We start from the raw sequence: 54814 nt of genomic DNA, 5'->3' as shown, positions 1-54814 counted from the left end.
CCGCGTAGAAGGCGACGGCCGCGGCCGCGCCCACGTTCAGCGAGTCCACACCGTGCGCCATGGGGATCCGTACCCACTCGTCGGCCGCGACCAGTGCCTGCGTCGACAGTCCGTCCCCCTCGGCGCCCAGCATCAGCGCGACCCGGTCCAGCGTCTGCGGGGCGGCCTCGTCGATCGGCGAGGCCTTCTGGTGCGGGGTGAGGGCGAGCAGCTTGAAGCCGGCCTCGCGGACCGAGTCCAGGCCCTTGGGCCAGGCCTCCAGACGGGCGTAGGGAACGGAGAAGACCGCGCCCATGGAGACCTTGACGGAACGCCGGTACAGCGGGTCCGCGCAGTCCGGCGAGAGCAGCACCGCGTCCATGCCGAGGGCGGCCGCGCTGCGGAAGATGGCGCCGATGTTGGTGTGGTCGTTCACCGCCTCCATGATGACCACGCGCCGGGTGGTGGCGAGCAGTTCCTCGGCCGTGGGCAGCGGCTTGCGCTGCATGGAGGCGAGGGCCCCGCGGTGCACGTGGTAGCCGGTGACGCGCTCGGCGAGCTCCGGGCTCACAGCGTAGACCGGGGCCGGGAGCTCGTCGATGACATCGCGCATGACGTCGACCCACTTGGCCGAGAGCAGCATGGAGCGCATCTCGTACCCGGCGTCCTTGGCACGTCTGATCACCTTCTCGCCCTCGGCGATGAAGAGACCTTCCGCGGGCTCGCGCCTGCGCCGGAGTTCGACGTCGGTCAGGCCCGTGTAGTCGCGCAGGCGCGGGTCGTCGGGGTCCTCGACGGTGATGAGATCAGCCACAGGGTGATACTGCCTTGTCCTGGGTGCGGTGCCAACGGCTCTGCTGGGTTGGGGGAGGTGGCCTGCTCGGCCCGGTCGGCCCTTCGGCCCGGTCGGCCGCTCGGCCTCGTCGGCTACTCGGCCGCGGGCCGGTGGACCTTCACGACGTCGCCGATCACGATGACGGCGGGAGGCCGCACCTCCTGGGCCCGGACGGTCTCGCCGACCGTGGCCAGGGTGGCGTCGACGCGGCGCTGGGAGGCGGTGGTGCCCTCCTGGATGACGGCGACCGCAGTGTCGGCGGGCCGGCCCTGCCGGACCAGCGCCTCGGCGATCAGGCCGATCTTGTCCACGCCCATCAGGATGACCAGGGTGCCGGTGAGCTTCGCGAGGGAGGCCCAGTCCACGAGGGAGCGCGGGTCGTCGGGGCCGACGTGGCCGCTGACCACGGTGAACTCGTGTGCCACGCCGCGGTGCGTGACCGGGATGCCGGCCGCGCCGGGGACGGAGATGGAGCTGGAGATGCCGGGGACGACGGTGCAGGCGATGCCGGCCTCGGCGAGGGCCTGGAGCTCCTCCATGCCGCGGCCGAAGACGTACGGGTCCCCGCCCTTGAGCCGGACCACGGCCTTGCCGGCCCTGGCGTGCTCGATGAGGGCCTCGTTGATGGCCTCCTGGGCCATGAAACGGCCGTACGGAATCTTCGCGGCGTCGATGACCTCGACGTGCGGCGGGAGCTCGTCGAGGAGGTCGCGGGGGCCGAGGCGGTCGGCGATGACCACGTCGGCTTCGGCGAGGAGGCGGCGGCCGCGGACCGTGATCAGGTCCGGGTCGCCGGGGCCGCCGCCGACGAGGGAGACGCCGGGGGTGTGGGGGCGGGCGGCCGTCAGGGAGCCGTCCCGCAGCCCCTCGACGACCGCGTCGCGGACGGCGGCGGAGCGCCGGGGGTCGTTGCCGCTCAGCACCGCGACGGTGACGCCCTCCACGCGGCCGGTGGCCGGGGTCCAGGCGGTGGCGGCTTCGGCGTCGTCGGCGCGGACGCACCAGATCCGCGCGCGCTCGGCCTCGGCGGAGGCGGCGTCGTTGGCGGACCTGTCGCGGGTGGCGACGAGCGCGTACCAGGCCCCTTCCAGGTCGCCGTCCTGGTAGCGGCGGCGCTCCCAGCGGATCTCGCCGGTCCCGGCCATGGCGTCCACGGAGGGGGTCGCGGAGGGCGAGATCAGGAGGATGTCGGCGCCGGCCGCGATGAGGGCGGGCAGGCGGCGCTGGGCGACCTGGCCGCCGCCGACGACGACGACGCGGCGGCCCGCGAGGCGGAGTCCGACGGGGTAGGCGGGGGTGTCGGCCATGGCGGGGGCTGCTCCTGGGGGCGGCTGCGTGGGCCGCTACGGCGTTGGAGCGGCGGTGTACTGGTGTGCGGTGCGGTACTGATGGTCCAAGATACGGCCCCACCTGGGCGGAAGCATGCCCTGGGGTCCGCGAGGGCCCGCGGCGGCCCTGCCCGGGGCGGTCGGCTCAGCCGTCTCTTCCGGCAGGGGCACCGGTCGGGGCCGCCGGCTCCGGCGGGCCGGGGCGCTGCGTTCCCGCCGACGGGGCGAGGGCGGGGAGGGAGACCTTGGAGGTCTCCGACGCGCATCCGTACCGGTCCTCCGGTTCCTTGGCGGGCAGCGGGTTTCCCTGTCCGTCGAGCGGGGTGATCTCCGCGGCGGGCTCGGCGGAGATCACCCCGGGCGGAGGACCGGAGGGTGAGGTGACGCGGCCGGCGGGTCACGTCGAACTCCGCGTCGCCGTTCACGGCCATCACGGCGGTCGTCAGCCGATGGCCCCGGGCGTCCGGTGCGTGGACGACCACGGCCGGTCGGGTGCCCGTCCTGGAACCGGGCCGGGCGCACCCACGGCATCCCGCACCGCGGGTGGCGCCACTGGGCGGCCCCTCCCGGGCGCTGCCGGCGGGGCCGTCCGTACGGGCCCGCCGGCAGGTCCGGGGCGCTACTTCTCGGTGACGCCCGCCGAGTCGAAGGTGGCCACCTCGTGCATCGCGCGGGCCGCGCTCTGGACCAGGGGGAGGGCCAGCAGGGCGCCCGTGCCCTCGCCGAGGCGGAGGTCCAGGTCGACCAGCGGGCGCAGGCCGAGCTTGTTGAGCGCCGCGACGTGGCCCGGCTCGGCGCTGCGGTGGCCCGCGATGCAGGCGGAGAGGGACTCCGGCGCGATGGCGCGGGCCACCAGGGCGGCCGCGCCCGCGCTGACGCCGTCCAGGATCACCGGGGTGCGCAGGGAGGCTCCGCCGAGGAGGAGGCCCACGATCGCCGCGTGCTCCAGGCCGCCGACGGCCGCCAGGACGCCGATCGGGTCGGCCGGGTCGGGCTGGTGGAGCTCGAGGGCACGGCGTACGACCTCTACCTTGCGGGCGTGGGTCTCGTCGTTGATGCCCGTGCCCCGGCCGGTGACCTCCGCCGGGTCGACCCCGGTGAAGACGGAGATCAGGGCCGCCGACACCGTGGTGTTCGCGATGCCCATCTCTCCGGTCAGCAGCGCCTTGTTGCCCGCCGCGACCAGGTCGCGGGCGGTCTCGATGCCGACCTCGATGGCCTGGACGGCTTCCTCGCGGGTCATCGCGGGGCCGACGGAGAGGTCGGCCGTGCCCGGGCGGATCTTGCGGGGCAGGAGGCCGGGGGTGGCCGGGAGCTCGCCGGCGACGCCGACGTCGATCACGCAGACCTCGGCGCCCACCTGGTTGGCGAAGGCGTTGCAGACCGCGCCGCCGCCCAGGAAGTTGGCCACCATCTGCGTGGTGACCTCCTGGGGCCACGGGGTGACGCCCTGGGCGTGCACTCCGTGGTCACCCGCGAAGATCGCCACCGCGGCGGGCTCGGGGATCGGCGGCGGGCAGACCCTCGAGAGGCCGGACAGCTGGGCCGAGATGATTTCGAGCATGCCCAGGGCCCCGGCGGGCTTGGTCATGCGCTTCTGTCGCTCCCAGGCCTCGCCGAGCGCCTTCGCGTCCAGCGGGCGGATGCTGGCGACGGTCTCGGAGAGCAGGTCGTGCGGCTCCTCGCCGGGCAGCGCGCGGCGGCCGTAGGTCTCCTCGTGGACCACCCAGGAGAGCGGGCGGCGCTGGGACCAGCCGGCCTGCGCGAGCTCGGGCTCCTCCGGGAACTCGTCCACGTAGCCGACGCACAGGTACGCGACGACCTCCAGGTGCTCCGGCAGGCCGAGCGCGCGGACCATCTCGCGCTCGTCGAAGAAGCTGACCCAGCCGACGCCGAGGCCTTCGGCGCGCGCGGCGAGCCAGAGGTTCTCCACCGCGAGGGCCGAGGAGTACGGGGCCATCTGCGGCTGGGTGTGCCGGCCGAGGGTGTGGCGGCCGCCGCGGGTGGGGTCGGCGGTGACCACGATGTTCACCGGGGTGTCGAGGATGGCCTCGATCTTGAGTTCCTTGAACTGCTTGGCGCGGCCCTTCGGGAGCGACTTCGCGTAGGCCTCGCGCTGGTGCTCGGCGAGCTCGTGCATCGTCCGGCGGGTCTCGGCGGACTTGATGACGACGAAGTCCCAGGGCTGGGAGTGGCCGACGCTGGGCGCGGTGTGGGCCGCCTCCAGGACGCGGAGCAGCACCTCGTGCGGGATCGGGTCGCTGCGGAAGCCCTTGCGGATGTCGCGGCGCTCGCGCATGACGCGCAGGACGGCCTCGCGCTCGGCGTCGGCGTACCCGGGGGCAGCCTCGGTGGCCGCGGGCTCGGCGGCCACGGCCTCGGGCTCCGAGGGGGTTCCGGGCTCGGGTTCGGCGTCCGGCTCGGTCCCGGGGACCGTCAGGGCCTCCACGGGTGCCTCCACCTGGTCCGGCGCCACGGCGGCGGGCTCGGGAGCGGGCTCCGGCGACGGCTCGGCGGCCTCGGCCACGGCTTCCGCAGGCTGCGGCTCGAGCTCGGGCTGCGGCTCGGGCTCCGGCTCCGGCTCTACGACGGCCACGGCCACGGGCTCGGGGGCCGCGACGGGTTCCGCCAGGGCCAGGACCGGCTCGGGGGCGGCGACCACAGGCTCCGCCACGGGCTCCGGCTCCGGAACGACGACGGGCTCCGGCTCCGCGACGGCGACGGGCGCGGGCTCGGAGACCGGCTCGGCCGGGAACACCGGCTCGGCCACGGGGACCGCCACGGGCTCCGCCGCGACGGCGGGCTCGGGCTCCGCGGCGGCGAGGGGTGCGGCGACCGGCACGGCGACGGGCTCCGCGTCCGCCGGGGCCTCCGCCACGGCCTCCGGAGCCGGTTCCACGGTCCACGGCGTCCCGGCCTGCACCGGGATCTCGACCGGCTGCGGCGCGGCCGAGGCTGCGTCGGCGGGCGGGAGGTCCAGGTACTCGGGTCCCGCGGTCGGCGGCCCGGACTGGCGCACCGGGACCGGCGTCGCGGGGGTGCTCGGCACGGAGACGGGCTCGGGCGCGGGTACGAGCGCGGGCTCGGGCTCCGGGGCGAGCGGAGCCTGGGCCTGCGGGGGCACGGCGTTGGACGCCGGGGCCGCGGCCGGACCCCGGTCGGCGAGGGACCGTACGACTCCCCCGGTTACTTCCGGTACGGGCGGGCCCATGTGCAGCGGCCGGCGCACCGGGGCGGGGGCGAGGGGGGGCACCGGGGCCTGGGCCTGCGGGGCCACCAGACCGCCGAGGTCCAGCGCGCCGGAGTCCCGGCCGCCCGCCTCGTGCGCGCCCGCGCCGTAGGAGGCCGGCTCGGGGAAGGACGGCTGCCCCGTGAACGCCTGCTCCGCGAACGCCTGCTCGGGGAACGACGGCTCGGCGAAGGCCGGCTCGGCGAAGGCCGGCTGCGGGTAGCCCACGGGCTCGTACCCGGCCGGGGCCTCGGTGACCGGGACGGCCGGCTGCAACGGGTTCGGCTGCTGGTACTCGGGGTAGTCGGCGTACGGAGCGTCCGCATAGGCCAGGGGTTCGGGGAAGGCGGGCACCGGCGGGACGACCTGGGGGTCGCTCCACGCTCCCTGGCTGCTCGGCATCAGCAGCAGTTCCTCGTCCTCCGGCTCGGCCGGGTTGTCCACGAGGTCCTGGAAGGCGTAGCTCCCGGTCCCGGGGGAAGGCATGGGAACCGGGGCGGGGACGCCCGGCTGATCCACCATGCCCGTGCTGTCCGGGAGACCCTCGCCCGGAACCTGGCCGGTGTCAGTCATGCGTACCCCTCGCCCATCGGTGTTGCCTCTTCGACCGCCCGGTCGCCCACGAGGCCGCCGAGCGGAATTGCAGAACGGGATTGCCGTGCGGCGGTTTCGCCTCACGTGCGCCTGCACGACAACCAGTAAGTATTGTCGTGCCCGTTCGCCACCTCGGCGGCCATAACCGCCACGGTCCTCTGTGGACTGCGCCACGTCGCGCGTCCTGCCGGTGCCGCGTGCCCGAATCGTCCGGGGCGGTGCGACGATCGGCCAGCCTACCCCGGTCCCGCGGCTAGCTCCTGTCCGGGCGGTTGACGGGCCTTTCGGCGGCCAGCAGGAACACCACGGAGCGCTGTTGTTCGACCCAGGTCCGGGTGTCCAGGGCGACGGACTGGAGCAGCGCGCACTCGACGGCGTACCCGCCCTCGGCCAGTACGCGGCCGATGGCTTCCGCCTCGTCGCGGGTGGAGGCGTGGCTGACGATCCGTTCGGGGCGGCGGTCGGCCACGGCGGCGACCACCTCGGCGCCTCCGCCGCCGACGCGGACCACGTCGGGTTCGGGCAGGGTCTCCAGTACGTGCGGGGCGCGGCCGGTGACGACCTGGAGCTGTACGCCCCGGGCCCGGGCCGCGGCGGTCGTGCGTTCGCAAGCGATCCGGTCGGCGTCGACGGCGATGACGGCGGCGCCGAGGGCGGCGGCGTCCACGGCGAGGGCTCCGGATCCGGAGCCGATGTCCCAGACGAGGTCTCCGGTGCGCGGGCCGAGCCGGGCGAGCTGGGCGGCGCGCAGTTGCGCGGACTCCCCTTCTCCCACGTCGATCTGCGGGTGGGCCCAGCCCCGTCCGCCGCTCTGGGCCGCGCTCTGGCCCAGCAGCCACGCCTGTTCGGCGGCGGCCGCGGGCGCTCCCGCGCCGCCGATGACGATCACCACGTTGGGGTCGCGCCAACTGTGGTCGGCGGCCTTGTCGGAGGTGAGGACCGTGACCTGTTCCCTGTCGGTGCCCAGTTCCTCGCAGATGACGAAGGTCCGGTGCACGCCTTCGAGCAGCAGGGCCAGCTCGGCGGGGCCGGCGCCGGGCGAGGTGATGACGGCGACCTTGGGGTGGGCCCGGCAGACGTTGACGGCGCGGCGCAGCGTGCGGCGGTGGGCGACGACGACCTGGGCGTCGTCCCAGGGCATCCCGGCGCGGGCGAAGGCGGCGGCGACGGCGGACACGGCCGGTACGACCTCGACCTCCAGGCCGTGCTCCGGAGCGCGCAGGGCCCGTACGACACCGAAGAAGCCGGGGTCGCCGTCGGCGAGGACGACGGCGGTGCCGCGGTGGCCGGCGATCCGGCCGGCGGCGATGCCCGGGCTGCCGAGCCGGATGCGTTCGGCGGTGGGCGGGACTTCGGGGAGCGCGAGGTGGTGGGCGGCGCCGGCCACCAGGGTGGCCGCGGAGAGCGCGGAGCGCGCGGCCGCGGTCAGGGGGGAGCCGTCCCAGCCGATCACCGTGACCCGGTCGGCCATCGTCGTCAGTCTCCTGGTGTGGGAGGGGGCGCCTCCCGGTGGCGGCCGGGGGAAGGCGGGTGGTCGTCGGGGGCGGGCACGGTGAGACTACCTGGTCATCGTGTCAGTTCCGGTCGGCCGAGACGGCGTAGCCGTTCGCGTCGGACGGGTGCGTCCGGTAGTCGTCGTAGCCGCTGGAGCGGTCGTCCGCGTAGCCGACGGAGTACCCGTCGGCGTACTCCCCGCCGTACCCGTCCTCTTCGAGGTCCTCGGGGACCAGCCCCCACACGATGAGGTCGCTGCGGGTGTCCGCCCAGGAGCCGTCGGGGTTCTGGGTGCGCACTATGCAGGCGTTGCGCAGGACGCCTTCACTGATGCAACCGATCTTCTGGGCCACCTGCTGGGAGGCGGTGTTGTCGGCGGCGGTGCGCAGTTCGAGTCGTTCGAAGCGCTGGTCGCTGAAGAGCCAGCGGGCGACGGCGCGGACGGACTCGCTGGCGTAGCCCTCGCCGCGGGCCCAGGGGGCGGTGACGTAGCCGACCTCGGTGGACCGGGTGCGCCAGTCGGTGTGCTGGAGGTGGACGATGCCGACCAGGCGCTGGGTGAGGAACTCGGTGACGGCGAGGACGATCCCGCGGCCCTCGGTGCGCTCGGCGTGGGAGTCCCGGGTGGCCCAGGTGACCGCGTCGGCGTGGGTGTAGGGGTGCGGGACCGAGGTCCAGGCGGTGACGTGCTCGTCGTTCATCATCTCGGTGAGCGCGGTGACGTCTTCTTCCTCGAAGGGGCGCAGCACCAGCCGGTCCGTGCTGATGGTGACGTCCGGGAAGGTGGTAGTCATGCGCAGCTCCAAGCCTGAGACCGTGGTGCGACCGTGGTGCGAGGCGACCGTTGTGCGGGACCGTTCGTACGGCCGTGTCCGCGGGTCGTAGGCCACAGCATGCAGCATCGGCCTGGTGATGTGCAGGCCCGGGCTGCCCGGAAGCGGGCAGCGTCCGGCCCCGTACACCGGTGGGGCGTACGGGGCCGGACCGACCGGCCGGACGGGTCCGGCCGGATCTGGTGGATCAAGCTTGCCGGATCAGGCGGCGGGCTTGCCGAAGGCCGGGATGACCGAGCCGTTGTACTTGTCCTCGATGAACTTCTTGACCTCGTCGGAGTTCAGGAGCTTGGCGAGCTTCTGGATCCGGGGGTCGTTCTGGTTGCCGTTCTTGACCGCGAGGATGTTGGCGTAGGGGTTGCCCTCGGCCTTCTCCAGGACGAGCGCGTCCTTGGCCGGGACGAGCTTGGCCTCGATGGCGTAGTTGCCGTTGATGACGGCGGCGTCCACGTCGTTCAGGGCACGCGGGACCGTGGCGGCCTCCAGCTCCTTGAACTCCAGGCCCTTCTTGTCGGTGATGTCGGACAGCTTGGCGCCGGTGCCGACGCCCTCCTTGAGGGTGATCAGCTTGTTCGCGGCGAGCAGCTGGAGCGCGCGGCCCTCGTTGGTGGGGTCGTTGGGGACGGCGATGGTCTGGCCGGCCTTGATGTCGGTGAGGGCCTTGTCCTTCTTGGAGTAGAGGCCCAGCGGCTCCAGGTGCACGTTCACGACGGGCACGATGTCGGTGCCGTTCTTCTTGTTGAAGTCGTCGAGGTACGGCACGTGCTGGAAGTAGTTGGCGTCGACCTGGCCCTGCTGGGTGGCGGTGTTCGGCAGGACGTAGTCCGTGAACTCCTTCACCTCCAGCTTGAGGCCTTCCTTGGCCGCGAGGTTGTCCTTCACGAACTTCAGGATGTCGGCGTGCGGGGTCGGGGACGCCGCGATGACCAGGGCCTTGCTCTCGTCGGTCTTGCCGCCGTCGGCCTTGGTGGAGGACGGGTCCGAGGAGCTGCCGCAGGCGCTCAGGGAGAGGGTGAGCGCGGCGGCGGCGGCGGCGAGGGCGGCGAGCTTGATGTTCTTGCGCACGAAGAGTGCCTTTCGGTGCATATTGCTGTGCGGATGACGGCCCAAGCACGACAAGTGCGGGCTCTATGGAGAAAAGTTCGGAAATGTACGTCCGGGGCCGGCCTGGATCAGGCTGTCCGACCCCGCCGCGCGAGGAGGCGTACCACGCCGTCGCCGATGAGCTGGATCACCGTGACGAGCAAGATCAGCACGACGACGGTCGCGACCATGAAGCCGGTCTCGAAGCGCTGGAAGCCGTAGGTGATGGCCTTGGAGCCGAGGCCTTCGCCGCCGACCGCGCCGGCCATGGCGGAGTAGCCGATCAGGGTGATCACGGTGGTGGTGACGGCCGCGATCAGGGAGGGCAGCGCCTGCGGGAGGAGCACCTTGCCGACCAGGGTCGGGATGCCGCCGCCCATGGACTCGACGGCCTCGATCAGACCGTGGTCCACCTCGCGGACGGCGGTCTCGACGAGCCGGGCGAAGAAGGGGATGGCGCCGATGGCGAGCGGGACGATCATGGCGGTGGGGCCGATGAAGGTTCCGACGATCGCCGTGGTGACCGGTATCAGGAAGATCAGCAGGATGATGAACGGCAGCGAGCGGCCCATGTTCACGATCACGCCGAGGATCTTGTTGACCGCACGGTTCCGGAGCAGGCCGCCCTTGTCGGTGAGGACCAGCAGGATGCCGATGGGCAGGCCGCCCAGGATGGTCACCAGCGCGGACCACAGCACCATGTAGAGGGTGTCGAAGGTGCCCTGCGTGAGCAGCGGCTGCATTTCGGACCAGGTCACTTCGCACCATCCTTGACCAGCTCGGCCAGTTCGCCGTCCACGTCCGCCCGAACGTCGACCTGTACGTCGGCCAGTGCGTCGGCTTCCACCACGTCCACCTGCAGGCCCTGCTCGCGCAGGAATCCGACGGGCACGACGTTGTCCTCGTAGCGGCCGGGCAGTTCGATGCGCATGCGGCCGATCTGGCGGCCGGCGACGGTGTCCATCGCGGCGCCGAGGATCGAGATGTCGATGTTGTACGTACGGGCCAGCTGGGAGATGACCGGCTGGGTCGCTGTCTCGCCGTGGAAGGTGACGTCGATGACCGTGTGCTCCGCGGTGGTCGCGGATCCGGTCAGCGGGAACAGTTCGCGGGCGAGCTCGGAGCCGGGGGTGGCCAGCAGCTCGCTGACGGTTCCGGATTCGATGATCCGGCCCCGCTTCATCAGGGCGGCCGAGTCGCAGACGGACTTGACCACGTCCATCTCGTGCGTGATGAGCAGCACGGTCAGGCCCAGCTGGCGGTTGAGGTCGCGCAGCAGCTGGAGGATCTGCCGGGTGGTCTCGGGGTCCAGGGCGCTGGTGGCCTCGTCGGAGAGCAGCACCTTGGGGTCGCCGGCCAGGGCGCGGGCGATGCCGACGCGCTGCTTCTGGCCGCCGGAGAGCTGGCCGGGGTAGGACTTGGCCTTGTCCGCGAGGCCGACGAGGTCGAGGAGTTCGGCGGCCTTGCGGGAGCGTTCGCGGCCGGGGACCCCGAGGATCTCCAGGGGGAGCTCGATGTTGCCCTGCACGGTGCGCGAGGACAGCAGGTTGAAGTGCTGGAAGACCATGCCGATGCGGCTGCGGGCCTCGCGGAGCTCCTTGCCGGCCCGGCGGCCCCGGCCGGCGAGCGCGGTGAGGTCGATGCCGTCGACGCTCACGGTGCCGGTGGTGGGGCGCTCCAGCAGGTTCACGCAGCGGATCAGGGAGGACTTTCCGGCGCCGCTCTGGCCGATGACTCCGTAGACCTCGCCCTGGCGGACGTGCAGGTCGACGCCGTCCAGGGCGGTGACCTCGCGGCCACGGGATTGGTAGACCTTCGTGAGGCCCGATGTGGTGATCACAGGATTTCCGTCGCTGTCGAGTGCGCGGCGCAGCGGGCTGCCGGCACGGGGCAAACATCTGGGGACGCGATACGGGTCGAACCGTCGGAAAACGACGGCTTCGGCGCATGCGCGGGGCAGGAGCGATCCGGGTTCACACGGGGGTGCCGCAGCTGGCTCGGCCGGTCTCGCTTCGGGGCGCGAGACCTGGGGAAGGGGCCCTCAGAAGGCGCACATTCGACACATACAACGAGCACCGGGCGTCAGGGTCGCCTCGGTCGCAAGGGTGCGGCTGCTCGTCGTGGTCATGGGCCCAGTAAACCAGACGTTCCCCGTCACCGATCAGAAGTGTCCGGATAGCGGACGGATTTCGACCACATACCGGACAACGCCGGTCAGGGCCGGTCGTCCGTCTCGATCGTGATCCCACCGGCTCCGACCAGCACGGACACGGCCGACAGGTCCCGTACGACCACGTCCGCGTCGAGTTCGGCGGCCGGGTGCGTTGTGGTCAAGGCCACGGTCACCATCCCGGCGGCGCGGCCCGCGGCCAGGCCCGCGGGAGCGTCCTCGAAGACCACGCAGCGGGCCGGGTCCACGCCCAGCCGGGCGGCCGCCAGCAGGAAGGGCTCCGGATCGGGCTTGCCCCGGGTGATGTCATCGGCGGCCACCAGCTCCGGGAAGTCGATGCCGGCCTCCCGCAGCCGGGCCTGCGCCAGCGGGCGGGTCGCGGAGGTGACCACGGCCCAGCGGCCGGCGGGGAGCGCGGAGAGCAGCTCCTTCGCCCCGGGCAGCAGGACCACGCCGCCCGCCACGTCCTCGGTCTCCAGCGCCTCGATCCGGGCGAGCGCCTCGTCCCGCACCCCGGCGGGCAGCAGGTCGGCGATGATCTCGGCGGCGGGACGGCCGTGCAGCGCGACCGCGGCCAGGGCATCGAAGGTGATGCCGTACTCCCGGGCCCAGCGGGTCCAGCAGCGGTGCACCGACTCCATCGAGGAGACGAGCGTGCCGTCGTTGTCGAACAGCAGGGCGTCGAAATGCGGGCCGTGCGTTCCTTGCAGCTTCATGCCTTCAAGCAAAGCCCGGGAGCAGGGGTGAGCGCATCGGGTCTTTCGGCCCGTAATACCCTCGCTGCATGCTCGACGCCCTGACGGTCGCCATCGGCGTGGCCGCACTCGCCCTCGCCGCCTGGTGCGGTTTCGCCGCCTGGCGGGACCAGCCGACCAAGGACTGGCACTTCATCGGCATGGCCGTGGTGACCGTACTGGTCCTGGCCCAGCTGGTGATCGGCCTGGTCCAGCTGGGCCGGGGCGAGAAGCCCGGGCAGGGCACGGTGCTCTTCGTGGCCTACCTGCTGGGCGCCTTCGCGGCCATCCCGGCCGCGGGCATGCTCTCGCTGACCGAGCGGACCAAATGGGGCTCGGTGACGGTGGCCGCGGGCGCGGTCGTCCTCGCCGTCCTCGAAGTACGGCTCTACGACATCTGGGGAAACACCGGTGCCTGACACGGACACGGACGCCACCGTCACCACGCCGGCCGGGCGCAAGCGCCTGGTCACCGGGCCGGGGGTGCTGCTGGTCTGGCTCTACGGAGTGATCACGGTCGGCGCGGTCTCGCGCTCGCTCTACCAGATCTCCACCGAGTTCGACCGGGCGCCGCTGGCGTACTCGCTGTCGGCCGTGGCGGCCCTGGTGTACGCCTTCATCACGTACTCGCTGGTGCGCGGCGGGGAGACGGCCCGCAAGGCGGCGCGGATCTGCTGCGCCGCCGAGCTGACCGGCGTACTCGTCGTGGGCACCTGGACCCTGGTGCGGCCCGAGGCCTTCCCCGACGCGACCGTGTGGTCGGACTTCGGGATGGGCTACCTGTTCATCCCGGTGATCCTGCCGATCACCGGGATGCTCTGGCTCCGCGCGAAGCGCTAGGCGTTAGGCGCTAGGCGCTGACCGCGAAGTCGGTGGCCTCCTTGGCCTCCTTCTCCAGCATCACCAGGCGGACGCCGTCGGACGCGGTGCGCCCGCCGACCTGGGTGTAGCCGGCCTTGCGGTAGAGCCGCAGGTTCGACTCGCTCTTGTGGCCGGTGAACAGCCGGAAGCGAGTGGTCCCGTCGTGGCCGGCGAGGGCCGCCTCGACCGCCCTCAGCAGCCGGGCACCGAGTCCGTGGCCCTGGAGACGGGGGTGGACGCAGAGCTTGGTGATCTTGCCCGTGCCCTCCTCGTCCACGTTGCCGCGCACGGCCCCGACGATCTCTTCGCCGAGCCGGGCCACCAGTACGGTGTCCGAGGCCAGCTCCGCCTTGAGGGAGTCGAGGGACTGGGTGAGCGGCTGGATGCGGTAGTTGCCGTACAGCTCGGCCTCGCTCTGGAACGCCAGGTACTGCAGTTTGATGATCTGCTCGGCATCCTCGGCAGCTGCCGCCGAAATGGTCACGCTCATGCCCATGTGCGCATGCCTCCCGCTCACCTGGTAGCCCTGTGGTCTACCGCTCCATTCCCCGCAGGTCGGGAGCCTCAACCTTTGCAGCCAGCATTCTGCGCAGACATCCCAGGCATCGGGAACGGACGGGCCCCAAACTTCCTTGTGAGATACCCAACTCTCCTGCGATTTCACGGTAAGTGAGGTCCCTGGGCGACAGAAGTGCCTTCATGAGCTCCGGACACCTTCCCGGCAATCGGGCGACCGCCGACCGGAGGGCCCGGTTGTCCTCGCCGTGCAGGAGGGCGTCTTCCGGTTCCGTGTCCGCACTGCTACGGGCCCCGGTGCCGCGCCCGCCGTCCACGGGGTGGTGGCGGTTGCCGTACGGAACCTCGCGCCGGGCCCGGCGCCGCGCCAGCCGGGCCTCCGCGCGCACCGCCCGGCGCAGCCAGACGGCGGGCTCGGCGGGCGTGCGCCGGTGCTCCAGCAGCCTGACCCAGACGGCTTGTTCCAGGTCGGCGGCGTCCTCCCCGGTGCCCGCGGTCTCCGCGGCCGCCTCGGCGGAGAGCAGCGGGCCGAGCTTGTCGAAGAGAGCGGCCGCGGCGGAGCCGGCCTCGGAGGGGTCAGCCTTGAACAGGTCCATGCCGGGCGGGACGCGAGGGCCGCGCCGGGCGGTTTCGCCGCCGGGCACGGCCCACTCGTACGGGGAGCTCCGCCTACTGGTTGACGCCCCGGCCCGGGCGGAAGGCCTCCGCCGCGAGGAGTCCGGTGTCGGCCTGGTCGGTGAAGATGCCGTCGATGCCCTGCTCGAAGTACTTCCTGAACGCGCCGAAGGCGTCGCCGTACGCCGTCGGGTCGGTGCCCACGCGGTACTCGGCCGGCAGGAAGCTGTTCTCGTTGCGCGCGGTGTAGGGGTGCAGGATCAGCCCCTGCGCGTGGGCGTCCTTGACGAGGGTGGTCGGCGCGGTGAGCCTGCCCGCGGCGTCGCGCGGCAGGATCAGGTCCATGGTCGGACCGATGCCCTGGGCGAAGCCGGCGATCCACCTCAGCCCCTCGGGCCTGACCAGGTCGGCGACCGTCCGGGGGTCCTTGGCCAGCTCGAAGTCCCAGGGGCGGGTGCCCGCGGCGGAGAGGAGCACCACGCGCGGGGCGGAGACCAGCCGGGACAGCCGCTGGATGCTGGAGGGCTCGAAGGACTGCAGGAAGAGCGGGGCGCCGCGGCCGTCGCGCCCGTAGCGGCGCAGCAGCCTGGCGAGGGGCTCCTCCAGGCCGAGGCCCAGGGCCCGGAAGTAGCTGGGGTGCTTGGTCTCCACGTGCAGCCACACGCGCTTCCCGCGCCGGCGGCCCTCCCGGTCGGCCCAGCGGAGCACCTCTTCGAAGGTCGGGACCTCCCAGCGGCCGTCGTAGAGGGTGTTGCGCTGACGAATGGCGGGAATGCGTTCCTTCGCGCGCAGGGTCTTCAGCTCGGCGAGGGTGAAGTCCTCGGTGAACCAGCCGGTGACCGCGATCCCGTCGACCGTCTTGGTGGTCTTGCGGGAGGCGAAGCCGGGGTGGTCCGCGACGTCGGTCGTACCGCCGATCTCGTTCTCGTGGCGGCACACCAGGTGGCCGTCCCTGGTCGGGACCAGGTCCTGTTCGATGACGTCGGCGCCGAGGTCGAGCGCGAGTTGGTAGGAGCCGAGCGTGTGCTCGGGCCGGTAGCCGCTGGCCCCCCGGTGCCCGATGACCGTCGGCACGGGCAGGTCCCGGTACCCGCCGCCGTACCCGCCGGACCCGCCGCCCCGGACTCCCCCGCTCTCGCTCTCCGCCGCCGACGCGGACCCGGCTCCCGCCGCGAGCCCGCCGAAGGCGCCGCCCGCCGCCGCCACCGCCGCGCCCAGTACCGTGCGCCGTGCTGCCCCACCCTGCGTCATGAGTGCCACTCCCATCGCCGAAAGGGCCGGGCGTCCCGGGATCTCCGGGTCCAACGGCCCGATTTCGCCTGCCGATCGTAGGCAAGCGGCGGTGGCGGGCGGGGGTGCTCGGGCGGAACACGGCGGAAACGTGCGTCAACACTGCGTATCCACCTCGTGAACCCGATGTGCGATCAGAGCGGACCCGCGAGTATCGTCCTCACCTGCACCACCGCCGTGTGGTGGGTGCGAGAACCGCTTTTCGATGCCGGAGGGCCCACGTTGTTCCGTACGCGCCTCATCAAAGCCACCGTCGGACCCGTCATGCGCATGATGTTCCGCACCCGTGTGGAGGGCATCGAGAACATTCCGGGCACCGGTCCGGTGATCCTCGCGGGCAACCACCTCACCTTCATCGACTCGATGTTCCTGCCGCTGGTGTGCGACCGCACGGTCCACTTCATCGGCAAGGACGAGTACGTCACCGGCAAGGGGATCAAGGGTCGTGCGATGGCCTGGTTCTTCACCGGCGCCGGCATGATCCCCGTGGACCGTGACGGGGCCAACGGCGGCGTCGCCGCGCTGATGACCGGCCGCCGGATCCTCGAAGAGGGCAGGATCTTCGGCATCTACCCCGAGGGCACCCGCTCCCCCGACGGCCGCCTCTACCGCGGCCGCACCGGCATCGCCCGGCTGACCCTGATGACCGGCGCGCCCGTCGTCCCCTTCGCGATGATCGGCACGGACAAGCTCCAGCCCGGCGGCGCCGGCATGCCGCGCCCGGGCCGGGTCACCGTCCGCTTCGGCGAGCCGATGGAGTTCTCCCGCTACGAGGGCATGGACCGCGACCGCTACGTGCTGCGCGCCGTCACCGACTCGGTGATGGCCGAGGTCATGCGGCTCTCGGGCCAGGAGTACGTGGACATGTACGCCACCAAGGCCAAGGAAGCCGCGTAGCCCTCCCCACCCCGGGGCTACTGCCGCTGCAGTGACCGGCTGACGCCCGCCGCGGTCGTCGTGGCCAGGACCCAGCCGGTCACGATCAGCAGGTACGACAGCCACTGGTACCAGCCGTCCGGCGCGAAGGCCGCTTCCTGGCCGAAGCCGATGATCGGCAGCATCAGGTCCATCGTGTAGAAGATCGCGTTGAACTCCGGCGCCTCCCCCGTCTTCAGCTCCCGGGGTTGGTGCAGCGTGTACGCGATCGTGCCCGTGGCCAGCAGCGCCAGCAGCCAGCCCGCGGCGCGCAGCGGCCGGAAGCCGTAGCCCACGGTGGCGTCCTGGAGCAGCCCCCAGATCCTGGCGTGCCGGGGCAGGGTGCGGCGGTGCCGGCGGAGCTTGGCGAGCTGCACGGTCCGGGCGGCCGCCTCGTCGCCGGCCGTGCGGTAGGCCGCGGCGAGCTGTTCGTAGGCGTACGGGAGGTAGCCCGACTCCTCGCGCTCCAGGGCGGGCAGCCGCTGTTCGGCGGACTGGTGCGGGCTGAGGGTCCGGTAGGTGAGTCCCTCGATGCGGATGCGCCGCGGCCACGTCTCCGGCGGCATGTGGAGCAGGTCGAACTGGGAGCGCCGCAGGTTCATCGTTCCCTGGACGCACTCGCGGCCGCTGAGCCACACCTCGCCGATCGAGCAGCTGGAGGCGCGCAGGGCGATGCCGGTGGGGTTGATGAGCCGGGCGTCGCCGAGGTAGAGCTGGCCGGGTATCCGGGATCCCGTGAGGTTGAACATTCCCCGGGCTTCCAGCCCCTTGGCCCGTACGTCGGTACCGACGGTCAGGGTTTCGGCGTGCAGGGCCATCGCGCCGGGGGCCAGGAGCCGGGCGTTGTTCAGGTTGATCTGGCCACCGACGGTGGCGCCGTTGACGCGTGTCTGACCGTGGACGGTGAGGTCCATGGCGATGACGTCGGTTCCGATGTCGGCGTGATTGAACTGCAGGGCGGCCTCCTGGCCCGCCGCGGCCGGACCGGGGGTGCCGATGACCGCCTTCTGGAGGAAGAGTCCACCGGCTATCCGGGCGCCCGCGAGACGCACCGGCCCGGAGATGCGGCAGCAGGACAGCCTGAGCGCGACGTCGACGCTGACGGTGGACGCGGTCAGGCCGGGGAGGGCGGAGTCGCTCAGCGACACGGCCCGCAACCGGGCCCCGTAGAGGACGGGTTTGCGCTCGAACCAGCAGGCCCGCAGCCGGATCGCGTGCTCGATGTCTGCGTACTTGAGGTTGAGCTTGCCGGTGATCCGGGCGCCCCGGACGTTCATCCCGGGGACCTGCCCGGCGGCCGGAGCCTCGCGCAGCAGCAGGAAGGCGAGCACCTCGGCCCGTACGGTCCGATCGGGACCCCACGAGGCGCCGTCGGTGGCCTCCTCGTCGGCGCCTTCCCGGAAGTCGATGCCCTCACCGCGCGGGAAGGCGTCCCATACGCGGCGTTCCGCCGGGGTCAGATCGGTGATCTCCATCGCCGGGATGGTGTCCCGCGCGTCGACGGGCTGTCAACTCCGCGCGGGGCACCACCCTCTGGCGTGGCGTCAGTGCTCGATGCCGTCCTGGAGCTCCTGGCCCTTGAGCAGGAACCAGGCGGCGACGGCGGTGGCCAGCAGGACGGCCGCGCCGACGCCGGAGGCGAGCCGCAGGCCGTCCACGAAGGCCTCCTGGGCGGAGTCCAGCATCTGCTGCGCGGTCTGCGGGTCCAGCGACTTGGCCGCTTCGACGGCGCCGCCGAGGGATTCGTGTGCGGCGTCGGCCACCGGGCCGGTGACGGAGGCCGGGGCGGTGAAGCCCTGGTAGACGCCGGTGACGACCGAGCCGAGCAGGGCGATGCCGAGGGCGGCGCCCAGTTCGTACGCGGTCTCGGAGACGGCCGAGGCCGAACCGGCCTGCTCCTTGGGCACGCTGGAGAGGATCACGTCGGCGGTGACGGTGAAGGAGAAGCCGGCGCCGAGCCCGACGATGAGCAGGGCCGCACCGAGCAGCGGGTAGCCGGTCTCCTTGTGGATCACGGTCAGCGCGGCCAGCGCGACGCCGATGGCGGCGAGGCCGCCGGTCACGATGACGCGTACCCCGTACTTGCGGGCGTACCTGCCCGCGACCAGACCGGTGACCACCGCGCCGATCGCGGCGGGCAGTTCCGCCAGGCCGGCTTCGAGCGGCTCGCGGCCCTGGACGAGCTGGAGGAACTGCGAGAGGAAGAAGACCAGTCCGGACAGGCCGAAGACGGTGAGCAGGTCGGCGAGGACGGCGCCGGAGAAGCCCCGGTGCTTGAAGAGCCGCATGTCGAGGAGGGGGGCGGTCAGGGTGAACTGGCGGCGTACGAAGGTGTAGAGCGCGCCCGCTCCGATGACGGCGGCGGCCCACACCTCCCAGCCCATGCCGTGGGTGGCGACCTGCTTGACGGCGTACACGACGCCGATGATGCCGACGAGGGAGAGTCCGACGCTGAGCAGGTCCCAGGGGCCGGCGACGGGGTTCTTGGACTCGGGCAGCAGCTTGATGCCGACGATGACCAGGACGATCATCACGGGGAGGTTGATGAGGAAGACCGATCCCCACCAGAAGTGCTGGAGCAGGGCTCCGCCGACCACCGGGCCGACGGCCGCGCCGGCCGAGGCGGTGGCGCCCCAGATGCCGATGGCGAGGCTGCGCTCCTTGGGATCGTGGAAGATGTTGCGGATCAGCGCGAGGGTGGACGGCATCAGGGTGGCGCCGGCCACGCCGAGCAGGGCCCGGGCGAGGATCATCATCTCGGGGCTGGTGGCGTAGGCGTTGAGGACCGAGACGGCGCCGAAGGCCGCCGCGCCGACGAGGAGGAGCTTCTTGCGGCCGATCCGGTCGCCGAGGGAGCCCATGGAGACGAGCAGGCCGGCGATGACGAAGGAGTAGATGTCGCCGATCCACAGCAGCTGGGTGCCGGACGGCTTCAGGTCCTCGCTGAGGGAGGGCGTGGCGAGACCGAGTACGGTGGCGTCGACCGCGACCAGCAGGACGGCCAGGACGAGCACGGAGAGCGCGATCCAGCGCCCGGGGCTGCTGCCCTCCGCCCCCTTCGGCTTGGTCAGCTGTTCGGTACGGCTCATTTCTCCACACTCCGTCTTGCGCCACCGAGCAGCAACTCGGTGATCATGTACGAGAAGTCCTTGGCCGCGACCCGGCCGTCCATGACGGCCCAGGCGCAGGCGCCGATGAGGCTGTAAAGGGCCTCGGTGAGCCAGGCGGGGCTCAGGTCGATCCGGATGTCGCCCTCTTGCTGCCCGCGCCTGAAGAGGTCGCCGACGCGGGCGTCGAGGCGGGCCCATCCCTCGTTGACCTGGTCGCCCTCGAAGAGCTGGTTCTCGGTGACGAGGAAGGCCAGCAGCTCGCCGTTGGGCTCCGCCTCGGCGATGAGCCTGCGCAGCGCGTCGATCGCCGTGCCCTCGCCGAGGCGGGCCTTGTCGAAGGCCACCTCGAACTCCCGGATCCCGAGCTCTTCGAGCGCCCGTACGAGGGCGTCGCGCCCGGCGAAGTGCCGGTGGAGGGTCGCGCGGCCGATGCCGGCGGCCCTGGCGACCTCGTCCATCGTGGCGGTCGATTTGCGGGAGAGCAGGGCGGCGGCGGCGCGGAGCACCTGATCACGATCCATGGCCATGAGACGAGCATAACCCGAATGAGACGTTGCCGTCTCACCCAATTAATGAGCTGCCCCTCCGGGCGCCGAAAGGAATCCTTCCCGGATGAACCAGAAACCCTTGCTGCTGATCGACGTGGACGGCCCGCTGAACCCCTACGCGGCCAAGCCCCAGCGGCGCCCCGAGGGGTACCGCACCCACCGGATGCGCCCGACGGGCTGGACGGGAGCCGAGAGCGCGAAGCCCTTGCGGGTCTGGCTGAATCCGGACCACGGGGCGGAGCTGCTCGCGCTCGCGGACTCGTACGACCTGGTGTGGGCGACCACCTGGAAGGGCGAGGCGAACGAATGGATAGGCCCGCACCTGGGACTGCCGGAACTGCCCTGGATCGACTGGCCGCAGATGCACGGGCGGGCGCCCCGCGGGACGTTCTGGAAGACCCAGTACGTCCTGGAGTACGCGGGGGAACGGCCCTTCGCCTGGATCGACGACGACATCACCGGCATGGACCACGAGTACGTGGATCAGCACCACCCCGCGCGGGCGCTGCTGCTGCGCATCGACGAGCGGATCGGTCTGGTCCGGGCCGACTTCGACGCCCTGGCGGACTGGGCGGCGCGGGTGGCCTGAAAACGACCGGGAGTCACTCGGGGTGATTCGGGGAGTACTACCCGTGGTCGTTCGTGATCATGCGGGGTCGTCAACGCGCCTCGTCGAGAAATCCCCCATCGAACGAATGCGCTCACGCCGACGGGTTTGATCATTTGGAGTGACCGCGTCCGCCAGACCTTCCGCGACCGGCCGGGAAGGGAGAGGCTCCTCCCCAGTGAGCCCTTACCCGGGGCGGGTTCACCTGCATCGTTTCCGACTTCTGCAGGGAGAGAACCATGAACGTTTCCAAGAAGCTTGCCCTCGGCGCCGCGGCGATGGCACTCACGATCGGCGGCGCCGTCGCGGTGTCATCGGCGTCCGCCGAGCCGCACCAGGCCCAGGCCCAGGCCGCGCCGGTCACCACCGCCTGGGCCAAGGTCGCCGCGAACGGGCAGATCATCGGCGGCCAGGGCATCACCGGGATCAGCAAGTTCGGCATCGGCCGCTACAACATCACCACCAGCTCCGGCCTCAACGGGTGCGCCCTGCTGGGCACCATCAACACCAACGGCGGGAACGACCCCGGTCCGGGCAGCTCCTCCATCCTGGTCGGCCAGGTGAACGAGAACACCCTCTTCATCCGCACCGCGACGCCGTCCTCCGGCGGCACCGCCGCCGTGGACAGCGACCGGCCGTTCTCGATCACCGTCGTCTGCTGATTCCCTGTCCATGCCGGAGGGGCGGGGGGAGCCGGCCGGCTCCCCCGCCCCTCCGGGCGCCACGTCTCCTGCTTGTGCGTCTACTGCTTGTGCGTGGCCCAGGCGTGCTGGATGACCAGGTCGGCCTTGAGCTCCGTGAGCTGGACCGCGACCGCCGAGGGGGCGGTGCCGCCGCGGCCGTTGCGCGAGGCCAGGGCGCCCTTGACGTTGAGGACCGTGCGGACCTCGGGCGTCAGGTGCTCCGAGATCTTCGCGAACTGCTCGTCCGTCAACTCGTCGAGCTCGATGCCGAGCCCCTCGCACTCCTTGACGCACCCGCCGGCCACCTCGTGCGCCACCCGGAACGGCACGCCCTGCTTGACCAGCCACTCCGCGATGTCGGTGGCGAGCGAGAAGCCGGCCGGGGCCAGCTCCTCCATCCGCTCCCGGTTGACCGTGAGGGTGGCCATCATCCCGGTGAAGGCCGGCAGCAGCACTTCCAGGGTGTCGCAGGAGTCGAAGACCGGCTCCTTGTCCTCCTGGAGATCGCGGTTGTAGGCCAGGGGAAGGGCCTTGAGCGTGGCCAGCAGGCCGGTCAGGTTGCCGATGAGGCGGCCCGACTTGCCGCGCGCCAGCTCCGCGATGTCCGGGTTCTTCTTCTGCGGCATGATCGACGACCCGGTGGAGAAGGCGTCGTGCAGGGTCACGAAGGAGAACTCCTTCGTGTTCCAGATGATGATCTCCTCCGCGATCCGGGAGAGGTTGATCCCGATCATCGCGGTGATGAAGGCGAACTCGGCGACGAAGTCCCGCGAGGCCGTGCCGTCGATCGAGTTGCCGACCGAGCCGCGCTCGAAGCCCAGGTCGGCGGCGACCGCCTCCGGGTCCAGGCCGAGCGAGGAGCCCGCCAGGGCGCCCGAGCCGTACGGGGACACCGCGGTCCGGGTGTCCCACTGCCGCAGCCGCTCCGCGTCCCGGGACAGGGACTGCACGTGGGCCAGTACGTGGTGGGCGAAGAGCACCGGCTGCGCGTGCTGCAGGTGGGTCCGGCCCGGCATGGCCACGTCCGAGTGCGCCTCGGCGAGGCCGACCAGCGCGTCCTGCAGCTCGGCGATCAGCCCGCCCACGATCCGGGCGTGGTCGCGCAGGTACATCCGGAAGAGGGTGGCGATCTGGTCGTTGCGCGACCGGCCGGCGCGCAGCTTGCCGCCGAGGTCGGCGCCGAGCCGCTCCAGCAGGCCCCGCTCCAGGGCGGTGTGGCAGTCCTCGTCGGCGATGGTGCCGGTGAAGGAGCCGTCCGCCACGTCGGCCTGGAGCTGGTCCAGGCCCGCGATCATGCGTCCGAGCTCGTCGGTCGTGAGCAGCCCCGCCTTGGCGAGCGCACGGGCGTGGGCGCGGGAGCCGGCGATGTCGTACGGCGCGAGGCGCCAGTCGAAGTGGACCGACGCGGACAGCTTCGCGAGGGCCTCGGCGGGACCGTCGGCGAACCGGGCGCCCCAGAGCCGGACGTCACCACCGTTGTTGCTGCTCACAGCTACTGCTCCTCAAATAAGGCTTTGGATGTGCAACCGCCTCCCCGTCGCGGAGGTAACGGGGAGACGGTGTGTACTGCGGGTTCGGATCGGGACCGCTGGTTCCAGACCGCTGGTTCCAGACTGCCGGATCCAGACTGCCGGATCAGGGCCGGCGGATCAGGGCCGGCGGATCAGGCGAGGTCGCGGCGGGCCGCGATCTTCGAGGAGAGGCCGAAGATCTCGATGAAGCCCTGGGCCTTCGACTGGTCGAAGGTGTCGCCCGAGTCGTAGGTCGCGAGGTTGAAGTCGTACAGCGACTCCTCGGACTTGCGGCCGGTGACGACGGCGCGGCCGCCGTGCAGGGTCATCCGGATGTCACCGGTGACGTGCTGGTTGGCCTCGTTGATGAAGCCGTCCAGCGCCCGCTTCAGCGGGGAGAACCACAGACCGTCGTAGACCAGCTCGCCCCAGCGCTGCTCGACCTGCCGCTTGTAGCGGGCCAGTTCGCGCTCGACGGTGACGTTCTCCAGCTCCTGGTGGGCGGTGATCAGCGCGATCGCGCCCGGGGCCTCGTACACCTCGCGCGACTTGATGCCGACGAGACGGTCCTCGACGATGTCGATCCGGCCGATGCCCTGGGCGCCCGCGCGCTCGTTGAGCTGCTGGATCGCCTGGAGGACGGTGACGGGCTTGCCGTCGACGGCGACCGGAACGCCCTCCTTGAAGGAGATGACGACCTCGTCGGCCTCCCGCGGGAGGGCCGGGTTCGAGGTGTACTCGTAGATGTCCTCGATCGGCGCGTTCCAGATGTCCTCCAGGAAGCCCGTCTCGACGGCGCGCCCGAAGACGTTCTGGTCGATGGAGTACGGGGACTTCTTGGTGGTGGCGATCGGCAGGTCCGCCTTCTCGGCGAAGGCGATGGCCTTGTCCCGGGTCATCGCGTAGTCGCGGACCGGGGCGATGCAGGTGAGGTCGGGGCCGAGGGCGGCTATGCCGGCCTCGAAGCGGACCTGGTCGTTGCCCTTGCCGGTGCAGCCGTGGGCGACGGTCGTCGCGCCGTGCTTGCGGGCCGCGGCGACGAGGTGCTTGACGATGGCCGGCCGCGAGAGGGCGGAGACCAGCGGGTAGCGGTCCATGTAGAGGGCGTTGGCCTTGATCGCCGGGAGGCAGTACTCGTCGGCGAACTCGTCCCTGGCGTCCGCGACCTCGGCCTCGACCGCACCGCAGGCGAGCGCCCGCTTGCGGATGACGTCCAGGTCCTCGCCGCCCTGGCCGACGTCGACGGCGACGGCGACGACCTCGGCTCCCGTTTCCTCGGCTATCCAGCCGATGGCGACGGAGGTGTCCAGGCCACCCGAATAGGCGAGTACGACGCGCTCGGTCACGGGGTTCTCCTCACTGCGTGCATCGTGCGTTAGGCATAACTATGCAGTGCTCCGCATGATTCGTCAATCAAGCCCCCTCCTGGGCCGCGCTGCGTTCGGACCCGGACACCACCGCCCCGGCCCTCCTCGCGCTGCGCGACAGCCCCGACCCGCCGACCCGGCGGTTCGCCGCCCGGATGCTGCTGGAGCGCGGCGGGTTCGCCGTGCGGGAACTCGCGGGCCGGGCCCGCACCGAGCCCGATCCTGTGGTGAGCCGGCTCTGGACCGACGCCGCCCTGGCCGCGATGGCCGCCGACGGGCCGGACGACGCGGCGGTCGACGCGCTGCTGGGCGGGCGCCTCCCCATGGTCCGGGCCGCCGGGGTCACCGCGCTGCGCGGGGCCGGGCGGGCCGATGAGGGCGTGCGGTACCTCATGGACCGCTCCTCCCTGGTACGGGCCTGCGCGCGACGGCGCGGGCGACCGTACGCGCCTGGAACTGGCAGGCCGGCCTGCGCCTGGGGGAGGCGGACCTGCCCGAACTGGCCGTGCTGCTCGAGCAGTCCGAGTACCTGTTCGACGACTACGAGCTGCGGCTGCGCCGCTCCCGCCTGGGGCTCACCCAGGTCTCACCGACTGGAATCCCTTAAACCGGACAGTGGGCCGGTGCGATACTCCGATCATGGGAAAGCTCTACGAACGCATCGACGGTCGGCTCCGCAAGTTCATCGAGGAACAGCCGATCTTCTTCACCGCAACCGCGCCGCTGGCCGGCGACGGGCACATCAACCTCTCCCCCAAGGGCCGCGCCGGGACGCTCGTCGTCATCGACGAGACGACCCTGGCCTATCTGGACTTCGGGGGCAGCGGCGCCGAGACCATCGCGCACGTGCGCGAGAACGGCCGGATCACGCTGATGTGGTGCGCGTTCAGCGGGCCGCCGAACATCGTGCGCATCCACGGGGACGGCGAGGCCGTCTTCCGTGACGACCCGCGCTGGGACGGACTGGTGGACCTGTTCGGGGAGGCCGACGGGCCCGCGGCGCGCGCCGTCATCCTCGTCAGGGCCCGGCGGATCGCGGACGTGTGCGGGTACGCCATCCCCTTCATGGAGTACCAGGGCGAGCGCACCCTCCACGCGGAGTACTTCGGCCGCAAGACGGACGAGGAGTTCAACGAGTACTGCGAGAAGAAGGAGTTCATCGGGGTGAGCGTGGACGGCCTGCCTGCGCTGCCGCTGCCCCTTCCGCCCCGTACCGTCTGACATGTGCTGCGTACCGCTGTCGCCCTCGCCTCACTGATCGTCACCGGCCTGCTCTCCCAGGGCCCCCACGGCGGTCCGCCGCTGCCCGCCCGTCTCGCCGACACCGGCGGCGGCAGCCAGCTGATCACCGCCGTGGCCCCGGGCCCCGGCTCCACGACGGGCCGTCTGACCTGGTGGGACCGGAGGGCGGGGCACTGGTACGAGGCGGGCAGCGCCCCCGCCCGCTTCGGCGCGAACGGACTGACCGAGGGCGCGACCCGCACCCAGGGCACGGACACCACGCCGGCCGGGCTGTACGCGCTCCCGTACGCCTTCGGCATCGCGCGCGCCCCGGCCGGGACGGAGTACCGCTACCGGCGGGTGAGCCCCGCCTCCTGGTGGTGCCAGGACAACGCCTCGGGCAGCTACAACCGCTGGGTGGAGCCGCTGCCCGCGGACTGCGCGCCGGGCGAGGCGGAGCACCTGACCGCGTACGCGAAGCAGTACGCGCACGCCCTGGTCATCGCCTTCAACTACGACCGGCCGGTACGGGGCCGGGGCGCGGGCATCTTCCTGCACGTGAACGGCAGGGGCGCGACGGCCGGCTGCGTCTCGGTCCCCGAGGGCGCGATGCGCGCGGTCCTGCGCTGGGCGAACCCGCGCAGGGCCCCGCACATCGCGATCGGCACGGAATCGGGACCGCTCGCGGTGACCCGGTACTAGACGTCCCTCTCGGATCCTGCCGGGCCCGCGGCGGCTCAGCCCTCTTTCTGGGCCAGCCTCAGCAGGTGGTCGGCCAGAGCCTGGCCGCCCGCCGGATCACGGCTGATCAGCATCAGGGTGTCGTCGCCCGCGATGGTGCCGAGGATGGCCTGGAGTTCGGCCTGGTCGATCGCCGAGGCGAGGAACTGGGCCGCACCCGGAGGGGTGCGCAGGACCACGAGGTTCGCGGAGGCCTCCGCCGAGATCAGCAGTTCGCCGGAGAGGCGCCGCATGCGCTCCTCCTTCGCCGACTCGCCGAGCGGCGCCTGCGGGGTGCGGAAGCCGCCCTCGCTGGGTACCGCGTAGATCAGCTCGCCGCCGGTGTTGCGGATCTTCACCGCGCCGAGCTCGTCGAGGTCGCGGCTGAGCGTCGCCTGGGTGACGCTCAGGCCGTCGTCGGCGAGCAGCTTGGCCAGCTGGCTCTGGGAGCGGACCGGCTGCCGGTTGAGGATGTCCACGATCCGGCGGTGGCGGGCGGTGCGGGTCTGCGGAACGGACTGGCCACCCCCGGACTCCGGCTGGGGGGACCCCCATGGCTCGTGTTCCTGCGCCTGACTCATCGTCGTCCCATTCCCCGTTTGATCATCCGTCCACGTCCGCGGCGGACTTCGCTGCGTCGAGCACACCGGGCAGGGCCCGGAGGAACGCGTCCACCTCGGCCTCGGTGAGTACGTACGGAGGCATGAGCCGTACGACGTCGGGGGCGGGCGCGTTGACCAGGAAGCCGGCGTCCTGAGCCGCTCGCTGCACCTGCGGTGCGAGCGGCTCGGTCAGCACGATACCCAGCAGAAGACCCGCACCGCGGACGTGGGAGACGAGCGGGTGTGCGAATCCTTCGATTCCGGACCGCAGCCGTTCACCCCGCTCCTTGACCCGGCCGAGGAGCCCCTCGGTGGCGATGGTGTCGATGACGGCGAGGCCGGCGGCGCACGCGACGGGGTTCCCGCCGAAGGTGGTGCCGTGCTGGCCGGGCTGGAGCAGGTCGGCCGCGGGGCCGAAGGCGACGACGGCGCCGATCGGCAGGCCGCCGCCGAGACCCTTCGCGAGTGTGACGAGGTCGGGCTCGACACCCTCGTGGGCCTGATGCTCGAACCACTGCCCGCAGCGTCCGACGCCGGTCTGCACCTCGTCGAGCACGAGCAGGGTGCCGGTGGCCCGGGTGATCTCACGGGCGGCCGTCAGGTATCCGGCGGGGGGAACGACGACGCCGTTCTCGCCCTGGATCGGCTCGATGATCACGAGCGCGGTCTCTTCGGTGACGGCGGCCCGCAGGGCCTCCGCATCGCCGTACGGGACGTGCGTGACGTCTCCGGGCAGGGGCAGGAACGGCTCCCGCTTCTTCGGCTGGCCGGTGAGCGCGAGGGCGCCCATGGTGCGGCCGTGGAAGCCGCCGCCGGTGGCGACCATGTGGGTCCGCCCGGTCAGCCGGCCGATCTTGAAGGCGCCCTCCACGGCCTCGGCGCCGGAGTTGCAGAAGAAAACCTTGCCGGAGCGGCCGAAGAGCTGGAGCAGTCGTTCGCCGAGCGCGAGGACCGGCTCGGAGGCGTAGAGGTTGGAGACGTGGCCGAGGGTGGAGACCTGCCCGGTCACCGCCGCGACGATCGCCGGGTGGGCATGACCGAGGGCGTTGACCGCGATGCCGCCGACGAAGTCGGTGTACTGCTTGCCGTCCGCGTCCCAGACCTGGGCGCCGGCGCCGCGTACGAGGGCCAGCGCGGGGGTGCCGTAGTTGTTGGTCAGCGCGCCCTGCCAGCGGGCGGCGTACCGCTCGTTGCCGGTCTCCTGGCCGCTGGTCCCCTGGGTGGCGGTCATGCGGGTTCCCCTCCCTGTGCGTCGGGCACGACCATCGTGCCGATTCCCTCGTCCGTGAAGATCTCCAGCAGGATCGAGTGCTGCACCCGACCGTCGATCACCCTGGCGGTGGTCACCCCGTTGCGGACCGCGTGCAGGCAGCCCTCCATCTTCGGGACCATGCCGCTGGACAGCTCGGGCAGCAGCTTCTCCAGCTCGCTGACCGTGAGCCGGCTGATGACCTCGTCGCTGCTCGGCCAGTCCGCGTAGAGCCCCTCCACGTCGGTGAGGACCATCAGCGTCTCGGCGCCGAGCGCGGCGGCGAGCGCCGCGGCGGCCGTGTCCGCGTTCACGTTGTACACGTGGTGGTCGTCGGCGCTGCGGGCGATGGAGGAGATGACCGGGATCCGGCCGTCCGCCAGCAGCGCCTCGATCGCGCCGGTGTCGATGGCGGTGATCTCGCCGACCCGCCCGATGTCGACGCTCTCGCCGTCGATCTCGGGGGTGTGCTTGGTGGCGGTGATCGTGTGGGCGTCCTCGCCGGTCATGCCGACGGCGAGCGGCCCGTGCTGGTTGAGCAGTCCGACCAGCTCGCGCTGGACCTGACCGGCCAGGACCATCCGTACGACGTCCATCGCCTCCGGCGTCGTGACGCGCAGGCCCGCCTTGAACTCGCTGACCAGCCCCTGCTTGTCCAGCTGGGCGTTGATCTGCGGGCCGCCGCCGTGCACGACGACCGGCTTCAGGCCCGCCTGGCGCAGGAAGACCACGTCCTGGGCGAAGGCGGCCTTGAGGTCCTCGTCGATCATGGCGTTGCCGCCGAACTTGATGACGACGACCTTGCCGTTGTGGCGGGTCAGCCAGGGCAGGGCCTCGATGAGGATCTGGGCCTTGGGCAGCGCGGTGTGCTTGCGTGCGGTGCTCATGAGGAGTACGCGCTGTTCTCGTGGACGTACTCGGCGGTCAGGTCGTTGGCCCAGATGACCGCGGACTCGGAACCGGTGGACAGGTCGGCGGTGATGCGGACCTCCCGGCCCTTCATGCTCACCAGGTCGCGGTCCTCGCCGACGGAGCCGTTCTTGCAGACCCAGACGTCGTTGATGGCGACGTTCAGCCGGTCCGGGTCGAAGGCGGCCTTCGTGGTGCCGATCGCGGACAGGACGCGGCCCCAGTTCGGGTCCTCGCCGTGGATGGCGCACTTGAGCAGGTTGTTGCGGGCGATGGACCGGCCGACCTCGACCGCGTCCTCCTCGGTGGCCGCCCCGATGACCTCGATGCGGATGTCCTTGCTGGCGCCCTCGGCGTCGCCGATCAACTGGCGGGCCAGGTCGTCGCAGACCGTGCGCACGGCCTCGGCGAACGCCTCGTACGCGGGCGCCCGGCCGGACGCGCCGGAGGCGAGCAGGAGCACCGTGTCGTTGGTGGACATGCAGCCGTCGGAGTCGACCCGGTCGAAGGTGGTGCGGGTCGCGGCGCGCAGCGCCTTGTCGAGGGTGGCGCCGTCCAGGTCGGCGTCGGTGGTCAGCACGACGAGCATGGTGGCCAGGCCCGGGGCGAGCATGCCCGCGCCCTTGGCCATGCCACCGACGGTCCAGCCGTCCTGGCTGACGGTGGCCGTCTTGTGGACGGTGTCGGTGGTCTTGATGGCGATGGCGGCGGCCTCGCCGCCGTCGGCGGACAGCTCGGCGGCGGCGGCGTCGATGCCGGGCAGCAGCTTGTCCATGGGGAGCAGGACGCCGATCAGACCGGTGGACGCGACGGCGACCTCACCGGCGTTGACCTCGCCGCCGAGGGCCTGCGCGACCTGCTCGGCGGTGGCGTGGGTGTCCTGGAACCCCTTGGGGCCGGTGCACGCGTTGGCGCCGCCGGAGTTGAGGACGACCGCGCTGACGGTGCCGCCGCGCAGGACCTGCTCGGACCAGTGGACCGGCGCGGCCTTGACGCGGTTGGAGGTGAAGACGCCCGCGGCGGCCAGACGCGGCCCGTTGTTGACCACGAGGGCCAGGTCCGGATTGCCGTTTGCCTTGATCCCGGCGGCGATGCCCGCCGCCGTGAACCCCTGTGCTGCCGTGACACTCACGGTGCGACTCCGATCGTGGAAAGACCCAGGCTCTCGTGGAGGCCGAGGGCGATGTTCATGCTCTGGACCGCGCCGCCGGCGGTGCCCTTGGTGAGGTTGTCGATGGCGCTGATGGCGATGATCCGCTGCGCGGCCTCGTCGTACGCGACCTGGATCTGAACGGCGTTGGAACCGTAGACGGACGCCGTCGCCGGCCACTGGCCTTCGGGCAGCAGGTGCACGAAGGGCTCGTCGGCGTACGCCTTCTCGTACGCGGCACGGACCGCGTCGGCGGTGGTGCCCGCCTGTGCCTTGGCGGTGCAGGTGGCGAGGATGCCGCGGGACATCGGGGCCAGCGTCGGTGTGAACGACACGGAGACCCGCTGCCCGGCGACGGGGCTGAGGTTTTGCACCATCTCGGGGGTGTGGCGGTGACCGCCGCCGACCCCGTACGGGCTCATGGAGCCCATGACCTCGGAGCCGAGCAGGTGCGGCTTGAGCGCCTTGCCCGCGCCGGAGGTTCCGGTGGCGGCGACGATCACGGCCTCGGGCTCGGCGAGCTGGGCGGCGTAGGCCGGGAAGAGCGCGAGGGAGACGGCGGTCGGGTAGCAGCCGGGGACGGCGATCCGCTTGGACCCCGCCAGCGCGGCGCGGGCCCCCGGCAGCTCGGGCAGGCCGTAGGGCCAGGTGCCGGCGTGCGGGGCGCCGTAGAACTTGTCCCAGTCGGCGGAGTCCCGGAGCCGGTGGTCGGCGCCCATGTCGACGACGAGGACCTCCGCGCCGAGCTGGGCGGCGACGGCGGCGGACTGCCCGTGCGGCAGGGCCAGGAAGACGACGTCGTGCCCGGCGAGCACCTCGGGCGTGGTCGCCTCCAGGGTGCGCCCGGCCAGCGGCACCAGGTGCGGCTGGAGCGAGCCGAGCAGCTGCCCGGCGTTGGAGTTCGCGGTCAGCGCCCCGATCTCCACCTCGGGGTGGGCCAGCAGCAGGCGCAGCACCTCCCCGCCCGCGTACCCGCTCGCACCGGCCACCGCTACACGTACCACCATCGGACCCTCCTCCTCGATGGCATGACTATACGTACGACCGCACGTTTATGCAAAGCCATCCGGTGGGCTCACAGTCCCAGTGTGTGCGTGATCCGCCAGGTGCCGCGGTGTACGTCGAGCGTCGCGGTGAGGTCGGCCCGGTCCGGGAACGGAGCGTCCAGCCGCCACGGGTCCGCCAGGGCGGCCAGCCCGATCGTCACCAGGTCCCCGGTGACTTCGCCCAGGGCTCCGATCCAGTGGGGTGCGGTGGCGATCAGCTGCCCGGGCAGCAGGGGCCCGGGCTCGGGAACGCGCACGGAGGGCCTCCCGGTGAGTTCGGTGAGGGCGGAGCCCGCCAGCAGGGCCAGCAGCCGCGCCAGGACCGCGGCCGGCAGGGCGGGGTCGCGGGTTTCCAGCAACGCGTAGCAGTCGTCGTGGCCCGAGAACCAGACCCGGGAGACTCCCAGGAGGCTCAGGAGGGACTCGTCGGCTCCGGTCGCGCCGAGCACGAGGGCGAGCTCGTCGAGCTGCTCCGGGGTCACGTGGGCGGGTACGTCGATCAGAGTGAGCTCGTACGGTGACCAGCTGCCGTCGAGGAGACGGGGCAGGAGGTCGCGGTCCAGGACCAGGAGCTCCTCCGCGAGTCCGTACGTGCCGGACGCCCAGGATCCGAGGGGGTGGACCGTGCACGGCACGCCGAGCTGGGCCGCGATCAGCGAGGGCTTCAGCGGCCGCCATTCCTCGTCCAGGTAGGAGTTGGTCGCCAGCGACACCACCGCGACCGCGTCGTTCGCCGCGGCCCCGAGCAGGTCGGCCAACTCGCCCGCCCGGGCCGCCCCGGCCGCCACCGACCACACCCCTTCGGCCTCGCGGACACTGAAGCTCAGCGGGAACGGCCGGCTCTCCGTGCCGACACCGTTCACGCTGAACGCGCCGTGCTCCCCGACCTCGATCACTGCCCCACCCCCGGGAACCCGCCGGACACCACCGCGGGGTCCGCACCGGCCCATCATCGCCGGTCGGCGGGGCGGTCCAGCCGCAGGCCGGCGAGGGAGGACGGTTCCGGGTGCGGGTGGCCGGGGGCTGTTCTAGCGTCGGATGAGGGGGATCCCTGTCGAGCCGGTCCGGTGCGGGGGCCGGGCCCCGTGGCCGCAGGTCGGCCGTGTGCGCTCGGCGCCGTTCCACGTGGTCCCGGCCCGACCGGGTTCCGGAGCCGCGCGGTGATCCCGGAGAGCAGGTACGTCCCATGCGCACGTCGACCCGTATCGCACATGTCCTCACCGGTCTGATCCTCGCCTTCGGCGGCGCGGCCCTCACGGCCCCCGCCGCCCACGCGGACCCCTCCGACTGCATCAACAAAGTCGAGCAGGAATTGAAGACCCGCGGCGAGACTCCGGCAGCCGTCCGGGCGGCGTGTTACTTCGCGGTGACCGGCGCCCACGACGAATGCGTGACCGGTCTGACCAAGGGCAGCGGCGTCACCAACGGGACCGCGGTCACCGCCTGCGGCCTGTCCGACAAGTAGGCCCCGCCCCGCGGAGGCGAGCGCCGTACGCGGCCGGCCGGGCCGGGTGCGGCGCCGTGGCGCCGTGGCGCCGTGGCGCCCGATAACGCACTTGTCCGCCTGTTGATCACGGGCTAGTGTCCCGGGGCACGTACCAGGGGCACGTATCGGGGGATCACCGCAGGTGGGGGACATGGCAGACGATATCGGCGCGCGCCCCGGGGGCGCGGGCGCGTGGGGGCAGGCCTTTACGGCCCTGGTACTGGTCGGGTCGCTCGGCGTCGGCCTGTGGGCCGTCGGGCAGGCCGAGTCCGCCGAGCGGGCCCGCAAGCCCGCCGCCTGCTCGGGCGGCGGGCCCGAGGAGCCGGTGCGGAGCGACGGGGAAACGGCCCGGCACGTATCCGGGGCCGAGCTGTGCGCGGCCCTGAACCGCCCCGACCTCGCCGACCTGCTCGGCACTGGGGAGGAGCTCGCGACGATCGCCTACGGCCGGGGCGGCTCCCGCCGGGACGCCGACGGCCAGGAGATCGCCACCCCGACGGCCAGGGTCGAGATCGGGGGCTACACCGTGGCGCTGTCGGCCACCTACAGCCACCTCCCCCTGGCCACGTACGCCGGCCTGCTCACGAACGGCACGGGACCGCGGACGGTCCTGGGCCGCCCCGCGTACCTCTACTCGGACCGGACGCTCGACGTCAGCCTCCGCGTCGGGGGCGTCACCACCGAGACCCGTCCCGGTGTTCCCGTCCGGGCCGTCATCCTGGCCCGGGACGCGCAGGACAGCGGGGGCTCCTTCGATGTGAGCCTGTGGCGCAAGGACGGAGCGGTGCCCGACGACGCGGTGCTGCTCCGCGTCGCCGAGCAGGTGCTGCCGACGGTTCCGGGGTGGACCACCGCCGGGTGAGGCCGACGGGTGAGGCCGCCCGGTGAGGGGTCAGCGATTGCCGGGCTGGTTGAAGCGGACCAGGTTGCCGGCCGGGTCGCGGAAGGCGCAGTCGCGGACCCCGTACGGCTGGTCGGCCGGCTCCTGCACCACCTCGGCGCCGGCGGCCCGGACGCGCTCGAAGGTGGCGTCCACGTCGTCGGTCGAGAAGATGACCCCGCGGAGCACGCCCTTGGCCAGCAGTTCCGCCATGGTCCGCCGGTCGGCCGGCGAGGCGCCCGGGTCGGCGAGCGGCGGTTCGAGGACGATCTCCACGTCGGGCTGTACGGGCGAGCCGACGGTCACCCAGCGCATCCCCTCGAAGGCGACGTCGTTGCGGACCTCCATACCGAGGGCGTCGCGGTAGAAGGCGAGCGCCTTGTCGTGGTCGTCGACGGCGATGAAGCACTGCGCGAGCTTGATGGTCATGCCCCGACGCTACGGCGCGGCCGCGGATCCCGCTTCCCCATGGCTGGCGGGCCGTCCGGCGGTGGCCGGCCGGCCGCCGCGGACCGGGCGCGTGAGCATCTTGGCGACGCACGCCGGGATGGCCGCACCCTCCTCGTGGGGGCGGGCCCGGTAGGCGCTCGGGCTCTCGCCGACCAGCTCGGTGAAGCGCGAGCTGAAGGACCCCAGCGAGGTGCACCCGACCGCGAAACAGACCTCGGTCACGCTCAGGTCGCCCCGGCGCAGCAGCGCCTTCGCCCGCTCGACGCGGCGGGTCATCAGGTAGCTGTACGGGCTCTCCCCGAAGGCCGCGCGGAAACTGCGCGAGAAGTGCCCGGGCGACATGAGGGCGACGCCCGCCAGTGCCGGGACGTCCAGTGGCTGCGCGTAGTCGCGGTCCATCACGTCCCGGGCGCGCCGCAGCCGCACCAGGTCCTCGATCGTCACGCGCCCCAGCATCTCACGGCGGGACGGAGCGGGCGGGGGGCCTTGGCGGCCCCGGAGGCCGATCGGGGGGTGCGGCGCGAGGTGCGGCGCAGGGTCAGGAACGCGCCGGCTTCTCGGTCTTCCCGGCCTTGTCCGACTTCTCGGACTTCTCCGACTTCTCCGCCTGCATCTGCTTGATGCGGACGGTCTCCTTGCGGACATCGGCCTGGGTGGCGCGCTCCTTCGCGAGCCACTCCGGCAGCTCCTGCTTCAGGGCCTCGATCTGCTCGGTGGTGAGCGCCTCGGTGACACCGCCGCGGGCCAGGCCGGAGATGGAGATGCCCAGCTTCGCCGCCACCACCGGACGGGGGTGCGGGCCGTTGTTCCGGAGGTCCTGCAGCCACTGGGGCGGCTCGGCCTGGAGGGCGGCCAGCTCGGTGCGCGAAACGACACCCTCCTGGAACTCTGCGGGGGTGGCTTCGAGGTACACACCCAGCTTCTTCGCCGCGGTCGCGGGCTTCATGGTCTGGGCGGTCTGGTGCGACGTCATGGGGTCAAGGGTATCGAGCATGTGCGCTACCTCCGACCACGGCCGGTAATCTGGCCGGGTGACAGACTCCCGGACACCCCCCTCGTTCCAGCTCGCATACGTCCCCGGGGTGACTCCCACCAAGTGGGTCCGGATCTGGAAGGAGCGGCTGCCCGACGTCGCACTGACCCTCGTCCAGGTCACCCCGGCCGAAGCCCCCGCCCTGCTGTGCGGCGGCGGAGCCGACGCCGGATTCGTCCGGCTGCCGATCGACCGTACGGACCTCAGCGCGATCCCGCTCTACACCGAGACCACGGTCGTGGTGATCCCGAAGGACCACCTCATGGCCGCGGCCGAGGAGCTGTCGCTGGAGGAGCTGGCCGACGACATCGTGCTCCACCCGCTGGACGACACCCTCGACTGGGAGCAGCTGCCGGGCAAGCCCGCGCTGGAGCGCCCCGAGACGACGGCGGACGCGATCGAGCTGGTGGCCGCGGGCATCGGGCTCCTCGTCGTGCCCCAGTCGCTCGCACGGCTGCACCACCGCAAGGACCTCACGTACCGGACCCTGCTGGGCGCCCCCGAATCGCGCGTGGCGCTGTCGTGGCCCGAGGCGGAGACCACCCCCGACCTGGTCGAGGAATTCATCGGGATCGTGCGCGGGCGGACCGTCAACAGCTCGCGCGGGCGTGGCCGGACCCAGCCGGAGCCGGAGGCGAAGAAGGCGAAGCCGCAGCGCAAGCCCGCCCCGCGCTCGGGCGGCAAGCCGGCCGCCAAGAACCCGCGCGCCGGAGCGCCCAAGGGCGGCAAGGCCACGGCCAAGTCCACCGGCAAGCGCGGCAAGCCGCGCGGCCGCTAGGCCGTCACCGGACTGAAGATGGTCGCCACCGTGGTGGCCTGCCCCAGCGGGCAGGTCTACTCCCCCGCGGCGCAGCTCTGCGACGCCCCCGGGCAGGTCCGGCCCGCCGTGGCCACCGTCGCGACGGCCGGTCCGGCGAAGCTGAACGGGCTGCTGTTCGGCGTCAGGAACCTCAGCACCACCGTGCGGATCGCGGACGCCCCGGCCGGGCTGGACGGCGTACCGGTCACCTTCACCACCCTCGGCGGCCGCACCCTCTGCAGCACCGTCACCGACCAGTTCGGGGCGGCCCGCTGCGACACCCCGGCCCGGCTGACGATCCCGCTGGACGAACTCCTGCGCGGCTACCGGGCGAACTACGGGGGCATCGGCGAGATCTACCTGCCCTCCTCCGCCACCGCCCCCGTCGCGCTGCTCTGACTAGGCCGGGCCCAGCGGGTGCCGGACCCAGACGTTCGGCTCCACGTACACCGCGTACCCCTGCTCCGGTTCACAGCGGACCGGGGTCAGGGCGCCCGGGACGCGGACCGGGCCGGCCGTGTCGAAGGGGAGGCCGGTCCACTCGCGCCACTGCTCGAGGGAGCCGCTGATCGTCATCGACAGCGGGGCCACCGAGTCGATGACGCCGCCCGCCCGCACGTGGACCCGTAGCCACGGGTCGTGCGGGAGGCCGTCCTCACGGGTGCGGTACGCGTACTCGTGGATCGAGGCGTCCGGCTCGGCCGGCTTCCCGCTGGGCCGGACCGGGGCCACCACCTCGGCGAAACCGCGTGCCCGGGCGGCCTCCCGCATCGCGGCGAGCATCCGCCCCGAGAGCCCCTCGCCCTGGCGGTCCGGCCGGATGCTGATCTCGATGGCGCTGACCGTGTCGGGCTCCACCGCCCGGCGCAGGTCGGAGAAGGCCCACAGGAGGACCCGGTCCCAGCCCTGCGCGGGCAACTGCCCGTCCCGGCCCGCCGTGTGGAGGGCGAACGGCACGCTGAACGCCTTGGCGACGACCTCTCCGGAGGTCCCGTCGGTCGCGACGAAGACGTAGTCCGGGAGTTCCGCCACCATGCGCGGGTACAGCAGCCAGGCGAGCGGGTCCTGGGTGGCGAACTCGGGCCACGAGTCCTTCATCCCCCAGAGGGCGTCGACCAGTTCGGGCCGCTCCGCGAGCGTGGTGATCCGGATGTCCGTGTTGCCGTTCATCCCCGCAGGCTAAACGGCTCCCACCTGCGCCTCAACCCGATTACACGGGCGCCTGGAGGGAGAGGTGCCAACACCGCGGCCGGCCCGCCAGGGTGACCGTGGACAGGGGGCGGACGTCCACGTTCCAGTAGGTCAGCGGCGGCGCGTTCAGCGCGTACACGAGCGCCGCCCGGACCACCGAGGGCTCCGCGACCGCCACGATCGCTCCCCCGTCGTCCGCCGGCCGGGTGTCGAGCCAGCCGCCGATCCGGGCGATGAAGGCGAGCAGGGACTCCCCGCCGTGCGGCGCGGCGCGGGGGTCGGCGAGCCAGAGGTCCACGGCGGCGGGCTCCCGGGCCGCCACCTCCGCCAGGGTGAGCCCGCGCCAGCGGCCCATGTCGCACTCCCGCAGCGCGGGCTGCGCCATCGGCGCGTACCCGAGCGCGGCCCCCGTGGCCCGGCTGCGCGAAGTCGGCGAACAGTAGCGGAGCTCGGCCGAGCCCAGGGGTACGAGCCCGCGCGCGGCGGACGCCACCGCGCGCCAGCCGTCCACGTCGATGGGACGGTCGTCGTCGAAGCGCTCGGCGAGCAGCGAGGTACTACGGGCTGCTGCGACTAGCGAAACCCGAACATGCATGCGGCGATGGTGATCCGGGTGCCGCACGGGGTCAAGCGTCGGGACGAAGCCCGCCGCCGGCCCCTCCCCCGAGGGCGTCCCCCAGCCCGGAGCGCAGCCGCCGGACGGCCTCCGTCAGCTCGCCCGCACCGGAGACCCCGGCGAAACTCAGCCGGACGAACGGACCCGGCGGTTCCGCGCAAAAGTACGCCCGCCCGGGCGCGACCGCGACCCCGGCGCGCAGGGCGGCCGCCGCGAAGGCCGCATCGTCCGCGCCCGCGCCGGGCCGCGCCCACAACTGGTAGCCGCCGACCGGCAGATGGGGCACCTCCAGCTGCGGCAGCTCCCGGCGCAGCGCCCCCGAGAGGACATCGCGCCGGTGGCGCAGTTCGGTGGCCACGGCCTTGAGGTGGCGCGGCCAGGCGGGTGCGCCGACCAGCTCCAGGGCGGCTTCCTGGAGCGGCCGGGGCACGAAGAAGCTGTCCACGACCTGGATGGCGCGCAGCCGGTCGAAGACCGGTCCGCGGGCGGCCAGGGCGCCCACCCGCAGGCTGGGCGAGGTGACCTTGGTCAGCGAGCGCACGTGCACGACGACCCCGTCGCGGTCCTCGGCCGCGAGCGTCGCGGGCAGCGGTCCGGCGTCCTCGTGGGCCAGGGCCCGCGCGTAGTCGTCCTCCACCACGAACGCCCCGGCGGCGCGGGCGATCCGCAGCACCTCGCCCCGCCGCTCGTCGGACAGCACCGCCCCGGTGGGGTTCTGGAACAGCGGCTGGCATACGAACACCCGCGCCCCGGTGGCCTCGAAGGCGGCGGCCAGCAGCTCCGGCCGGACCCCGTGCCCGTCCACCGGGACGGGTACGGGCCGGCACCCGGAGGCGCGCGCGATGGCCAGCAGTCCGGGGTAGGTCGGGGACTCGACCAGGATCGGCGCCCCGGGCGGGGCGAGCGCCCGCAGGGCGGTGGTGAGCGCGCTCTGGCCGCCGGAGGTGACCAGGACGTCCGCGGCCCCGACGGCCCCGCCGATCTGCCGCGCGAACCAGTCCCGCAGCTCCGGCAGGCCCTCCACGGGCGGCCGGCCCCACACCCCGGGCCGCCGTCCGGCGCGGGCGAGGGCCGCCGCCATGGCCCGGTCGGGCTGGAGCGAGGGGTGCAGGTAGCCGCTGTGCAGCTCGATGACCCCGGCCGGCGGGGCCGCGAGCGTGACCAGCACCCCGGAGGCGTCGACGGAGCGCGGGACCACCTCGCCGGCGCCCTCGGCGCTCAGCGCCACGGCCTGCCAGGAGGTGTCGCCGGGCTCGGGGGCCTGCGTACGGGGCCGGGCGCGGAAGACCCCGGCTCCGGGGCGGGTGACCACGAGGCCTTCGGCGGCGAGCTGGGCCAGCGCCCGGGAAACGGTGACCGGGCTGACCCGGTAGCGCTCGACGAGGGCCCTACTGGAGGGGAGCTTTCCATCCACCGAGTAGCGGTTCAGCTCCACTCGGAGGGATTCCGCCAGTTCCGCCACGCTGCTACGCTCGTACATGACAGCACAGAATAGCGCTACTCTCCCCTCCGCGATAGCAGTTGAAGGCACCGCCGCCCGGCGTCCGGGCGTCGGGGGCACCACCCTCGCGGCGGCCGGTGTCGTCACCTTCTCGCTGACCTTCCCGGGCACCGCCTGGGGCCTGGAGAGCTTCGGACCCTGGTCCCTCTTCGGCCTGCGCTGCCTGCTCGCCGGCCTGACCGCAGGCGCGTTCCTGCTGGCCCTGCGCGCCCCGGTCCCCGCCCGCACCCACTGGGCGGGCCTCGTGGTCGTCGCCGGCGGCGTGGTCGTGGGCTTCCCGCTGCTGACCACGCTCGCCCTGCAGACCTCCACCACCTCGCACGCCGCCGTCGTGGTCGGCCTGCTGCCGCTCACCACCGCGATCGTGTCCTCGCTGCGCACCGGGGCGCGGCCCTCCCGGCGCTTCTGGGCTGCGGCCGTCGCCGGGGCGGCCGTCGTCCTGGCCTTCACCGTGGCCCAGAGCGGCGGCTCCCTCTCGGGCGGCGACGCGTTCCTCTTCGGCGCGCTGCTGGTGTGCGCGGCCGGGTACACCGAGGGCGGCCGCCTGGCCCGGCTGATGCCCGGCTGGCAGGTGATCGCCTGGGCGCTGGTGCTGTGCCTGCCGATCGGCCTGCTCGGCTCCGCGCTCGGGCTCGCGTACGAGCCGGTCCGGCTGACCTGGCACGGCGTGGCCGGGCTCGTCTGGGTGGCGGTCGGCTCCGCCTTCCTCGGCCTCTACGTCTGGTACCGGGGCATGGCCGAGATCGGCGCGGCCCGCGCGAGCCAGCTCCAGCTCGCGCAGCCGCTGCTGACCCTGCTGTGGTCGGTGCTGCTGCTCGGCGAACACCTGTCCCCGGCCGCGCCCGCCGCCGCCTCGGCGGTGCTCGTCTGCATCGCCGTGACCCAGCGGCCCGAGCGGACCGGGCGGGCCTGAGCTGCCCCGCCGGTCTGCACGGACCGCCCGATTCGGCGGGTCAAACAGCCGCGAAACGACCTAAACTGCTAGCACCGGATCGGACCGCCACCGAGGAGGTCAGCCATGCACGCGAGCGAGGGCGACCAGCTGGTTCAGCACGGCAGGATCGTGGGCCAGCACGACAAGGTCGGAGAGATCACCCAGGTCCTGGGGGAGAACGGCACCCCTCCCTACCGGGTCCGCTTCACGGACGGGCACGAGGCCGTCATGTCCCCCGGCCCCGACTGCGTCGTGACGCACCCGGCCGATCACGAGCGCTGAGCCCCGCCCGGCGCAACAACCCGATGGCCGACAACCGACGGCCAACAGCCGCCGGTCGACGGCCCTGCTCAGCGCGGCGGCACCGCCGCCTTCGTCGGGTAGTGGTCGGCGACCACGCGCGCCATCGCCCCGTTGGGGTCCGCGGCCACCTGCTTCGCGGAGAAGTAGGCATGGCCGCGGACCTCGGGGTATCCGCGGGCGAAGCGCACGTGCCGGGACAGCTCGCGCGGATCGCGCCAGGCCGCGGTGGAGCTCTCCGCGTCGCAGCGGTAGAGCGCCTCCCCCACGTAGAGCTGGACGCGGGTGCCGGCGACGGTCTTCGCCCACCAGGGGACGATGTCGGCGTAGTCGGCGGCCGGATGGCCGATCTGCCAGTACGCCTGCGGCACGATGTAGTCGATCCAGCCCTCGCGCACCCACTTGCGGGTGTCCGCGTACAGGTCGTCGTACGTGGCGACCCCCGCCTGCGTCGGTGAACCGAGCGGGTCGCGGTCGGAGTTGCGCCAGACGGCGAAGGGGCTGATGCCGAACCGCGCCGCGGGGCGCAGTGCCCGCAGCCGTCCGGACATCTCGCGGACCAGGGTGTCGGTGTTGTGGCGGCGCCAGTCGGCGCGGGTGGCGAAGGACCGGCCGTACTTCTCGTAGGCGGCGTCGTCGTCGAACTCCCGGCCCTCGACGGGGTACGGGTAGAAGTAGTCGTCCCAGTGCACGCCGTCGACGGGGTAGCGGGCGACGGCGTCGAGCATGGCGTCCTGGACGAAGCGGCGCACCTCGGGCAGTCCGGGGTTGTAGTACAGCTTGCCGCCGTAGGGGACGGTCCAGCCCCGGTTGCGGCGGGCCGGGTGCTCCGGGACGAGCAGGCCCGGGTCGGTGTGGTTGGCCACGCGGTACGGGTTGAACCAGGCGTGCAGTTCGAGCCCGCGGGCGTGCGCTTCGGTGACCGCGGTGCCCAGCGGGTCCCAGCCGGGGTCGGCTCCCTGCTCGCCGGTCAGCCACTGCGACCACGGCTCGCGCGCGGCGGGCCACATGGCGTCGGCGGTGGGCCGCACCTGGAGGATCACCGCGTTGAGGCGGCGCCGGACGGCGGTGTCGAGGAGGGCCAGCAGCTCGGCGCGCTGCTCCCGTGCGGGGAGCCCGCTCTCGGAGGGCCAGTCCACGTTCTGCACGGTGGCGGCCCACACCCCGCGGAACTCCGGCCCGGCCGCCCGGGGAGCACCGGCCTCCCGGGCCGCGGCGGGGCTCCCGGCCGCGTCGGTGCTCCCGGCCGCCCCCGGCGATCTGCCCGCCCGCGCGGGGGCCGCCGTCGCCGCCGCGGCCAGTGCCGCCGCCGCGCCGGCCAGTACTCCCCGCCTCCCGATGGACGCCATGTGACGACTCCGTTCCGCTGAGTGACATTGCCTGGTGTCCGCCCAGCATGCCCGCCCCGGCCCGCCACGCCGGGCAAGGTCGGGGGTAACGTCGGGGGGCGTGGCGGGCGCCGGAACGCAGTTACCACTGCACGAGTACGGGGGACCCGCGATGGAGAGCAGCGAAAGGCACGATGTGACGGACCTCCCAGACGACATCGCACGCGTCGGCGTAGTGGGCTGTGGCCAGATGGGCGCGGGCATCGCGGAGGTGTTCGCCCGCAGCGGTCTCGAGGTGATGGTCGCCGAGACCACCGGCGAGGCCCTCGAACTCGGTCGGACCCGGCTGCACACCTCGCTGACGAGGGCCGCCGAACGCGGCAAGATCAGCGAGGAGGAGCGGGACGCGACCCTGGCCCGCCTGTCGTTCACCACCGACCTCGGCGAGTTCGCCGACCGTGACCTCGTCATCGAGGCGGTCGTCGAGAACGAGCAGGTCAAGACGGAGATCTTCCAGGTCCTGGACCAGGTGGTCACCCGCCCGGACGCGATCCTCGCCTCCAACACCTCCTCGATTCCGCTGGTCAAGCTGGCCGTCGCGACCTCGCGTCCCGACCAGGTCATCGGCATCCACTTCTTCAACCCGGCCCCGGTGCAGCAGCTCGTGGAGCTGATCCCGGCGCTGACCACGAGCGACGAGACGATCAAGCGCGCCGAGGCCCTGGTCGGGGGCGCGCTGGGCAAGCACGCCATCCGCGCCCAGGACCGCTCCGGCTTCGTCGTCAACGCGCTCCTCATCCCGTACCTGCTGTCCGCGATCCGGATGTTCGAGTCGGGCATCGCGAGCCGCGAGGACATCGACAACGGCATGGAGCTGGGCTGCGCCCACCCGATGGGCCCGCTGAAGCTCGCGGACCTCATCGGTCTGGACACGGTGGCCTCGGTGGCCGACTCGATGTACGCGGAGTTCAAGGAGCCCCTGTACGCGGCTCCCCCGCTGCTCCAGCGGATGGTCGACGCCGGCCGCCTCGGCCGCAAGACGGGCTCGGGCTTCTACCCGTACGGCTGACCGTCCCGCGACCGGCCGCCGGCGGGCTCAGCCGAGCCGCAGGTGATGCAGGAGCAGCAGCCCGGCCGCCATGTTGGCGGCCGGGACCTCGCCGCGGGCGATCATGTCGGGGACCAGCTTGAGCGGTACCCACTCCCGGCGCGAGGACTCGAAATCGTCCTGGGGATGACCCGTCCAGGTGGCCTCCTCCGCCCAGTAGAGGTGGTGGCGGGCGTCGGTCAGCCCGTTGGACGGCTCCACGGTCATCAGGTGGTGCAGGGGTCCGGGCCGCCAGCCCGACTCCTCCTCCATCTCCCGCGCGGCGGCGCCCTCCGGCGACTCGCCGTCCTCGACGACCCCGGCGGGCAGTTCCCAGCCCCAGCTGTCGGTGATGAAGCGGTGGCGCCACAGCAGCAGCACCTCGTTGGCCTCGTTCACGGCCGTGGCGACGGCGACCGGGCGCAGCCGGATCACGAAGTGGTCCAGGTGCCGGCCGTCGGGGAGCTCCACGTCGGCGAGATTCACGTCGAACCAGCGGTTCTTGTACACGGTCTGCTCACTCAAGTTCATCCACTGCACGGTTCTGCCACCTTCCGATCGAGTAGGTGGCAACATGGCAGCAGTTCACCCCGTCACAGGGGAACGCGCAGCGCTCCGTCGATGAGCTCGGCCGTCTCTTCCGCCTTCGAACAACCGCTGGTCAGCAGCTGTTCGCGGACCGCGCGCAGCCGGTCGCGCAGGCGCAGCGACTCCATCCCCCGGGCCCGCTCGGCCATCTCGGCCGCCGAAGCCACCGCCTGGTCGGCCTCGCCCTGCCGCAGCTGGATCTCGCACAGCATCGCCAGCCGGTGCACCCGGCCCCGGTCGTGCGCGGGGGTCCCGACGGCGGCCGTGGCCTGCTCGTGGGCCGCCCGCAGGTCACCGATCCCGAGCAGCGCCTCGGCCACCTGTACGTTGACCAGCCCGGGCTGTACATACCCCGTCTCGTCCGGCTCCGTCCCGGGCCGGATCCGCTCGGCGGCCGCCTCCGCGTTGCGGATGCAGGCCAGCGCGGCCGCGGTGTCTCCGAGCTGGGCGTAGGCCTTGGCCTGCATCGCGTACAGGTCGGCGGCGAGCGCCGGGGTGGTGTGCCGGCCGGCCGCGCGCAGGGCCGCCTCGGCGAAGGCCACGGCCTGGCGGAACTCCCGCAGGTGCAGGCACTGGTTGACGATCAGCGCGATCACATAGGCCCCGAGCCCGCGGTCCCCGCTCGCCTTGGCCAGGCGCAGGGCCTGGTGGAAGTAGCGCTGGGCCAGTCCGTGCGCATCCGAGTCGTACGCGCAGATCCCCGCCACCGCCACCAGGGAACCGCCCGCCCGGTGCAGACTGCGGCCCAGGCCGTCGGAGTAACTGCCGCGCAGCATCGGGGCGGTCTCGGTGCCGAGGAAGCGGACGATGCGGTCGCGGGTGGCCACGCCGCCGGCCCGGCGGTACATCAGCTCGTAGTGCGCGCGGGCGGCCCGCAGGATCTCCACGTGCTCGGGGCCGACCCGGTTCGGCCCCTCGCGGGACACGTCCACGTCCTCCGGCGGGTTCTCCCACTCCCACACGGGGATCACCGCGGGCGTACCGGTGAGGACACCGGCATCGGGGAACTGGCGGCCGTTGCCGTCGCAGCGCCACAGGGCGGCCGCGCGGTCGACGAAGCCGCTGAGCGGGGAGCCGGGCGGGTCGGTGCCCTGGCCGGGCACGCCGAACCCCACATCGTCAAGGGAGAGCGGGCGCCGCAGCCGGCCCCCGATCACCTCGCAGATCAGGTCGGGGACCTGGCCGCGGGGGCGCTGGCCCTTCAACCACCGGGTCACGGCGGTGTGTTCGTAGCGCAGGGCCAGTCCGCGGGTGCGGCCCGCCTGGTTCACGTGCGCGGCGAGTCCTGCGTGGGACATGCCCGCCTCGGCGAGGAGGGCGTCGAGCAGGGCATTGGGCTGCATGGGCCGCTCCAAGGGCTCTTCGTTCCCAGGCTAGTGGGTGCGCGCTTCACACGGGGTGTGAACGGAGTACGCGCATAAATGCGATACGCACCCTGCCGCGGGGGCCCGTGCGGGCGCTTCACTTAGGGGCCTCGCCAAGAGGTGACCCGGGTCGTCGGCTCCCCCTCGTACAGTGCGACGACCCGCCAACCGCGCCGCCCGTCCTGTTGTCTGCCCGACACTCCACGGCAGGCGGGCGGCGCGCTCCGGCTCCGCCGGGCCCTGGTTGGTCGCCGGGTCCCGGCCGAGCCGGCCGAACGCGGGCCGGGCCCACCCACCGGGCCCGGCCCGCGTGGCCCCCCACCGGCCCGCACGGTCCCCGGTACCGGCCCGGACGTCCGCGCCCCCACCCCGCCCCTTCCCGAAACGCCTCAATCGCCGGCGGGGCTGGATGAATCCAGCCCCGCCGGCGATTGAGGCGATCTTTTCAGCCCGTCCGGCGTTTGAGGACGGGGGTCCGGGCAGAGCCCGGGGAACGGTGGAAGGGCGGGTAGGGGACGGCCCCGCAGGGCAGCCCCGCGCGGGGAACGCGCGAGGGGGTGCGTCCCGGATCGGGACGCACCCCCTCGGGGCCATGAGCGGCGGCGGCTACGCGCCGCGCAGCACCGCGCCCGTCCGCTCCCCTGCCAGGGCAACGGCCGCGTCACGGGCCGCCGTGGACTCCTCGGCGGTCAGCGTCCGGTCCGCCGCGCGGAAGCGCAGCGCATAGGCCAGGGACTTCTTGCCCTCGCCCACCTGCTCGCCCTCGAACACGTCGAACAGCCGCAGGGACTCCAGCAGTTCACCGGCGCCCTTGCGCAGCGCGGCCTCCACCGAGGTGGCCGGCACCGAAGCGTCCACGATCAGCGCCACGTCCTGGGTCGCCACCGGGAAGGAGGAGATCCGGGGCGCCTGCAGGGCCTCGCCACCGGCCGCCGCGAGGCGGTCCAGGTCGAGCTCCATGGCGCTGGTGCGGGCCGGCAGGCCCATCGCCTTGACCACCCGCGGGTGCAGCTCACCGGCGTGGCCGATGACCGTCTCCACCCCGTCGAGCGTGACGAGCAGCTCGGCGCAGCGGCCCGGGTGCCAGGGACCGTACTGGCCCTGGCGCACGACCAGCTCCGTACCGGCCTCGACGGCCAGCGAGCGCGCCGCCTGGACCGCGTCGGCCCAGTCGGCCGGACGGCCCTTGCCCCACCAGCCGGCCTGCTCACGCGCGCCGGCCAGCACGACCGCGGCGTAGCGCGGCTGCGCGGGCAGGGCGGCGTTCAGGGTGGCGATCTCCTCGTCCGTGGGACGCCGGTCGACGGGCAGCCGTACGGCGACGCCCGGCTGCGCGGCGGCGCGGAAGACCGAGCCGGTCTCGAAGAGCGCGAGGTCGTGGCTGCCCCGGCTGTCGTTGCGGCGCAGCGCGCCCAGCAGACCCGGCAGCAGCGTGGTGCGCAGCGCCGGCTCCTCGTCGGAGATCGGGTTGACCAGCTTGACGACCTGGCGGGAGGCGTCGTGCGCGGGCAGCTGGAGCTGGTCGAAGACGCCCTCGCCCAGGAACGGGTAGCTGAGCGCCTCGACGTAGCCCGCGCCGGCCAGCGCGCGGCCGACCCGGCGGTGCAGCTGCTGCCGGGCGGTCAGACCGCGGCCGGAGGGCACCTGCGGGAGGGTGGAGGGGAGGTTCCCGTAGCCCTCCAGCCGGATGACTTCCTCGGCGAGGTCGTTGGGCTCGGCGAGGTCGGGCCGCCACGAGGGCGTGGTGACGACGAGCTCGTCCTGGCCGTAGACGTCGCAGCCGACCTCCTGCAGGCGGCGTACGACGGTCTCGCGGCCGTACTCCATGCCCGCGACCTTGTCGGGGTGGTCCGCGCTCATCGCGATGGTGCGCGGGGCGCCCGGGGCGGTGAGCTCGGTGACGCCGGCCTCGGCGGTGCCGCCCGCGAGCAGCACGAGCAGGTCGACGGTCCGCTGCGCGGCCGCCGCGGCGGCCTGCGGGTCGACGCCGCGCTCGAAGCGCTTGGAGGCCTCGGAGGACAGCTTGAGGCGGCGGGCGGTGCGCGAGATCGACACGGAGTCGAAGTGCGCGGCCTCCACGACCACGTCGGTGGTGCCGGTGACGGCGCCCGTATCGGGGTCGGTGACGGAGTCGGCGATCTCGGTGTTGGCACCGCCCATGACACCGGCGAGCCCGATCGGGCCGCTGTTGTCGGTGATCACCAGGTCCTCGGAGTCGAGCGTGCGCTTGACCCCGTCGAGGGTGGTGAACTTCTCGCCCTGCTCGGCGCGGCGGACGCCGATGGCGCCGTCGATGCGCGAGCGGTCGTAGGCGTGCAGCGGCTGGCCGAGCTCCAGCATCACGTAGTTGGTGATGTCGACGGCGAGCGAGATCGGGCGCATGCCCGCCTTCTGCAGGCGCCGGCTGAGCCAGATCGGGGAGCGCGCCTCCGGATCGAGACCGGTCACGGTGCGCGCGGTGAAGCGGTCGCAGCCCTGCGGGTCGTCGATCTTGACGGCGTAGCCGTACGAGTTCGGCGCGGGCACGTCGAGCAGCGCCGGGTCGCGCAGCGGCAGGCCGTACGCGGTGGCGGCCTCGCGGGCCACACCCCGCATGGACATGCAGTAGCCGCGGTCCGGGGTGATGTCGATGTCGAGGACCTCGTCGACCAGCTCCAGGAGCTTGATCGCGTCGGTGCCGACCTCGTGCTCGTGCGGCAGCACGATGATGCCGTGCGTGCCGTCGTCGCCCATGCCCAGCTCGTCGCCGGAGCAGATCATGCCGTGCGAGGTGCGGCCGTACGTCTCGCGCGCGGCGATCGCGAAGTCGCCGGGCAGCACCGCGCCGGGCAGGACCACGACGACCTTGTCGCCGACGGAGAAGTTCCGGGCGCCGCAGACGATCTCCTGCGGCTCACCGGTGCCGTTGGCCGAGCCGACGTCCACCGTGCAGAACCGGATCGGCTTGCGGAAGCCCTCGAGCTCCTCGATGGTCAGCACCTGGCCGACGACGAGCGGGCCCTTGAGCCCGCCGCCGAGCTGCTCGACCGTCTCGACCTCGAGACCGGCGTCGACGAGCTTGGCCGCGACGTCGCGACCGGTTTCACCGGCGGGGAGGTCGACGTACTCCCGCAGCCAAGAAAGCGGGACCCGCATCAGATCTCCATCCCGAACGGCCGGGTGAAACGGACGTCACCCTCGACCATGTCTCGCATGTCTTCTACGTTGTGGCGGAACATCAGCATCCGCTCGATGCCGAAGCCGAAGGCGAACCCGCTGTACTTCTCCGGGTCCACACCACAGGCGACGAGCACCTTGGGGTTGACCATGCCGCAGCCGCCGAGCTCGATCCAGCCCTCGCTGGAGCAGGTACGGCACGGGCGGTCGGGGTTGCCCACCGATTCGCCGCGGCACACGTAGCACTGCATGTCCATCTCGGCGGACGGCTCGGTGAAGGGGAAGAAGTGCGGGCGCAGGCGCGTGGTGGTGCCCTCGCCGAACAGCTCCTGGACCATGTGGTCCATGGTGCCCTTGAGGTCCGCCATGGTCAGGCCCTCGTCCACGGCGAGCAGCTCGACCTGGTGGAAGACCGGGGTGTGCGTCGCGTCGAGCTCGTCGGTGCGGTACACCCGCCCGGGGCACACGATGTAGACGGGGGGCTTGCGCTCCAGCAGCGAGCGCGCCTGCACCGGGGAGGTGTGGGTGCGCAGCACGACGCCGGACTCGTCGCCCTGGGTGCCTTCCGGCCCGCGGACGAAGAAGGTGTCCTGCATCTGGCGCGCCGGGTGGTCGGGCGTGAAGTTGAGGGCGTCGAAGTTGAACCACTCCGCCTCGACCTCGGGGCCCTCCGCGACCTCGTACCCCATGGCCACGAAGATGTCCGCGATGCGGTCCATCAGCGTGGTCAGGGGGTGCCGGGCGCCGGCGGGCACGCGGTCGTGGGGCAGCGTGACGTCCACCGCCTCCTCGACCAGCACCCGCTCGTCGCGCTCGGCCTCGAGCGCGACCGTGCGGGCCCCGAAGGCCTTGTTCACGGCGCCCCGGGCCTGGCCCACGAGCTTGCCCGCCGTGGCCTTGGCCTGGGGGGGCAGCGCGCCGATCTCGCGGTTGGCGAGCGCCAGGGGCGAGCGGTCGCCCATGTGCGCCGTCTTCGCCTCGCGAAGCTCGTCGAGGTCGCCGGCGGCGGCGAAGGCGGCGAGCGCCTCGTCCCGCATGCGCTCGATCTCATCCGGTTTCAGTGCCTCGACCTCAACAGGGTCGTACGACTTGTTCGGTGCCGACATCTCTTCCCGTACTTCCGATGGCTGGCTGGTGGGTCCCCCGCGCGACGCGCAGGACGCGCTCGGCACTAGGACACAAAGGTGCCAAAGGTCGAGTCTAAAGGTCGTTGGGGGTGAAGGGGCCCGTGGGCCGCCCGGCGAGACGCTCCGCAGGGCTACTGCGTGAGGTACGCCGGGGCGCCGACGGGCAGGATAAATCGGAACTCGGCGCCGCCGCCGGGGCCGCGGCCGACCTTGATGGTGCCGCCGTGGGCTTCCACGATGCCCTTGACGATGTACAGGCCCAGGCCGGTGCCGCCGCGCTTGCTGCCCCGCCAGAAGCGGGTGAAGACGCGGCCCATCGACTCCTCGGGGATCCCGGGGCCCTCATCGGTCACGGTGACGGCGGTTCCCTTCTCGGTCTTGCCCGCGGCGTTCGCGAAGCTGGTCGGCGTCACGTCGATGGTGACCGTTCCCTCGCCGTGCCGCACCGCATTTTCGAGCAGGTTGCCGAGGATCTGGTCGATCTTGTCGGGATCGGCCCACAGGTCGGGCAGCGGCCGGCTCACGCTGACGAGGAACCGCTCCGGCGCCTGTCCGTTCGCGGTGAGCGCCTGGACGTGGCGGCCCACGGCGGTGCAGATGTCCACCGGCTGGCGGCGCACCTCCAGCCGGCCGGAGTCGATGCGGGAGATGTCGAGGAGCTCGGCGATCAGCCGGGTGACGCGGTTCGCGTCGGCGTCGACGGTCTCCAGCATCAAGCGCTTCTGGTCGTCGGTGAACCGCTCCCACTTGGCGAGCAGGGTCGCGGTGAACCCCTTGACGGAGGTGAGCGGGGAGCGCAGCTCGTGCGCCACGGTGGCGATCAGCTCGGCGTGGCTGCGCTCGGTGCGCCGCCGGGCCTCGGTGCCCCGCAGGGTGACCACGAGGCGGCGCAGCGGGCCGGTGGGGTGGGTACGCACGTACCGGGCGGAGACGAGCACCTCGCGCCCGCCGGGGAGCAGCAGGTTCCGCTCGGGCTGGCCGCGCCGGGTGGCGAGGCCTCCGTAGGGGTCGGTCAGCGTCCACCAGCGGCGGCCCTCGAGGTCCTCCAGCGGGAGCGCGCGCTCGATGCCGTGGCCCAGGGCCTCACCCGCCGCGAGGGCGGTGATCCGGGCGGCGGCGGAGTTGAAGCAGATGACCCGGCCGGTGGCGTCGGCGATCACCAGCCCGTCGGGCAGGTCGTCGGGGTCGATACCGAGCCCGGCGAACTCGCCGTGTTCGCCGTACTCGCCGCGCCCGTCCGACGCGTCCGGACCCGGTCCCGCCGGGCCCGCGGGGCCGGCGTGGGCCGGCTGGGCGGGCACCGCCCCGGACGGCGCCGCCCGGGGCGGCTGTACGGCCTGCGGCGGCTGTACGGGCATCCGGGCGGCGGCGGGCGCGGCCAGCTGGGACACGGCCGCCAGGACCGGTGCGCCGGCCGCTCCGGCGGCACCTGGCGAGCTGTTCGTACCGACGGTCATGTCCCCGTACCCCACATCTCCGAGTACCGCGGTGGGCCCCGGGCCGCCACATTACTAGCTGGGGGTCACGGAGCGGCACCCTCCGGGCGCCCGCTGTGCACGCGCGGAGGCGTACAGGCACACGGCGGCGGCCGTGGCGAGGTTCAGGCTCTCGGCCTTTCCGTGGATCGGGACCCGCACGACCGCGTCGGCGAGCGCCCGGGTCTCCTCGGGCAGGCCCCAGGCCTCGTTGCCGAAGATCCAGGCCGAGGGGGTGCCCATGGTGCCCGCGTCCAGCTCGGCGTCGAGGTCGTCCCGGCCGGCCCCGTCCGCGGCGAGGATCCGTACGCCGGCCGCGCGCAGCCCTTCGACGGCCTGCTCGACGGGTACGCCGACGGCCACCGGGAGGTGGAAGAGGGAGCCCACGGAGGCCCGTACCGACTTGGGGTTGTACAGGTCCACGGAGGCGTCGGTCAGCACCACGGCGTCGGCTCCGGCGGCGTCCGCGCAGCGCAGCACCGTACCGGCGTTGCCGGGGTCGCGGACGTGCGCGAGGACGGCGACCAGCTTGGGCCGGGCCGCCAGGATCTCCTCGAAGGGGGAGTCCAGGAAGTGGCAGACGCCGACCAGGCCCTGCGGGGTGACGGTCTGCGAGACCTCGGCCAGCACCTCGTCGGAGGCGTAGTGGACCCGGGCCCCGGCGTCGAGCGCGGCCCCGACGATGTCGGCGTACCGCTCGGCGGCCTCCACGGTCGCGAACAGCTCGATCAGCGTGGACTCGCCCCCGGCGCCCCGGTGCTCCACGGCCTCGCGCACGGCCTGCGGGCCCTCGGCGATGAAGCGGCGCTCCTTGGTGCGGAAGTTGCGTCGCGCGAGCCGCCTGGCGGCGGCCACCCGCGTGGATCGGGGGGAGATCAGCTCGGCGGGGGTACCCATGGCGGTCGGCTCGCTTCCGTACGTACAGCGGGTGGAACTCAGTCGAACTCGGTGATCAACGCACCGGACCCGCAGGCGAGTGGCCTGCGGGTCCGGGCAAATTACTGCAGCCTTGAAGGGCTTGCTGACTAGGCAGCGACCTTCGGGGCGTTGACGTCGGCCGGGAGGGCCTTCTGCGCGACCTCGACCAGCGCGGCGAACGCGTTGGGGTCGTTGACGGCCAGCTCGGCGAGGATCTTGCGGTCCACCTCGATGTTGGCGGCGTTCAGACCCTGGATGAGGCGGTTGTACGTCATGCCGTTCTGGCGGGCAGCGGCGTTGATGCGCTGGATCCACAGCCGACGGAAGTCGCCCTTGCGCTTCTTGCGGTCGTTGAAGTTGTAGACCAGCGAGTGGGTGACCTGCTCCTTGGCCTTGCGGTACAGGCGCGAACGCTGACCGCGGTAGCCCTTGGCCGCCTCGAGGATTGCCCGGCGCTTCTTGTGGGCGTTTACTGCCCGCTTGACGCGTGCCACTTTTAACTCCTTGTAGCGGGGCCGTGGTTGTCTTCACACGGCCCGAATTCGATGGGGTCCCGGTCTTGACGTCCCGCTCCCGGAAGGGGAGCGGAGAACGTCACTTGCCGAGAAGCTTCTTGATCTTCGCGGCGTCGCCGGGGGCCATCTCCGCGGTGCCGGTCAGGCGGCGGGTGACACGGGACGACTTGTGCTCGAGCAGGTGGCGCTTGCCGGCGCGCTCGCGGAGCACCTTGCCGGAGCCGGTGATCTTGAAGCGCTTCTTGGTCCCGCTGTGCGTCTTGTTCTTCGGCATAGCGCCGTTATCTCCTCGTCGGTGGCGCCCCCACCGGCCCTGGTGGGGGGCCGGCTCACGAGAGCGTCATGTTGTGTCGGTGATCCGAGACGGGCTGCCTCGGAATCAGGCCTCGGCAGGAGCCTCGTGGGAGGCTTCCGCCTCTTCCGGGGCGGCCTCGGCTGCCTCGGCCACCTCGTCAGAGGCGGCTTCGACGACCTCGCTGACCTCGGCGGCCTCGATGTCGACGTCCTCGGCCAGCAGCTCGGCGTCCTCGGAAGGAGCCTCGCCGTCGGTGAGGGCGACACCCTGGCGCTCGGCCTTGCGGGCGGCCTGCGCCTCGCGGGCTTCGGCCATCGCCTCGGTCTTCTTCTTGTGCGGACCGAGAACCATGATCATGTTTCGGCCGTCCTGCTTCGGGTTCGACTCGATGAACCCGAGGTCCTCGACGTCCGAAGCGAGACGCTGCAGCAGTCGGTAGCCGAGTTCCGGCCTGGACTGCTCGCGACCACGGAACATGATCGTGATCTTGACCTTGTCGCCCTGCTTGAGGAACCGAACGACGTGACCCTTCTTGGTGTCATAGTCGTGCGGGTCGATCTTCGGCCGGAGCTTCATTTCCTTGATGACCGTGTGCGCCTGGTTCTTGCGCGCCTCACGGGCCTTCATGGCCGACTCGTACTTGAACTTGCCGTAGTCCATGAGCTTGCAGACCGGCGGGCGTGCGGACGCCGCGACCTCGACCAGGTCGAGGTCGTACTCCTGCGCGAGCTCGAGCGCCTTCGCAAGCGGCACGATGCCGACCTGCTCGCCGCTCGGGCCGACGAGTCGTACCTCGGGAACGCGAATCCGGTCGTTGATGCGGGGCTCGGTGCTGATGGATCCTCCTCGGTAGCACCACACGGCTGCCTGGAGGACAGCCGCTGACGTAATTCCGTCAGACCGACCGCGGCGGGGAATGAAAAAAGCCCCGCCGGGCACAGGCGAGGGCTCCAATACAACCGGAGCACCGTCGCGTGCGAACCGCGGGGCGCAAAATCGGGCAGCTTTCCATCGTCCGTACGGAACGATGGATACCGCCTGACCGGTGACCCGCCTCCCGTGAGGGTGGCCGGGTGGGAGAATCGGAGCCTCCACTTGTGGGCCGGGCACATAAGTGTCCGGCCGGTCGAAGTACATACTAGCACCCGCGTTGCAAGCCCGCCGCACGGCATATCGTGTGGCACATGACTGACGCGACACCCTCCGGTTCCACCCCCGAATCCCCGGCTTCTCCCGACTACGACGACATGACCCGCGACATCGCGGACGTGCCGGCCGTGGAGGTCATCACCACGGTGGCCGTCCACCTGCTCAGCGCGGCAGCGGTCAACCTGGGCCTGGACAAGCCGGACTCCGAGCACAAGGACCTCGACGAGGCCCGCAAGCTGATCACGGCCCTGGCCGGCCTGGTCACCGCCAGCGCCACCGAGATCAGCTCCTTCCACGCCGCCCCGCTGCGCGACGGCCTGAAGTCCCTCCAGCTCGCCTTCCGCGAGGCCTCGCTGGTGCAGGACGAGCCGGGGCAGGGCCCGGGCGAGAAGTTCACGGGTCCGGTGTACGCGTAGTCACCACGATCACGGCGAAGGGGCCCCGGCGGATGCCGGGGCCCCTTTTTTCAGCGTCGGAATCAGCTCTTCGGATTCACCGCGTGAAGAGCGGCTCGCCCGGCGGGACCGGCGCCCCCTCCGGGAGGAGCGCCAGGTCCAGTCCGCCCACGAGGCGTGCGCGCAGGGTCTCGTCGGCAGCCAGGGCCTCGGCCACCCGGCGCGCCGCCGCGGTGGCCTGCGGGCCGGCCGCCAGCACGATCGCCAGGGTTCCGTCGGCTTCGGCGCCGCCCGGGCCCAGGTGGGCGCCGAGCACGGCCGGCTCGGCCGCCACGACGGCCCGTACCGCCTCGCGCACGGCGGGGTCGGCGAGCGGACCGGCGTCGGTGCGGCCCTCGGCCAGTGCGAGCAGGGCGGGTCCGGTCAGCTGGTACGGGACCGGGCCGGACAGGTCGAGGACGACGGTGTCGGCCTTCTCGTGCGCGGCGGCGGCCAGCGCCTGGTGCAGCGGGACCGCCACCGGGCGGGCCGCGGGGTCCCACAGGGCCAGCGCGGCGATGGAGGTGAAGGCCGGCAGGGCACGCCGGTCACCGGCCCGCAGGGTGGGGACGGCCATGTCGCTGGTCTTCTCGCGCTTGAGGCCGGTCTCGGGGTCGGTCTCGACCTCTCCGAGGACCGCGACGACGGGAACCAGCAGGCGGGCGTCCTTCAGGGCCGCCAGCACCTCGGGCTCCCTGGCTCTGTCCTCGGCCCAGGCGGCCAGGGCCGCGCTCAGCCGGGGGTCGGCGGAGCCGTCGTCGTCGGAGAAGCCGGGGTCGGGAATGTTTTTGTTCGCCACAGTTACCCGACCCTATCCCTCCCCCGGGCCATCCCACCCCGGGACTATCCCTCCCCGGGATCCCGCCGCGCCGCCCTGGGCCGCCGTGCCAGTACGCCGCCTGCCGCGAGCAGCGCCAGTCCCACGGCCGCGCCCACCGGGGCGCCGAACCGGGCCCGGCGCCCGGAGCCGCTCACCGGCTCGGGGCCGG

58 protein-coding genes (2 of these 58 running past the window's edge) are annotated in these 54814 nt (G+C 72.6%); 15 read left to right on the top strand and 43 right to left on the bottom strand.

Features of this window, described 5'->3' with window-relative positions:
- From OG904_RS25755 to OG904_RS25710, 10 genes are all read right to left on the bottom strand, one after another.
- Positions 1–793 carry the 5' portion of a TrmH family RNA methyltransferase gene (locus OG904_RS25755; RefSeq protein WP_399382086.1) on the bottom strand. It extends 20 nt beyond the left edge of the window, so 793 of the gene's 813 nt are visible here — the first part of the coding sequence; the start codon lies at positions 791–793; its stop codon lies beyond the left edge, outside the window.
- A 113-nt stretch (positions 794–906) separates the two neighbouring features.
- The gene (gene cobA / locus OG904_RS25750; RefSeq protein ID WP_405494841.1) at positions 907–2121 is read right to left on the bottom strand and encodes a uroporphyrinogen-III C-methyltransferase; all 1215 of its coding nucleotides are present in this window, start codon (positions 2119–2121) and stop codon (positions 907–909) included.
- A gap of 166 nt (positions 2122–2287) precedes the next feature.
- Complete coding sequence (locus OG904_RS25745; protein WP_405494839.1) at positions 2288–2497, bottom strand: hypothetical protein; 210 nt, start codon at positions 2495–2497, stop codon at positions 2288–2290.
- A gap of 264 nt (positions 2498–2761) precedes the next feature.
- On the bottom strand, positions 2762–5944 hold the full coding sequence (gene cobT, locus OG904_RS25740; protein WP_405494837.1) for a nicotinate-nucleotide--dimethylbenzimidazole phosphoribosyltransferase: 3183 nt from the start codon (positions 5942–5944) through the stop codon (positions 2762–2764).
- Positions 5945–6218: 274 nt separating this feature from the next.
- The gene (gene cbiE / locus OG904_RS25735; protein WP_405494835.1) at positions 6219–7436 is read right to left on the bottom strand and encodes a precorrin-6y C5,15-methyltransferase (decarboxylating) subunit CbiE; all 1218 of its coding nucleotides are present in this window, start codon (positions 7434–7436) and stop codon (positions 6219–6221) included.
- A 103-nt stretch (positions 7437–7539) separates the two neighbouring features.
- Entirely contained in the window at positions 7540–8253 is a 714-nt protein-coding gene (locus OG904_RS25730; protein ID WP_405494833.1) for a GNAT family N-acetyltransferase, read from the bottom strand.
- A 240-nt stretch (positions 8254–8493) separates the two neighbouring features.
- Positions 8494–9357 carry a MetQ/NlpA family ABC transporter substrate-binding protein gene (locus tag OG904_RS25725; protein WP_405498270.1) on the bottom strand — a complete coding sequence of 288 codons (864 nt, stop codon included), beginning with the start codon at positions 9355–9357 and terminating at the stop codon, positions 8494–8496.
- 107 nt (positions 9358–9464) lie between these two features.
- Positions 9465–10133 carry a methionine ABC transporter permease gene (locus OG904_RS25720; RefSeq protein WP_405494831.1) on the bottom strand — a complete coding sequence of 223 codons (669 nt, stop codon included), beginning with the start codon at positions 10131–10133 and terminating at the stop codon, positions 9465–9467.
- Positions 10130–11215: a methionine ABC transporter ATP-binding protein gene (locus OG904_RS25715; protein ID WP_405494829.1), complete on the bottom strand. Its 1086-nt coding sequence runs from the start codon at positions 11213–11215 to the stop codon at positions 10130–10132. Before OG904_RS25715 ends, OG904_RS25720 begins: the two co-directional genes overlap by 4 nt.
- Positions 11216–11589: 374 nt before the next feature.
- On the bottom strand, positions 11590–12261 hold the full coding sequence (locus tag OG904_RS25710) for an HAD-IA family hydrolase (protein WP_405494827.1): 672 nt from the start codon (positions 12259–12261) through the stop codon (positions 11590–11592).
- A 68-nt stretch (positions 12262–12329) separates the two neighbouring features.
- Between OG904_RS25710 and OG904_RS25705 the strand changes: the two genes are divergently transcribed.
- Both OG904_RS25705 and OG904_RS25700 read left to right on the top strand, forming a co-directional pair.
- Positions 12330–12698: a hypothetical protein gene (locus tag OG904_RS25705; protein WP_405494825.1), complete on the top strand. Its 369-nt coding sequence runs from the start codon at positions 12330–12332 to the stop codon at positions 12696–12698.
- On the top strand, positions 12691–13119 hold the full coding sequence (locus OG904_RS25700) for a hypothetical protein (RefSeq protein WP_405494823.1): 429 nt from the start codon (positions 12691–12693) through the stop codon (positions 13117–13119). Before OG904_RS25705 ends, OG904_RS25700 begins: the two co-directional genes overlap by 8 nt.
- A gap of 10 nt (positions 13120–13129) precedes the next feature.
- Here OG904_RS25700 and OG904_RS25695 read toward each other — a convergent pair whose 3' ends face one another.
- The 3 genes from OG904_RS25695 to OG904_RS25685 all read right to left on the bottom strand — a co-directional run bounded on the left by OG904_RS25695 (position 13130) and on the right by OG904_RS25685 (position 15522).
- The gene (locus tag OG904_RS25695; protein WP_405494821.1) at positions 13130–13636 is read right to left on the bottom strand and encodes a GNAT family N-acetyltransferase; all 507 of its coding nucleotides are present in this window, start codon (positions 13634–13636) and stop codon (positions 13130–13132) included.
- 37 nt (positions 13637–13673) lie between these two features.
- Positions 13674–14252: a sigma-70 family RNA polymerase sigma factor gene (locus tag OG904_RS25690; protein WP_405498268.1), complete on the bottom strand. Its 579-nt coding sequence runs from the start codon at positions 14250–14252 to the stop codon at positions 13674–13676.
- A 73-nt stretch (positions 14253–14325) separates the two neighbouring features.
- On the bottom strand, positions 14326–15522 hold the full coding sequence (locus tag OG904_RS25685) for a glycerophosphodiester phosphodiesterase (RefSeq protein ID WP_405494819.1): 1197 nt from the start codon (positions 15520–15522) through the stop codon (positions 14326–14328).
- A gap of 165 nt (positions 15523–15687) precedes the next feature.
- Here OG904_RS25685 and OG904_RS25680 point away from each other — a divergent pair, with 165 nt between their 5' ends.
- A complete protein-coding gene (locus OG904_RS25680) occupies positions 15688–16458 on the top strand; it encodes a lysophospholipid acyltransferase family protein (protein ID WP_405494817.1) in 771 nt (256 codons plus the stop codon).
- Positions 16459–16475: 17 nt separating this feature from the next.
- On the opposite strand, the gene OG904_RS25675 is transcribed toward OG904_RS25680, so the two are convergent.
- The 3 genes from OG904_RS25675 to OG904_RS25665 form a co-directional block, all read right to left on the bottom strand.
- Entirely contained in the window at positions 16476–17951 is a 1476-nt protein-coding gene (locus OG904_RS25675) for a membrane-associated oxidoreductase (protein ID WP_405494815.1), read from the bottom strand.
- Between the two features lie 69 nt (positions 17952–18020).
- Complete coding sequence (locus tag OG904_RS25670) at positions 18021–19565, bottom strand: MFS transporter (RefSeq protein WP_405494813.1); 1545 nt, start codon at positions 19563–19565, stop codon at positions 18021–18023.
- Positions 19562–20113, bottom strand: a complete 552-nt coding sequence (locus OG904_RS25665) for a TetR/AcrR family transcriptional regulator (protein ID WP_405494811.1) — start codon at positions 20111–20113, stop codon at positions 19562–19564. Before OG904_RS25665 ends, OG904_RS25670 begins: the two co-directional genes overlap by 4 nt.
- A gap of 85 nt (positions 20114–20198) precedes the next feature.
- Here OG904_RS25665 and OG904_RS25660 point away from each other — a divergent pair, with 85 nt between their 5' ends.
- Together OG904_RS25660 and OG904_RS25655 are read left to right on the top strand one after the other, a co-directional pair.
- On the top strand, positions 20199–20723 hold the full coding sequence (locus OG904_RS25660) for an HAD domain-containing protein (RefSeq protein WP_405494809.1): 525 nt from the start codon (positions 20199–20201) through the stop codon (positions 20721–20723).
- A gap of 257 nt (positions 20724–20980) precedes the next feature.
- Positions 20981–21403, top strand: coding sequence for a hypothetical protein (locus OG904_RS25655; protein WP_405494807.1), 423 nt, complete (start codon positions 20981–20983; stop codon positions 21401–21403).
- An 80-nt stretch (positions 21404–21483) separates the two neighbouring features.
- On the opposite strand, the gene argH is transcribed toward OG904_RS25655, so the two are convergent.
- The 3 genes from argH to OG904_RS25640 form a co-directional block, all read right to left on the bottom strand.
- A complete protein-coding gene (argH, locus tag OG904_RS25650; protein ID WP_405494805.1) occupies positions 21484–22914 on the bottom strand; it encodes an argininosuccinate lyase in 1431 nt (476 codons plus the stop codon).
- Positions 22915–23087: 173 nt separating this feature from the next.
- On the bottom strand, positions 23088–24281 hold the full coding sequence (locus OG904_RS25645) for an argininosuccinate synthase (protein WP_405494803.1): 1194 nt from the start codon (positions 24279–24281) through the stop codon (positions 23088–23090).
- 67 nt (positions 24282–24348) lie between these two features.
- Complete coding sequence (locus OG904_RS25640; protein WP_405494801.1) at positions 24349–24696, bottom strand: hypothetical protein; 348 nt, start codon at positions 24694–24696, stop codon at positions 24349–24351.
- Between the two features lie 245 nt (positions 24697–24941).
- Here OG904_RS25640 and OG904_RS25635 point away from each other — a divergent pair, with 245 nt between their 5' ends.
- Both OG904_RS25635 and OG904_RS25630 read left to right on the top strand, forming a co-directional pair.
- Complete coding sequence (locus tag OG904_RS25635) at positions 24942–25523, top strand: pyridoxamine 5'-phosphate oxidase family protein (protein ID WP_405494799.1); 582 nt, start codon at positions 24942–24944, stop codon at positions 25521–25523.
- 3 nt (positions 25524–25526) lie between these two features.
- On the top strand, positions 25527–26225 hold the full coding sequence (locus OG904_RS25630) for a L,D-transpeptidase (protein ID WP_405494797.1): 699 nt from the start codon (positions 25527–25529) through the stop codon (positions 26223–26225).
- Between the two features lie 35 nt (positions 26226–26260).
- On the opposite strand, the gene OG904_RS25625 is transcribed toward OG904_RS25630, so the two are convergent.
- The 6 genes from OG904_RS25625 to OG904_RS25600 form a co-directional block, all read right to left on the bottom strand.
- A complete protein-coding gene (locus OG904_RS25625; protein ID WP_405494795.1) occupies positions 26261–26824 on the bottom strand; it encodes an arginine repressor in 564 nt (187 codons plus the stop codon).
- Positions 26825–26846: 22 nt separating this feature from the next.
- Complete coding sequence (locus tag OG904_RS25620) at positions 26847–28076, bottom strand: acetylornithine transaminase (RefSeq protein ID WP_405494793.1); 1230 nt, start codon at positions 28074–28076, stop codon at positions 26847–26849.
- Positions 28073–28981, bottom strand: coding sequence for an acetylglutamate kinase (argB, locus tag OG904_RS25615; protein ID WP_328297716.1), 909 nt, complete (start codon positions 28979–28981; stop codon positions 28073–28075). Before argB ends, OG904_RS25620 begins: the two co-directional genes overlap by 4 nt.
- On the bottom strand, positions 28978–30135 hold the full coding sequence (argJ, locus tag OG904_RS25610; RefSeq protein WP_405494790.1) for a bifunctional glutamate N-acetyltransferase/amino-acid acetyltransferase ArgJ: 1158 nt from the start codon (positions 30133–30135) through the stop codon (positions 28978–28980). Before argJ ends, argB begins: the two co-directional genes overlap by 4 nt.
- Complete coding sequence (argC, locus tag OG904_RS25605; protein ID WP_405494788.1) at positions 30132–31160, bottom strand: N-acetyl-gamma-glutamyl-phosphate reductase; 1029 nt, start codon at positions 31158–31160, stop codon at positions 30132–30134. The genes argJ and argC overlap by 4 nt, the downstream gene beginning before the upstream one ends.
- Positions 31161–31228: 68 nt before the next feature.
- The gene (locus tag OG904_RS25600; RefSeq protein ID WP_405494786.1) at positions 31229–32095 is read right to left on the bottom strand and encodes a hypothetical protein; all 867 of its coding nucleotides are present in this window, start codon (positions 32093–32095) and stop codon (positions 31229–31231) included.
- A gap of 290 nt (positions 32096–32385) precedes the next feature.
- Here OG904_RS25600 and OG904_RS25595 point away from each other — a divergent pair, with 290 nt between their 5' ends.
- Complete coding sequence (locus OG904_RS25595) at positions 32386–32664, top strand: hypothetical protein (protein WP_405494784.1); 279 nt, start codon at positions 32386–32388, stop codon at positions 32662–32664.
- A gap of 172 nt (positions 32665–32836) precedes the next feature.
- On the top strand, positions 32837–33547 hold the full coding sequence (locus tag OG904_RS25590; protein WP_405494782.1) for a DUF6215 domain-containing protein: 711 nt from the start codon (positions 32837–32839) through the stop codon (positions 33545–33547).
- Between the two features lie 30 nt (positions 33548–33577).
- Here the strand turns inward: OG904_RS25590 and OG904_RS25585 are convergent, their stop codons facing one another.
- The 3 genes from OG904_RS25585 to OG904_RS25575 form a co-directional block, all read right to left on the bottom strand.
- Complete coding sequence (locus tag OG904_RS25585; RefSeq protein WP_405494780.1) at positions 33578–33994, bottom strand: VOC family protein; 417 nt, start codon at positions 33992–33994, stop codon at positions 33578–33580.
- A 9-nt stretch (positions 33995–34003) separates the two neighbouring features.
- Positions 34004–34459, bottom strand: a complete 456-nt coding sequence (locus OG904_RS25580) for a helix-turn-helix transcriptional regulator (RefSeq protein ID WP_405494778.1) — start codon at positions 34457–34459, stop codon at positions 34004–34006.
- A gap of 94 nt (positions 34460–34553) precedes the next feature.
- Positions 34554–34988, bottom strand: a complete 435-nt coding sequence (locus OG904_RS25575) for a DUF5997 family protein (RefSeq protein WP_405494776.1) — start codon at positions 34986–34988, stop codon at positions 34554–34556.
- 58 nt (positions 34989–35046) lie between these two features.
- Here OG904_RS25575 and OG904_RS25570 point away from each other — a divergent pair, with 58 nt between their 5' ends.
- Both OG904_RS25570 and OG904_RS25565 read left to right on the top strand, forming a co-directional pair.
- On the top strand, positions 35047–35826 hold the full coding sequence (locus OG904_RS25570; RefSeq protein ID WP_405494774.1) for a LysR family substrate-binding domain-containing protein: 780 nt from the start codon (positions 35047–35049) through the stop codon (positions 35824–35826).
- Between the two features lie 18 nt (positions 35827–35844).
- Complete coding sequence (locus tag OG904_RS25565) at positions 35845–36246, top strand: hypothetical protein (RefSeq protein ID WP_405494772.1); 402 nt, start codon at positions 35845–35847, stop codon at positions 36244–36246.
- Here the strand turns inward: OG904_RS25565 and OG904_RS25560 are convergent, their stop codons facing one another.
- From OG904_RS25560 to OG904_RS25550, 3 genes are read right to left on the bottom strand one after another with little or no spacing between them, the layout of a single operon-like run.
- A complete protein-coding gene (locus tag OG904_RS25560) occupies positions 36247–37017 on the bottom strand; it encodes an N-acetyltransferase (protein WP_405494770.1) in 771 nt (256 codons plus the stop codon). It abuts the gene before it with no gap.
- 40 nt (positions 37018–37057) lie between these two features.
- A complete protein-coding gene (locus OG904_RS25555) occupies positions 37058–37633 on the bottom strand; it encodes a histidine phosphatase family protein (protein ID WP_405494768.1) in 576 nt (191 codons plus the stop codon).
- A gap of 31 nt (positions 37634–37664) precedes the next feature.
- Positions 37665–39134, bottom strand: coding sequence for a PLP-dependent aminotransferase family protein (locus OG904_RS25550; RefSeq protein ID WP_405494766.1), 1470 nt, complete (start codon positions 39132–39134; stop codon positions 37665–37667).
- Here OG904_RS25550 and OG904_RS25545 point away from each other — a divergent pair.
- Both OG904_RS25545 and OG904_RS25540 read left to right on the top strand, forming a co-directional pair.
- Positions 39133–40068 (top strand): DMT family transporter, encoded by a 936-nt coding sequence (locus OG904_RS25545; protein WP_405494764.1) that lies wholly within the window; start codon positions 39133–39135, stop codon positions 40066–40068. The two genes, OG904_RS25550 and OG904_RS25545, sit on opposite strands and share 2 nt — an antisense overlap.
- 105 nt (positions 40069–40173) lie before the next feature.
- Entirely contained in the window at positions 40174–40371 is a 198-nt protein-coding gene (locus OG904_RS25540) for a DUF1918 domain-containing protein (RefSeq protein ID WP_405494762.1), read from the top strand.
- A 68-nt stretch (positions 40372–40439) separates the two neighbouring features.
- On the opposite strand, the gene OG904_RS25535 is transcribed toward OG904_RS25540, so the two are convergent.
- Complete coding sequence (locus OG904_RS25535; protein WP_405494760.1) at positions 40440–41738, bottom strand: glycoside hydrolase family 10 protein; 1299 nt, start codon at positions 41736–41738, stop codon at positions 40440–40442.
- Between the two features lie 151 nt (positions 41739–41889).
- Between OG904_RS25535 and OG904_RS25530 the strand changes: the two genes are divergently transcribed.
- Positions 41890–42786, top strand: coding sequence for a 3-hydroxybutyryl-CoA dehydrogenase (locus tag OG904_RS25530; protein ID WP_267814889.1), 897 nt, complete (start codon positions 41890–41892; stop codon positions 42784–42786).
- A 27-nt stretch (positions 42787–42813) separates the two neighbouring features.
- Here OG904_RS25530 and OG904_RS25525 read toward each other — a convergent pair whose 3' ends face one another.
- The 9 genes from OG904_RS25525 to infC all read right to left on the bottom strand — a co-directional run bounded on the left by OG904_RS25525 (position 42814) and on the right by infC (position 53103).
- Positions 42814–43335: an NUDIX hydrolase gene (locus tag OG904_RS25525; RefSeq protein ID WP_405494758.1), complete on the bottom strand. Its 522-nt coding sequence runs from the start codon at positions 43333–43335 to the stop codon at positions 42814–42816.
- Positions 43336–43397: 62 nt separating this feature from the next.
- The gene (locus OG904_RS25520) at positions 43398–44735 is read right to left on the bottom strand and encodes a transcriptional regulator (protein WP_405494756.1); all 1338 of its coding nucleotides are present in this window, start codon (positions 44733–44735) and stop codon (positions 43398–43400) included.
- Between the two features lie 627 nt (positions 44736–45362).
- Positions 45363–47891, bottom strand: coding sequence for a phenylalanine--tRNA ligase subunit beta (pheT, locus tag OG904_RS25515; RefSeq protein ID WP_405494754.1), 2529 nt, complete (start codon positions 47889–47891; stop codon positions 45363–45365).
- Positions 47891–49018 carry a phenylalanine--tRNA ligase subunit alpha gene (gene pheS / locus OG904_RS25510; RefSeq protein ID WP_405494752.1) on the bottom strand — a complete coding sequence of 376 codons (1128 nt, stop codon included), beginning with the start codon at positions 49016–49018 and terminating at the stop codon, positions 47891–47893. Before pheS ends, pheT begins: the two co-directional genes overlap by 1 nt.
- 152 nt (positions 49019–49170) lie before the next feature.
- Complete coding sequence (locus OG904_RS25505) at positions 49171–50496, bottom strand: sensor histidine kinase (RefSeq protein WP_405494750.1); 1326 nt, start codon at positions 50494–50496, stop codon at positions 49171–49173.
- A gap of 54 nt (positions 50497–50550) precedes the next feature.
- Entirely contained in the window at positions 50551–51411 is an 861-nt protein-coding gene (locus tag OG904_RS25500) for a TrmH family RNA methyltransferase (RefSeq protein WP_405494748.1), read from the bottom strand.
- Positions 51412–51539: 128 nt separating this feature from the next.
- On the bottom strand, positions 51540–51926 hold the full coding sequence (rplT, locus tag OG904_RS25495; RefSeq protein WP_112446980.1) for a 50S ribosomal protein L20: 387 nt from the start codon (positions 51924–51926) through the stop codon (positions 51540–51542).
- A 100-nt stretch (positions 51927–52026) separates the two neighbouring features.
- On the bottom strand, positions 52027–52221 hold the full coding sequence (gene rpmI / locus OG904_RS25490; protein WP_030157249.1) for a 50S ribosomal protein L35: 195 nt from the start codon (positions 52219–52221) through the stop codon (positions 52027–52029).
- A 105-nt stretch (positions 52222–52326) separates the two neighbouring features.
- Complete coding sequence (infC, locus tag OG904_RS25485; protein WP_405494745.1) at positions 52327–53103, bottom strand: translation initiation factor IF-3; 777 nt, start codon at positions 53101–53103, stop codon at positions 52327–52329.
- Positions 53104–53426: 323 nt separating this feature from the next.
- Here infC and OG904_RS25480 point away from each other — a divergent pair, with 323 nt between their 5' ends.
- A complete protein-coding gene (locus tag OG904_RS25480; RefSeq protein WP_405494743.1) occupies positions 53427–53807 on the top strand; it encodes a DUF1844 domain-containing protein in 381 nt (126 codons plus the stop codon).
- A 76-nt stretch (positions 53808–53883) separates the two neighbouring features.
- Here the strand turns inward: OG904_RS25480 and OG904_RS25475 are convergent, their stop codons facing one another.
- Both OG904_RS25475 and mycP read right to left on the bottom strand, forming a co-directional pair.
- Positions 53884–54624 (bottom strand): SseB family protein, encoded by a 741-nt coding sequence (locus OG904_RS25475; RefSeq protein WP_405494741.1) that lies wholly within the window; start codon positions 54622–54624, stop codon positions 53884–53886.
- 44 nt (positions 54625–54668) lie between these two features.
- Positions 54669–54814, bottom strand: partial view of a type VII secretion-associated serine protease mycosin gene (gene mycP / locus OG904_RS25470; protein ID WP_405494739.1) — the 3' end only. It continues 1036 nt past the right edge of the window; the window shows 146 of its 1182 coding nt (coding positions 1037–1182); the start codon falls outside the window, past its right edge — the gene reads right to left on this strand; its stop codon occupies positions 54669–54671.

Origin of the sequence: Streptomyces sp. NBC_00096 (genome assembly GCF_045041305.1) — a bacterium.
In the GTDB taxonomy this organism is placed as follows: domain Bacteria; phylum Actinomycetota; class Actinomycetes; order Streptomycetales; family Streptomycetaceae; genus Streptomyces.
The sequence above is the reverse complement of the archived record's forward strand: the minus strand, read 5'-3'. Positions and strand labels throughout refer to the sequence as shown.

Bases quoted from the DNA above. Each gene is read 5' to 3' on its own strand.
- cobA (WP_405494841.1), bottom strand. From the start codon at position 2,121: ATGGCCGACACCCCCGCCTACCCCGTCGGACTCCGCCTCGCGGGCCGC.
- cobT (WP_405494837.1), bottom strand. From the start codon at position 5,944: ATGACTGACACCGGCCAGGTTCCGGGCGAGGGTCTCCCGGACAGCACG.
- cbiE (WP_405494835.1), bottom strand. From the start codon at position 7,436: ATGGCCGACCGGGTCACGGTGATCGGCTGGGACGGCTCCCCCCTGACC.
- OG904_RS25730 (WP_405494833.1), bottom strand. From the start codon at position 8,253: ATGACTACCACCTTCCCGGACGTCACCATCAGCACGGACCGGCTGGTG.
- OG904_RS25710 (WP_405494827.1), bottom strand. From the start codon at position 12,261: ATGAAGCTGCAAGGAACGCACGGCCCGCATTTCGACGCCCTGCTGTTC.
- OG904_RS25705 (WP_405494825.1), top strand. From the start codon at position 12,330: ATGCTCGACGCCCTGACGGTCGCCATCGGCGTGGCCGCACTCGCCCTC.
- OG904_RS25695 (WP_405494821.1), bottom strand. From the start codon at position 13,636: ATGGGCATGAGCGTGACCATTTCGGCGGCAGCTGCCGAGGATGCCGAG.
- OG904_RS25690 (WP_405498268.1), bottom strand. From the start codon at position 14,252: ATGGACCTGTTCAAGGCTGACCCCTCCGAGGCCGGCTCCGCCGCGGCC.
- OG904_RS25685 (WP_405494819.1), bottom strand. From the start codon at position 15,522: ATGACGCAGGGTGGGGCAGCACGGCGCACGGTACTGGGCGCGGCGGTG.
- OG904_RS25680 (WP_405494817.1), top strand. From the start codon at position 15,688: ATGTGCGATCAGAGCGGACCCGCGAGTATCGTCCTCACCTGCACCACC.
- OG904_RS25675 (WP_405494815.1), bottom strand. From the start codon at position 17,951: ATGGAGATCACCGATCTGACCCCGGCGGAACGCCGCGTATGGGACGCC.
- OG904_RS25670 (WP_405494813.1), bottom strand. From the start codon at position 19,565: ATGAGCCGTACCGAACAGCTGACCAAGCCGAAGGGGGCGGAGGGCAGC.
- OG904_RS25665 (WP_405494811.1), bottom strand. From the start codon at position 20,113: ATGGCCATGGATCGTGATCAGGTGCTCCGCGCCGCCGCCGCCCTGCTC.
- OG904_RS25660 (WP_405494809.1), top strand. From the start codon at position 20,199: ATGAACCAGAAACCCTTGCTGCTGATCGACGTGGACGGCCCGCTGAAC.
- OG904_RS25655 (WP_405494807.1), top strand. From the start codon at position 20,981: ATGAACGTTTCCAAGAAGCTTGCCCTCGGCGCCGCGGCGATGGCACTC.
- OG904_RS25640 (WP_405494801.1), bottom strand. From the start codon at position 24,696: ATGAGGTACCGCACGCCCTCATCGGCCCGCCCGGCCCCGCGCAGCGCG.
- OG904_RS25635 (WP_405494799.1), top strand. From the start codon at position 24,942: ATGGGAAAGCTCTACGAACGCATCGACGGTCGGCTCCGCAAGTTCATC.
- OG904_RS25625 (WP_405494795.1), bottom strand. From the start codon at position 26,824: ATGAGTCAGGCGCAGGAACACGAGCCATGGGGGTCCCCCCAGCCGGAG.
- OG904_RS25620 (WP_405494793.1), bottom strand. From the start codon at position 28,076: ATGACCGCCACCCAGGGGACCAGCGGCCAGGAGACCGGCAACGAGCGG.
- argB (WP_328297716.1), bottom strand. From the start codon at position 28,981: ATGAGCACCGCACGCAAGCACACCGCGCTGCCCAAGGCCCAGATCCTC.
- argC (WP_405494788.1), bottom strand. From the start codon at position 31,160: ATGGTGGTACGTGTAGCGGTGGCCGGTGCGAGCGGGTACGCGGGCGGG.
- OG904_RS25595 (WP_405494784.1), top strand. From the start codon at position 32,386: ATGCGCACGTCGACCCGTATCGCACATGTCCTCACCGGTCTGATCCTC.
- OG904_RS25590 (WP_405494782.1), top strand. From the start codon at position 32,837: ATGGCAGACGATATCGGCGCGCGCCCCGGGGGCGCGGGCGCGTGGGGG.
- OG904_RS25585 (WP_405494780.1), bottom strand. From the start codon at position 33,994: ATGACCATCAAGCTCGCGCAGTGCTTCATCGCCGTCGACGACCACGAC.
- OG904_RS25575 (WP_405494776.1), bottom strand. From the start codon at position 34,988: ATGACGTCGCACCAGACCGCCCAGACCATGAAGCCCGCGACCGCGGCG.
- OG904_RS25565 (WP_405494772.1), top strand. From the start codon at position 35,845: ATGGTCGCCACCGTGGTGGCCTGCCCCAGCGGGCAGGTCTACTCCCCC.
- OG904_RS25560 (WP_405494770.1), bottom strand. From the start codon at position 37,017: ATGAACGGCAACACGGACATCCGGATCACCACGCTCGCGGAGCGGCCC.
- OG904_RS25555 (WP_405494768.1), bottom strand. From the start codon at position 37,633: ATGCATGTTCGGGTTTCGCTAGTCGCAGCAGCCCGTAGTACCTCGCTG.
- OG904_RS25545 (WP_405494764.1), top strand. From the start codon at position 39,133: ATGACAGCACAGAATAGCGCTACTCTCCCCTCCGCGATAGCAGTTGAA.
- OG904_RS25550 (WP_405494766.1), bottom strand. From the start codon at position 39,134: ATGTACGAGCGTAGCAGCGTGGCGGAACTGGCGGAATCCCTCCGAGTG.
- OG904_RS25540 (WP_405494762.1), top strand. From the start codon at position 40,174: ATGCACGCGAGCGAGGGCGACCAGCTGGTTCAGCACGGCAGGATCGTG.
- OG904_RS25535 (WP_405494760.1), bottom strand. From the start codon at position 41,738: ATGGCGTCCATCGGGAGGCGGGGAGTACTGGCCGGCGCGGCGGCGGCA.
- OG904_RS25530 (WP_267814889.1), top strand. From the start codon at position 41,890: ATGGAGAGCAGCGAAAGGCACGATGTGACGGACCTCCCAGACGACATC.
- OG904_RS25525 (WP_405494758.1), bottom strand. From the start codon at position 43,335: ATGAACTTGAGTGAGCAGACCGTGTACAAGAACCGCTGGTTCGACGTG.
- OG904_RS25520 (WP_405494756.1), bottom strand. From the start codon at position 44,735: ATGCAGCCCAATGCCCTGCTCGACGCCCTCCTCGCCGAGGCGGGCATG.
- pheT (WP_405494754.1), bottom strand. From the start codon at position 47,891: ATGCGGGTCCCGCTTTCTTGGCTGCGGGAGTACGTCGACCTCCCCGCC.
- pheS (WP_405494752.1), bottom strand. From the start codon at position 49,018: ATGTCGGCACCGAACAAGTCGTACGACCCTGTTGAGGTCGAGGCACTG.
- OG904_RS25505 (WP_405494750.1), bottom strand. From the start codon at position 50,496: ATGACCGTCGGTACGAACAGCTCGCCAGGTGCCGCCGGAGCGGCCGGC.
- OG904_RS25500 (WP_405494748.1), bottom strand. From the start codon at position 51,411: ATGGGTACCCCCGCCGAGCTGATCTCCCCCCGATCCACGCGGGTGGCC.
- rpmI (WP_030157249.1), bottom strand. From the start codon at position 52,221: ATGCCGAAGAACAAGACGCACAGCGGGACCAAGAAGCGCTTCAAGATC.
- OG904_RS25480 (WP_405494743.1), top strand. From the start codon at position 53,427: ATGACTGACGCGACACCCTCCGGTTCCACCCCCGAATCCCCGGCTTCT.